Origin of the sequence: Cellulomonas sp. B6, from assembly GCF_001462455.1 — a bacterium.
Classification (GTDB): Bacteria; Actinomycetota; Actinomycetes; order Actinomycetales; family Cellulomonadaceae; genus Cellulomonas.
In genome coordinates, this window is the sequence record NZ_LNTD01000229.1 from 1 (window position 1) to 57,671 (window position 57,671).

Annotated in this window: 48 protein-coding genes and 4 tRNA genes (1 of these 52 running past the window's edge); 43 read left to right on the forward strand and 9 right to left on the reverse strand. The window is 75.3% G+C overall.

What is annotated here, in order from left to right:
- The 4 genes from ATM99_RS16675 to ATM99_RS16690 form a co-directional block, all read left to right on the forward strand.
- A partial coding sequence (locus ATM99_RS16675) for a multicopper oxidase domain-containing protein (RefSeq protein ID WP_223305220.1) occupies positions 1 to 1,006 on the forward strand: 1,006 nt, incomplete at its 5' end.
- A 223-nt stretch (positions 1,007 to 1,229) separates the two neighbouring features.
- A complete protein-coding gene (locus ATM99_RS16680; protein ID WP_062103952.1) occupies positions 1,230 to 2,660 on the forward strand; it encodes an MFS transporter in 1,431 nt (476 codons plus the stop codon).
- Positions 2,660 to 6,925, forward strand: coding sequence for a bifunctional nitrate reductase/sulfite reductase flavoprotein subunit alpha (locus ATM99_RS16685; RefSeq protein WP_062103953.1), 4,266 nt, complete (start codon positions 2,660 to 2,662; stop codon positions 6,923 to 6,925). The genes ATM99_RS16680 and ATM99_RS16685 overlap by 1 nt, the downstream gene beginning before the upstream one ends.
- Positions 6,926 to 7,069: 144 nt before the next feature.
- Positions 7,070 to 7,426, forward strand: coding sequence for a hypothetical protein (locus ATM99_RS16690; protein WP_062103954.1), 357 nt, complete (start codon positions 7,070 to 7,072; stop codon positions 7,424 to 7,426).
- A 69-nt stretch (positions 7,427 to 7,495) separates the two neighbouring features.
- Here the strand turns inward: ATM99_RS16690 and ATM99_RS16695 are convergent, their stop codons facing one another.
- Positions 7,496 to 9,082 (reverse strand): molybdopterin-dependent oxidoreductase, encoded by a 1,587-nt coding sequence (locus ATM99_RS16695; protein WP_062103990.1) that lies wholly within the window; start codon positions 9,080 to 9,082, stop codon positions 7,496 to 7,498.
- Between the two features lie 185 nt (positions 9,083 to 9,267).
- Here ATM99_RS16695 and nirB point away from each other — a divergent pair, with 185 nt between their 5' ends.
- The 7 genes from nirB to ATM99_RS16730 all read left to right on the forward strand — a co-directional run bounded on the left by nirB (position 9,268) and on the right by ATM99_RS16730 (position 16,398).
- A complete protein-coding gene (nirB, locus tag ATM99_RS16700; RefSeq protein ID WP_062103955.1) occupies positions 9,268 to 11,826 on the forward strand; it encodes a nitrite reductase large subunit NirB in 2,559 nt (852 codons plus the stop codon).
- Positions 11,823 to 12,242 (forward strand): nitrite reductase small subunit NirD, encoded by a 420-nt coding sequence (gene nirD, locus ATM99_RS16705; RefSeq protein ID WP_062103956.1) that lies wholly within the window; start codon positions 11,823 to 11,825, stop codon positions 12,240 to 12,242. The genes nirB and nirD overlap by 4 nt, the downstream gene beginning before the upstream one ends.
- On the forward strand, positions 12,239 to 13,528 hold the full coding sequence (gene cobA / locus ATM99_RS16710; protein ID WP_062103957.1) for a uroporphyrinogen-III C-methyltransferase: 1,290 nt from the start codon (positions 12,239 to 12,241) through the stop codon (positions 13,526 to 13,528). Before nirD ends, cobA begins: the two co-directional genes overlap by 4 nt.
- 8 nt (positions 13,529 to 13,536) lie before the next feature.
- Positions 13,537 to 14,646, forward strand: coding sequence for a uroporphyrinogen-III synthase (locus ATM99_RS16715; protein WP_062103958.1), 1,110 nt, complete (start codon positions 13,537 to 13,539; stop codon positions 14,644 to 14,646).
- Positions 14,643 to 15,380 carry a sirohydrochlorin chelatase gene (locus ATM99_RS16720; RefSeq protein ID WP_062103959.1) on the forward strand — a complete coding sequence of 246 codons (738 nt, stop codon included), beginning with the start codon at positions 14,643 to 14,645 and terminating at the stop codon, positions 15,378 to 15,380. Before ATM99_RS16715 ends, ATM99_RS16720 begins: the two co-directional genes overlap by 4 nt.
- 104 nt (positions 15,381 to 15,484) lie before the next feature.
- Positions 15,485 to 15,652 carry a hypothetical protein gene (locus tag ATM99_RS19515; protein ID WP_190278866.1) on the forward strand — a complete coding sequence of 56 codons (168 nt, stop codon included), beginning with the start codon at positions 15,485 to 15,487 and terminating at the stop codon, positions 15,650 to 15,652.
- A gap of 8 nt (positions 15,653 to 15,660) precedes the next feature.
- A complete protein-coding gene (locus ATM99_RS16730; protein ID WP_062103961.1) occupies positions 15,661 to 16,398 on the forward strand; it encodes a glycosyltransferase family 2 protein in 738 nt (245 codons plus the stop codon).
- Between the two features lie 92 nt (positions 16,399 to 16,490).
- Here the strand turns inward: ATM99_RS16730 and ATM99_RS16735 are convergent.
- The 3 genes from ATM99_RS16735 to ATM99_RS16745 all read right to left on the reverse strand — a co-directional run bounded on the left by ATM99_RS16735 (position 16,491) and on the right by ATM99_RS16745 (position 16,773).
- Positions 16,491 to 16,565 (reverse strand) — tRNA-Val (locus ATM99_RS16735).
- Between the two features lie 15 nt (positions 16,566 to 16,580).
- Positions 16,581 to 16,651: transfer RNA gene (locus tag ATM99_RS16740), tRNA-Cys, on the reverse strand.
- A 50-nt stretch (positions 16,652 to 16,701) separates the two neighbouring features.
- Positions 16,702 to 16,773: transfer RNA gene (locus ATM99_RS16745), tRNA-Gly, on the reverse strand.
- 273 nt (positions 16,774 to 17,046) lie between these two features.
- Between ATM99_RS16745 and ATM99_RS16750 the strand changes: the two genes are divergently transcribed.
- Positions 17,047 to 18,135 carry a chorismate-binding protein gene (locus ATM99_RS16750; protein ID WP_223305223.1) on the forward strand — a complete coding sequence of 363 codons (1,089 nt, stop codon included), beginning with the start codon at positions 17,047 to 17,049 and terminating at the stop codon, positions 18,133 to 18,135.
- A gap of 38 nt (positions 18,136 to 18,173) precedes the next feature.
- A complete protein-coding gene (locus tag ATM99_RS16755; protein WP_062103962.1) occupies positions 18,174 to 19,037 on the forward strand; it encodes an aminotransferase class IV in 864 nt (287 codons plus the stop codon).
- A gap of 102 nt (positions 19,038 to 19,139) precedes the next feature.
- On the opposite strand, the gene ATM99_RS16760 is transcribed toward ATM99_RS16755, so the two are convergent.
- Positions 19,140 to 19,568 carry an SsgA family sporulation/cell division regulator gene (locus ATM99_RS16760; protein WP_062103963.1) on the reverse strand — a complete coding sequence of 143 codons (429 nt, stop codon included), beginning with the start codon at positions 19,566 to 19,568 and terminating at the stop codon, positions 19,140 to 19,142.
- Positions 19,569 to 19,854: 286 nt separating this feature from the next.
- Here ATM99_RS16760 and ATM99_RS16765 point away from each other — a divergent pair.
- From ATM99_RS16765 to ATM99_RS16865, 21 genes are all read left to right on the forward strand, one after another.
- Positions 19,855 to 19,926 (forward strand) — tRNA-Val (locus tag ATM99_RS16765).
- Between the two features lie 155 nt (positions 19,927 to 20,081).
- Positions 20,082 to 22,139, forward strand: coding sequence for an NAD(+) synthase (locus tag ATM99_RS16770; RefSeq protein ID WP_062103964.1), 2,058 nt, complete (start codon positions 20,082 to 20,084; stop codon positions 22,137 to 22,139).
- A 135-nt stretch (positions 22,140 to 22,274) separates the two neighbouring features.
- Positions 22,275 to 24,290, forward strand: coding sequence for a threonine--tRNA ligase (gene thrS, locus ATM99_RS16775; protein WP_062103965.1), 2,016 nt, complete (start codon positions 22,275 to 22,277; stop codon positions 24,288 to 24,290).
- Positions 24,291 to 24,293: 3 nt separating this feature from the next.
- The gene (locus tag ATM99_RS16780; protein WP_062103966.1) at positions 24,294 to 24,866 is read left to right on the forward strand and encodes an HIT domain-containing protein; all 573 of its coding nucleotides are present in this window, start codon (positions 24,294 to 24,296) and stop codon (positions 24,864 to 24,866) included.
- Positions 24,867 to 24,869: 3 nt separating this feature from the next.
- The gene (pgsA, locus tag ATM99_RS16785; protein ID WP_046528323.1) at positions 24,870 to 25,481 is read left to right on the forward strand and encodes a phosphatidylinositol phosphate synthase; all 612 of its coding nucleotides are present in this window, start codon (positions 24,870 to 24,872) and stop codon (positions 25,479 to 25,481) included.
- Positions 25,478 to 26,467 carry a phosphatidylinositol mannoside acyltransferase gene (locus tag ATM99_RS16790; RefSeq protein ID WP_062103967.1) on the forward strand — a complete coding sequence of 330 codons (990 nt, stop codon included), beginning with the start codon at positions 25,478 to 25,480 and terminating at the stop codon, positions 26,465 to 26,467. The genes pgsA and ATM99_RS16790 overlap by 4 nt, the downstream gene beginning before the upstream one ends.
- Before the next feature lie 11 nt (positions 26,468 to 26,478).
- Positions 26,479 to 27,669, forward strand: a complete 1,191-nt coding sequence (locus ATM99_RS16795; protein WP_082659978.1) for a glycosyltransferase family 4 protein — start codon at positions 26,479 to 26,481, stop codon at positions 27,667 to 27,669.
- A gap of 8 nt (positions 27,670 to 27,677) precedes the next feature.
- Complete coding sequence (locus ATM99_RS16800) at positions 27,678 to 28,349, forward strand: hypothetical protein (protein WP_046530514.1); 672 nt, start codon at positions 27,678 to 27,680, stop codon at positions 28,347 to 28,349.
- 177 nt (positions 28,350 to 28,526) lie between these two features.
- On the forward strand, positions 28,527 to 29,438 hold the full coding sequence (gene pdxS / locus ATM99_RS16805) for a pyridoxal 5'-phosphate synthase lyase subunit PdxS (RefSeq protein ID WP_046528326.1): 912 nt from the start codon (positions 28,527 to 28,529) through the stop codon (positions 29,436 to 29,438).
- Positions 29,435 to 30,031 carry an NUDIX hydrolase gene (locus ATM99_RS16810; RefSeq protein ID WP_062103969.1) on the forward strand — a complete coding sequence of 199 codons (597 nt, stop codon included), beginning with the start codon at positions 29,435 to 29,437 and terminating at the stop codon, positions 30,029 to 30,031. The genes pdxS and ATM99_RS16810 overlap by 4 nt, the downstream gene beginning before the upstream one ends.
- Before the next feature lie 79 nt (positions 30,032 to 30,110).
- Positions 30,111 to 31,304: a pyridoxal phosphate-dependent aminotransferase gene (locus tag ATM99_RS16815; protein ID WP_062103970.1), complete on the forward strand. Its 1,194-nt coding sequence runs from the start codon at positions 30,111 to 30,113 to the stop codon at positions 31,302 to 31,304.
- A gap of 73 nt (positions 31,305 to 31,377) precedes the next feature.
- The gene (pdxT, locus tag ATM99_RS16820) at positions 31,378 to 31,998 is read left to right on the forward strand and encodes a pyridoxal 5'-phosphate synthase glutaminase subunit PdxT (protein ID WP_062103992.1); all 621 of its coding nucleotides are present in this window, start codon (positions 31,378 to 31,380) and stop codon (positions 31,996 to 31,998) included.
- A gap of 89 nt (positions 31,999 to 32,087) precedes the next feature.
- On the forward strand, positions 32,088 to 32,843 hold the full coding sequence (locus ATM99_RS16825; RefSeq protein WP_046528329.1) for a YebC/PmpR family DNA-binding transcriptional regulator: 756 nt from the start codon (positions 32,088 to 32,090) through the stop codon (positions 32,841 to 32,843).
- A gap of 70 nt (positions 32,844 to 32,913) precedes the next feature.
- Positions 32,914 to 33,480, forward strand: a complete 567-nt coding sequence (gene ruvC, locus ATM99_RS16830; RefSeq protein WP_062103971.1) for a crossover junction endodeoxyribonuclease RuvC — start codon at positions 32,914 to 32,916, stop codon at positions 33,478 to 33,480.
- A gap of 75 nt (positions 33,481 to 33,555) precedes the next feature.
- Positions 33,556 to 34,167 (forward strand): Holliday junction branch migration protein RuvA, encoded by a 612-nt coding sequence (ruvA, locus tag ATM99_RS16835; protein ID WP_062103972.1) that lies wholly within the window; start codon positions 33,556 to 33,558, stop codon positions 34,165 to 34,167.
- Positions 34,168 to 34,231: 64 nt separating this feature from the next.
- Complete coding sequence (gene ruvB / locus ATM99_RS16840) at positions 34,232 to 35,236, forward strand: Holliday junction branch migration DNA helicase RuvB (RefSeq protein WP_223305231.1); 1,005 nt, start codon at positions 34,232 to 34,234, stop codon at positions 35,234 to 35,236.
- Positions 35,237 to 35,386: 150 nt separating this feature from the next.
- Positions 35,387 to 35,773, forward strand: a complete 387-nt coding sequence (gene yajC / locus ATM99_RS16845) for a preprotein translocase subunit YajC (RefSeq protein ID WP_062103973.1) — start codon at positions 35,387 to 35,389, stop codon at positions 35,771 to 35,773.
- An 82-nt stretch (positions 35,774 to 35,855) separates the two neighbouring features.
- The gene (gene secD, locus ATM99_RS16850) at positions 35,856 to 37,787 is read left to right on the forward strand and encodes a protein translocase subunit SecD (protein ID WP_223305225.1); all 1,932 of its coding nucleotides are present in this window, start codon (positions 35,856 to 35,858) and stop codon (positions 37,785 to 37,787) included.
- Positions 37,787 to 38,890 carry a protein translocase subunit SecF gene (secF, locus tag ATM99_RS16855; RefSeq protein WP_062103975.1) on the forward strand — a complete coding sequence of 368 codons (1,104 nt, stop codon included), beginning with the start codon at positions 37,787 to 37,789 and terminating at the stop codon, positions 38,888 to 38,890. Before secD ends, secF begins: the two co-directional genes overlap by 1 nt.
- Positions 38,887 to 39,441 carry an adenine phosphoribosyltransferase gene (locus ATM99_RS16860; RefSeq protein WP_062103976.1) on the forward strand — a complete coding sequence of 185 codons (555 nt, stop codon included), beginning with the start codon at positions 38,887 to 38,889 and terminating at the stop codon, positions 39,439 to 39,441. Before secF ends, ATM99_RS16860 begins: the two co-directional genes overlap by 4 nt.
- Positions 39,442 to 39,536: 95 nt before the next feature.
- Positions 39,537 to 41,942 (forward strand): bifunctional (p)ppGpp synthetase/guanosine-3',5'-bis(diphosphate) 3'-pyrophosphohydrolase, encoded by a 2,406-nt coding sequence (locus tag ATM99_RS16865; RefSeq protein WP_223305227.1) that lies wholly within the window; start codon positions 39,537 to 39,539, stop codon positions 41,940 to 41,942.
- Positions 41,943 to 42,627: 685 nt separating this feature from the next.
- On the opposite strand, the gene ATM99_RS16870 is transcribed toward ATM99_RS16865, so the two are convergent.
- Together ATM99_RS16870 and ATM99_RS16875 are read right to left on the reverse strand one after the other, a co-directional pair.
- A complete protein-coding gene (locus ATM99_RS16870) occupies positions 42,628 to 44,457 on the reverse strand; it encodes a DUF349 domain-containing protein (RefSeq protein ID WP_062103977.1) in 1,830 nt (609 codons plus the stop codon).
- A complete protein-coding gene (locus ATM99_RS16875; protein WP_062103978.1) occupies positions 44,454 to 45,203 on the reverse strand; it encodes a peptidylprolyl isomerase in 750 nt (249 codons plus the stop codon). The genes ATM99_RS16870 and ATM99_RS16875 overlap by 4 nt, the downstream gene beginning before the upstream one ends.
- 220 nt (positions 45,204 to 45,423) lie before the next feature.
- Here ATM99_RS16875 and ATM99_RS16880 point away from each other — a divergent pair, with 220 nt between their 5' ends.
- From ATM99_RS16880 to ATM99_RS16905, 6 genes are all read left to right on the forward strand, one after another.
- Positions 45,424 to 46,146 carry an MBL fold metallo-hydrolase gene (locus ATM99_RS16880; RefSeq protein ID WP_062103979.1) on the forward strand — a complete coding sequence of 241 codons (723 nt, stop codon included), beginning with the start codon at positions 45,424 to 45,426 and terminating at the stop codon, positions 46,144 to 46,146.
- Between the two features lie 58 nt (positions 46,147 to 46,204).
- Complete coding sequence (gene hisS / locus ATM99_RS16885; protein WP_062103980.1) at positions 46,205 to 47,578, forward strand: histidine--tRNA ligase; 1,374 nt, start codon at positions 46,205 to 46,207, stop codon at positions 47,576 to 47,578.
- 118 nt (positions 47,579 to 47,696) lie between these two features.
- Positions 47,697 to 48,335 (forward strand): hypothetical protein, encoded by a 639-nt coding sequence (locus ATM99_RS16890; protein WP_223305228.1) that lies wholly within the window; start codon positions 47,697 to 47,699, stop codon positions 48,333 to 48,335.
- A gap of 31 nt (positions 48,336 to 48,366) precedes the next feature.
- A complete protein-coding gene (locus tag ATM99_RS16895) occupies positions 48,367 to 49,425 on the forward strand; it encodes an Rv2578c family radical SAM protein (protein ID WP_062103981.1) in 1,059 nt (352 codons plus the stop codon).
- A 171-nt stretch (positions 49,426 to 49,596) separates the two neighbouring features.
- Positions 49,597 to 51,396: an aspartate--tRNA ligase gene (gene aspS, locus ATM99_RS16900; RefSeq protein ID WP_062103982.1), complete on the forward strand. Its 1,800-nt coding sequence runs from the start codon at positions 49,597 to 49,599 to the stop codon at positions 51,394 to 51,396.
- Positions 51,393 to 52,160, forward strand: coding sequence for an N-acetyltransferase (locus ATM99_RS16905; RefSeq protein ID WP_062103983.1), 768 nt, complete (start codon positions 51,393 to 51,395; stop codon positions 52,158 to 52,160). Before aspS ends, ATM99_RS16905 begins: the two co-directional genes overlap by 4 nt.
- Before the next feature lie 13 nt (positions 52,161 to 52,173).
- Here the strand turns inward: ATM99_RS16905 and ATM99_RS16910 are convergent, their stop codons facing one another.
- Both ATM99_RS16910 and ATM99_RS16915 read right to left on the reverse strand, forming a co-directional pair.
- Entirely contained in the window at positions 52,174 to 52,551 is a 378-nt protein-coding gene (locus tag ATM99_RS16910) for a hypothetical protein (protein ID WP_062103984.1), read from the reverse strand.
- A gap of 57 nt (positions 52,552 to 52,608) precedes the next feature.
- Positions 52,609 to 54,840, reverse strand: coding sequence for an MMPL family transporter (locus ATM99_RS16915; protein WP_062103985.1), 2,232 nt, complete (start codon positions 54,838 to 54,840; stop codon positions 52,609 to 52,611).
- 98 nt (positions 54,841 to 54,938) lie between these two features.
- Between ATM99_RS16915 and ATM99_RS16920 the strand changes: the two genes are divergently transcribed.
- From ATM99_RS16920 to rpsD, 3 genes are all read left to right on the forward strand, one after another.
- Complete coding sequence (locus ATM99_RS16920; protein WP_062103986.1) at positions 54,939 to 56,318, forward strand: replication-associated recombination protein A; 1,380 nt, start codon at positions 54,939 to 54,941, stop codon at positions 56,316 to 56,318.
- Between the two features lie 151 nt (positions 56,319 to 56,469).
- Positions 56,470 to 56,895: a peptidoglycan-binding protein gene (locus ATM99_RS16925; RefSeq protein ID WP_062103987.1), complete on the forward strand. Its 426-nt coding sequence runs from the start codon at positions 56,470 to 56,472 to the stop codon at positions 56,893 to 56,895.
- A gap of 235 nt (positions 56,896 to 57,130) precedes the next feature.
- Positions 57,131 to 57,671 carry the 5' portion of a 30S ribosomal protein S4 gene (rpsD, locus tag ATM99_RS16930; protein WP_062103988.1) on the forward strand. Its footprint extends 86 nt past the window's final position, so 541 of the gene's 627 nt are visible here — the first part of the coding sequence; the start codon lies at positions 57,131 to 57,133; the stop codon falls past the right edge of the window.

The following is a 57,671-nucleotide window of genomic DNA, read 5'->3' on the forward strand; positions in this document are numbered from 1 at the left end:
GTCGCCCCCCGGGGCCGCCGCACCCGTCGCGGCGGCCCCGGGGGGCGACGGTGGGGCGGGGCACGACATGCCCGGCACGGCGGGCACGCACCACGGCGGAGCGGGCGACGGCACGCGCGCGGCCGACCTGCTCGACCTCATGGCCGCACCCGACGACGCGTTCGTCGCGCGCGACGCGACGCTGCCGCCGGTCGGCGACGGCACGACCCACCACGTCACGCTCGAGGTCACCGAGACCGTCCAGGAGGTCGCCCCCGGCGTCACGCGCACCGCCTGGACGTTCGGCGGCACCGCACCCGGCCCGGTGCTGCACGGGCGCGTCGGCGACACGTTCGTCGTCACGCTCGTCAACGACGGCAGCCTCGGGCACTCGGTCGACTTCCACGCCGGGGCGCTCGCACCCGACGACGTGATGCGGACCATCGAGCCCGGCGAGACGCTCACGTACACGTTCCGCGCGACCCGCAGCGGCATCTGGATGTACCACTGCTCGACCATGCCGATGAGCCTGCACATCGCCAACGGCATGTTCGGCGCGGTCGTCATCGACCCGCCCGGCCTGCCCGAGGTCGACCACGAGTACGTGCTCGTGCAGTCCGAGCTGTACCTGGGCAAGCAGGGCGGCACCGCCGACGAGGCCGCGCTCACCGCGCAGCAGCCCACGCTGCTGACGTTCAACGGCTACGCCAACCAGTACCGTGACCGACCCCTCGCGGTCCGCGCGGGCGAGCGCGTGCGCGTGTGGGTGCTCGACGCCGGGCCGAACCGGCCGTCGTCGTTCCACGTCGTCGGCGGGCAGTTCGACACCGTCTACCGCGAGGGCGACTGGACCCTGCGCGACGGCGGGTCGACCGGGACCGGTGGCTCCCAGGTGCTCGCGCTCGCGCCCGCCGAGGGCGGGTTCGTCGAGCTGACCTTCCCCGAGGCGGGCACGTACCCGTTCGTCACGCACGCCATGGGCGACGCCGAGCGCGGCGCGCAGGGACGGTTCCGCGTCACGGACTGACGGCGACGACGCCACGCGGCCCGGGGGAGTTCTCACACCCCGGGCCGCCGGCGTGTGCGCGGAACGTTGCGGGCCGGTGACGCGGGTGCGCGTCCGGGCGAAACACGCGCTGCCTAGCGTCCTGCTCGACGCCGGCCCCACGCGGCGACGCCCGCCGGGCACCGCCCGGCCCCGACGCCCGACCCCGCGCAGCCCTGCACGGACCGACGCCCGGAGGCTCCCCGTGACCCAGACCCCGACGACCGACGCGCCCGCCGCCGCGGCGACCGCGCCCGCAGACCCCACCCCGGCACCCCCGACCGCGGCACCCGACGCCGAGGTCCTCACCCCCGCGGGCGTCGAGCCCGTGCTCGTCCGGCACCGCGGCCGCTGGCTGCACGGCTGGGACCCCGAGGCGCCCGAGCAGTGGCGTACCGCGGGGCGCGCCGTCGCGCGCCGCAACCTCGTGCTGTCGATCCTCGCGGAGTTCCTCGGGTTCGCGGTGTGGGCGCTGTGGAGCATCGTCGTGCCGCAGCTGCCGGCGGCCGGGTTCGCGCTGACCGCCGACCAGATGTTCTGGCTCATCGCGGTGCCGTCGCTCGTCGGCGCGACGCTGCGCATCCCGTACACGTTCGCCGTCCCCGTCTTCGGCGGGCGCAACTGGACCGTCGTGTCCGCGCTGCTGCTCCTGCTGCCCGCCGGTGCGTTGACGTGGGCCGTGCAACGACCCGACCTGCCGTTCGGCGCGCTGCTCGCGGTCGCCGCGCTCGCGGGCGTCGGCGGCGGCAACTTCGCGTCCTCGATGGCCAACATCTCGTTCTTCTACCCCGAGCGCGAGAAGGGCCGGGCGCTGGGCCTCAACGCCGCGGGCGGCAACGTCGGCACCGCGGCCGTGCAGCTCGCGGTGCCGCTGGTCATCGTCGGCGCGGCCGGCGTGCACCTCGAGCGGGCCGGTCTGATGTTCGTGCCGCTCGCGATCCTCGCCGCGGTGCTCGCGTGGCGGCTCATGGACAACGTCAAGGACGCCGCGGCCGACCCGCGCGCGTACGGCTCGGCCGCGCGGCACCGGCACACGTGGGTCATCTCGTTCGTGTACATCGGCACGTTCGGCTCGTTCATCGGGTTCTCGGGGGCGTTCCCCACGCTGCTCAAGGCCCAGTTCCCCGACGTGACGCTCTCGATCGCGTTCCTCGGCGCGCTCGTCGGCTCGGTGGCTCGGCCGGCGGGCGGTGCGCTCGCCGACCGTCTCGGCGGCGCCCGCGTCACGGTCGCGGCGTTCGCGGTCATGGCGGTCGGGACGGTGTCGGCGATCCTCGCGCTGCGGGCCGGGTCGTTCCCGCTGTTCTTCGGCTCGTTCCTGCTGCTGTTCCTCGCCACGGGCGCCGGCAACGGGTCGGTGTACCGCATGATCCCGGCGGTGTTCCGGCACGGCGCGACCGACGACGCCGACCGCGGGCGGCGGGCCAAGGCCGCCGCGGGGTGCATCGGCATCGCGGGCGCGGTCGGGGCCGTCGGCGGGTTCCTGGTGCCGCGCGGGTTCGCGGCGTCGACCACCGCGACGGGCGGCATCGAGGCGGCGCTGTGGGTGATCGTCGCGACCTACGCCGTCATGGCCGCCACCACGTGGGTCGTGTACGCGCGCCGCGGCTCGGCGTTCGGCGACGCCGTCATCTGATGACGGCCACCACCACCGCGCGGGACGAGCGCACGGCCACGACGCAGGTCGCGACCGTGTGCTCGTACTGCGGCGTCGGCTGCGGGATCGTCCTCGACGTCGGGGACGACGGCACGGTGCGCCGCGCGAGCGGCGACCGGTCGCACCCCGCGAACGCCGGGCGCCTGTGCACCAAGGGCGCGACGAGCGCGACGATGCTCGCGGCCGGCGGACGCGTGACGACCGCGCTCGTGCGGCCCGAGCGCGGCACCGAGCCCGTGCCGGCCGACGTCGACGTCGCGGTCGCGGACGTCGCCCGCCGGCTGCGCGCGATCCTCGACCGCGACGGTCCCGACGCGATCGCGCTGTACGTGTCGGGCCAGCTGAGCATCGAGGCGCAGTACCTGGCGAACAAGCTCGCCAAGGGGTACCTGCGCACGCGGTGGATCGAGTCGAACTCGCGGCTGTGCATGGCGAGCGCGGGCACGGGCTACAAGCTGTCGCTCGGTGCGGACGGCCCGCCGGGGTCGTACGACGACCTCGACCACGCCGACGTGTTCCTGCTCGTCGGCGCGAACATGGCCGACTGCCACCCCGTGCTCTTCCTGCGGCTGCTCGACCGCGTCAAGGCCGGCGCGAGGCTCATCGTCGTCGACCCGCGGCGCACGGCCACGGCCGAGAAGGCGGACCTGTTCCTGCAGGTCCGGCCGGGCAGCGACCTCGCCCTGCTCAACGGGCTGCTGCACCTGCTCGTCGAGGCCGGCGCGGTCGACGAGGAGTTCGTCGCCGAGCACACCGAGGGCTGGGACGCGATGCCCGCGTTCCTCGCCGACTACCCGCCGGACGTCGTCGAGCGGCTCACGGGCGTGCCCGCGGCCGACCTGCGCGCGGCCGCCGCGATGATCGCCGGTGCGGGCGACTGGGTGTCGTGCTGGACGATGGGCCTCAACCAGTCGACCCACGGCACCTGGAACACCAACGCCCTGGTCAACCTGCACCTCGCGACCGGTGCGATCGGGCGCCGCGGGAGCGGCCCGTTCTCGCTCACCGGCCAGCCCAACGCGATGGGCGGGCGCGAGATGGGCTACATGGGCCCCGGGCTGCCCGGTCAGCGCAGCGTGCTCGACGCCGACGACCGCGCGTTCTGCGAGGAGCTGTGGGACCTCCCGCCCGGGACGATCCGCACCGAGGTCGGCACCGGCACGGTCGACATGTTCCGCCGCATGGCCGACGGCGAGATCCGCGCCGCGTGGGTGATCTGCACCAACCCGGTCGCGTCGGTCGGCAACCGCCGCACCGTGATCGAGGGTCTCGAGCGCGCCGAGCTCGTCGTCACGCAGGACGTGTTCGCCGACACCGAGACCAACGCGTACGCCGACGTCGTGCTGCCGGCCGCGCTGTGGTCCGAGGCCGACGGCGTCATGGTGAGCTCCGAGCGCACCATGACGCTCGCGCGGCGGGCGCTGGCCGCACCGGGGCAGGCGCTGCCGGACTGGCAGCTCGTCGCGCGCGTCGCGACCGCCATGGGCTTCGACGGGTTCGCGTACGCGTCGTCGCAGGAGGTCTTCGACGAGCTGCGACGCGCGAGCAACCCGCGCACGGGCTACGACCTGCGGGGCGTCAGCTACGAGCGGCTGCGCCGCGAGCCCGTGCAGTGGCCCTGCGCGTCCGCCGACGCGCCCGCGCGCAACCCCGTGCGCTACCTCAACGACGGCGCGCACCAGCCGCTGCTCACCCGCCCCGACGGCACGCGCCCGCGCCTGGCGTTCCCCACGCCGAGCGGTCGTGCGGTCTTCCACGCGCGCCCGCACGTCGACCCCGCCGAGCTGCCGGACGACGACCACCCGTTCTGGTTCACGACGGGCCGCGTGCAGCACCAGTGGCACACCATGACCAAGACCGGCAAGGTCCCGGCGCTGAACCGGCTCGAGCCCGGCCCGTTCGTCGAGGTGCACCCCGAGGACGCCGCGCGGCTCGGGCTCGTCGAGCGGGCGCCCGTCGAGGTCGCGTCGCGGCGCGGCCGCGCGGTGCTGCCGGTCGTCGTGACCGACCGCGTGCGCCCCGGCACGCTGTTCGCCCCGTTCCACTGGAACGACGTGTTCGGCGAGTACCTCGCCGTCAACGCCGTCACCCACGACGCGGTCGACCCGCTGTCGCTGCAGCCCGAGCTCAAGGCGTGCGCGGTCGCGCTCACGCCCGTCGTGGGCGTGGCCGACGGCACGCGGGCGTCCGACGCCGTGGCGGGTGCCGCCGTCGACGACGCCCCCGCGGGCCGGGCGGGGGAGCCCGGGCCCGGCGCACGGGCCCTCGACGGCCCCGCCACGATGCGCGCGCTCGCCGCGGCGCTCGGCGTCGACGACGTCGCGCCACCCGCGCTGGGCGACGACGAGCGCCGCTACCTCGCGGGGTTCCTCGCGGGCCTGGGACGCGGTGCCGACGCCGCCGGCGGGACGCCCGTCCTGCCGACGTCGGCACCCCTGCGCGGCGACCACGCGCTGTGGGTCGACGGCGTGCTGGCCGGGATGTTCTCGCGCACGGCCCCGCCGGCCGTCCCACCCGCACCCGCACGGACCGTCACCGTGCTGTGGGCGTCTCAGACGGGCACGGCCGAGGAGGTCGCCGGCGTGGTCGCGCAGCGCCTCGCGGACGCCGGGCACACCCCCCGGGTCGTCGCCATGGACGACGCGCTCGCGGACCTGCCGCGTCGCGGTGACGTCGTGCTGGTCACGAGCACGTTCGGCGACGGCGACGCGCCCGACAACGGCACCGCGCTGTGGGAGGCGCTCGCCGACCCGCAGGCGCCGTCGTTCGGCGGCGCGCGGTTCGCCGTGCTCGCGCTCGGCGACCCGACGTACGACCGGTTCTGCGGCCACGGCCGGCGCCTCGACCACCGGCTCGCCGAGCTCGGCGCGCAGCGGCTGGTCGAGCGGCTCGAGCGCGAGCCCGGCGACGACACGGCGGTCACGACGTGGCTCGACGGGCTGCTCGCGGCGCTGACCGGCGGCACCGACGACGCCCCGGGACCGCGCGACGTCGACGGGCCGCCCGGCCGGGCGCCCGCGCGCACGGCACCCGCCGCGCTACCCACAGCGCCACCGACAGCACCACCGGCAGCGTCACCGACCGCGTCGTCGGACGCCGCGCCACCGGCGCACGCGACCCGGCGCCACCCCGGCGCGGCGCGCCTCGTCGGGCGCCGCCGCCTGGGCGCCCCCGGTTCGGCCAAGGAGGTCCGCGAGATCCTGCTCGACACCGCGGGCTCGCCGCTGCCGGTGCCGTACGCGGCCGGCGACGCGCTCGCGGTGCGTCCGCTCACGGCCGCGCCGCTCGTCGAGGAGTGGTGCGCGGCGACGGGCCTGGACCCCGGCGCGACCGTCGAGCACGACGGCGCGACGCTCGCGCTGGGCGACGCGCTGCGCACGCGCCTCGACCTCGGGCGCCCGACGCCCGCGCTGCTGCGGTTCGTCGCCGAGCGGACCACGCGCACCGCGGGCGACGAGCTGCGCCGCCTGCTGCGCACGGGCGACCGCGCGGCCCTCGACGCGTGGACGTGGGACCGCGGCGTCGTCGACGTCGTCGCGGCGCACCCGCTCGACGCGACGCCCCAGGAGTGGGTCGACGCGCTGCGCACGCTGCAGCCCCGTGCCTACTCGATCTCCTCGAGCCCGCTGGTCGACCCCGAGCGGGTGCGGCTCACGGTGTCGGTCGTGCGCTGGGCCGGACCGGACGGCCGCGCGCGCGGCGGGACGTGCTCGACGTACCTCGCCGACGCACCGGCCGACGCCGAGGTCGCCGTGCACGTGCAGCCCAGCGCGCACTTCCACCCGCCGCAGGACCCGGACGCCCCCGTCGTCATGATCGGCCCGGGCACGGGCGTGGCGCCGTTCGTCGGGTTCCTGGCCGAGCGTGCGGCGCGCGGCGACCGGGGCGAGAGCTGGCTGGTGTTCGGCGAGCAGCACGCCGCGACGGACTTCTGGTACCGCGACGAGCTCGCCGCCTGGCAGGACGCCGGCGTGCTCACGCGCCTCGACGCGGCGTTCTCGCGCGACCAGCGGCAGAAGGTGTACGTGCAGGACCGCCTGCGCGAGCACGGGCCCGCGCTGTGGTCGTGGCTCGAGCGCGGCGCGCACGTGTACGTGTGCGGCGACGCCCGGCGCATGGCGCCCGACGTCGACGCGGCGCTGCGGGACGTCGTGGCGCGCGAGGGACGGCTCGACGCCGACGCGGCCGCGGCGTACCTCCGGCGGCTGGCCGCCGCGCGGCGGTACGTGCGCGACGTGTACTGAACCGGTGAGCGGGCCCCGACCCGGCCCGGACGTCCGCCGGCCGGTCAGACGGGGACCACTCGCGGGAACACGGCACCGCGGCCGTGCGTTGGCCCGGGCGTGCCCGCCCGCCCGGTGCGCACCCCCGACCCCGCTGGAGGTGCCGTGCGCGGCCGCAGGACCCGTGTCGTCGTCGCGACGTTCGTCGTGCTCGGGCTCATCGGCTCGCTCGCGATCGGGCTCGTCGCCGGGACGGGCGGCGGCGGTCGTGTCGAGGTGCCGTCGTCCGGGCCGTGGGCCGTGCTGGTCGGCCCCGAGCACCCGACGGTCGCGTCGTGCACCGACGACCCCGCCGTGGAGCGCGTCTCGGTGCCCGACGGTCAGGAGGGCGGTGCGCTCGCGGTCGTGCTGTACGCCGACGCGGCCCGCCCCGACCTCGACCGCGTGCTCGCGTGCCTGCTGCGCGACCCGGGCGACGCGCAGGTGCAGGTCGTGCAGGTGTCGCGCGGCGTGCAGGGCTGATCGCGTCGAGCACGGACCGCCCCGCGCACGGGCGTCCGGTGCGGGACGCGGCGTCGGGGGCGACGCCCGTCAGGCGACCGTGACGTCGAGCGTGTCGTAGCCCGTCGCGCCGTCGGGGACGACGCCGGCCGGGACGCCCGTCTGCGGCCCCTCGGGGTCCCACGCGCGGACCGCGAGCACGTGGTCGCCCGGCGTGGCGTCCGGCCACGTCCACCGCCACTGCCGCCAGGCGTCGACGCCGCCGTCGGCGGCGAGGTCGGCGTCCTGCCACGGCCCGTCGTCGACGCGCACCTGGACGCGCTCGACCCCGCGGTGCTGCGCCCACGCCGTGCCGGCGACCACGACCTCACCGGCGGTGATGTCCGCGCCCCGGCGGGGCAATTCGATGCGCGACTGCGTCTTCACGGGTCCGCGCTCGGACCAGCCGCGCTGCGTCCAGTACGCGCTGACCCGGTCGAACCGCGTGACCTCGAGCTCGGTGACCCACTTGGTCGCGGACACGTAGCCGTACAGCCCGGGCACGACCATCCGGACGGGGAAGCCGTGCTCGGGCGGCAGGGGGGCGCCGCCCATCGCGACGGCGAGCAGCGCGTCGCGGCCGTCGGTGAGCGCCTCGAGCGGCGTGGAGGCGGTGAACCCGTCGACGCTGCGCGAGAGCACCATGTCGGCGTCCGCGGTCGGCACGGCCCGCGCGAGCACCTCCCGCACCGGCAGGCCGAGCCACCGCTGGTTGCCCACCAGGTCGCCCCCCACGGCGTTGGACACGCACGCGAGCGTCACCCACGCCTCGACGAGCTCGGAGGCGAGCAGCTCGTCCCACGTGAGCACGACCTCCTGCTCGACCAGGCCGCGCACGCGCAGGCGCCAGCCGCTCGGGTCGACCTGCGGCACGACCAGCGCGGTGTCGATGCGGTAGAAGTCGGCGGGTGGCGTGACCCACGGCCCGACGCCCTCGACCTGCACGTCCGGGGGCGGCGTCGGTGCCGGGCGGGCTGCGGCGGGCAGGCGCAGGGCGCTGCGGGCCGCCTGCGCGCCGCGGGCACCCGTCGCGGCGACGCGCCCGGCCACGGCGGCGGCGACCCCGAGCACGGACGCCAGCGCGGTGAGCCGGAGGAACGCACGGCGGTCCGGCGACGGCCGGGGGAGGACGGCGTCGGCGTCGGTTCGGGCGTCGACGCGGGACGGGGGCGGGGGCAGACGACCCACCAGGGTGCTCAGCGTCCACAGGCCCGCGACGGTGCCGACCACCGCGGGTGCCGGTGCGAGCGTCCCGGCGTCGGGCCGCAGGGTCGCGGCGAGCGCCGCGACGCCTCCGAGCGCGACGACGAGCACGGCACCGACCGGCCACCGGCGACGCGCCGCGACGCCCGCGACGGCCGCGAGGCCCGCGAGCACGAGCGCCTCGCCGATGCCGAGCACGAGCTTGTCGGCGGTGCCGAACGCGCGCACCGCGGCGTCCTTGAGCCACGCCGGGGTCGCGTCGACGAACGCCGCGCCCACCGCGACGAGCGGGTCGGTCGACGGTCCCGTGACGATCGCGACCAGCGCACCCGCCCCGACGGTCACCGCGCCGGCCGCGAGGCCGGCGAGCGCCGCGAGCGCGTCGGGGGTGCGCGGACGGTGCGTGCGCGCGGGCGGCACCGCGGGGGTCGTCATGCGCGCCACGCTAGGCCGCGGGCACGGCGCGCGCCACGGCGCACGGGACGAAGGTCTCACACGCGAGGCCCGCCCGGTGAGAGGGAAACGTTCCGACGCCGAAACGGCGGCGCACCCCTGCCGGAAACGGCCGGTTCGTAGCGTCGAGGCACGCCCTCGCCCCACCCGGACCTCCTGGAGGCCCCATGGACCCCCGTCATCTCGTCGTCGTCGGCGGCGGCATGGTCGCCCAGCGCCTCGTCGAGGCCCTGCGCGACCGTGACACCGCCGGCACGTGGCGCGTCACGGTCCTCGCCGAGGAGCCGCGCCGCCCCTACGACCGCGTCGCGCTCACGAGCTACTTCGCGGGCCGCACCCCCGACGACCTCGCGCTCGGCGACGCCGCGCTGTGGGACGACCCGCTCGTCACGCTCGTGCGCGGCGACGCCGTCACCGTCGTCGACCGCGCGGCCCGGACCGTCACGGCCGCCTCGGGCCGCACCTACGCCTACGACCACCTGGTCCTCGCGACGGGGTCGTCGGCGTGGGTGCCGCCCCTGGAGGGTGCCGACCTCGAGGGCGTGTTCGTGTACCGCACGCTCGACGACGTCGCGGCCCTGCGCGGCCACGTCACGCGCCTGGCCGAGCAGCGGCCCGTGCGCGGGGTCGTGCTCGGCGGCGGTCTGCTGGGCCTGGAGGCCGCGGGCGCCCTGGACGCGCTCGGCGCCCGCGCGACCGTGCTGCAGGTCGACACGCACCTCATGTCCGCGCAGGTCGACCTCGGTGGCGGCGAGGCGCTGCGGCGGCTGATCAACCGGCTCGGCATCGGCGTGCGCACGCAGGCCAGGACGACGCGTGTGCTGCCGCACCGTCGCGGGGGCGTCGGCCGCGTCGAGCTCGCCGACGGCACGCGGCTCGACGCCGACGTCGTGGTCGTGGCGGCGGGCGTGCGTCCGCGCGACGAGCTCGCGCGCACCAGCGGCCTCGAGATCGGCCCGCGCGGCGGCGTGGTCGTCGACGACACGTGCCTCACGGCCGACCCGCACGTCTCGGCGGTCGGTGAGGTCGCGTGCATCCAGGGCGTGTGCATCGGGCTCGTCGCGCCCGGGTACACGATGGCCGAGGTGACGGTCGACCGGCTGCTCGGCGGCCGGGCCGCGTACCCCGGTGCCGACACCGCGACCAAGCTCAAGCTCGCGGGTGTCGACGTCGCGAGCTTCGGCGACGCGTTCGCCCGCACGCCGGGCGCGCTCGAGGTCGTGTGGGCCGACCCGGTCGCGGGCGTCTACAAGAAGCTCGTGGTGTCCGACGACGCCCGCACGCTCCTGGGGGGCGTGCTCGTCGGCGACGCGAGCGCCTACGCGAGCCTGCGCCCCATGGTCGGCCGCGAGCTGCCCGGCGACCCGGGCGCGTTCCTGCTGCCCGCCGGGGGAGCTGGCGCACCCGACCTCGAGCTGCCCGACGAGGCCACGGTCTGCTCGTGCAACAACGTCACCGCCGGGTCGATCCGGCACGCCGTGACCGACGAGGGCTGCCACGACCTCGGCGCCGTCAAGGCGTGCACGCGCGCCGGCACCAGCTGCGGGTCCTGCCTGCCGCTGGTCAAGAAGCTCGTGACCACCGAGCTCGCGGCTCTCGGCGTGAGCGTCAGCACCGCGCTGTGCGAGCACTTCGCGCTGTCGCGGGCCCAGCTCTACGACGCCGTGCGCGTCGCCGGCCTACGGACCTTCACCGAGGTCGTCGAGCGGTTCGGCACGCACGGGCGCGGCTGCGACCTCTGCCGCCCCGCGGTCGCGTCGATCCTCGCGACCACGGCCCCCGCGCACGTGCTCGACGGCGAGCGCGCGGCCCTGCAGGACACCAACGACCACGTCATGGCGAACCTGCAGAAGGACGGGTCGTACTCGGTGGTGCCGCGCATGCCCGGCGGCGAGGTCACGCCCGAGGGGCTCATCGTGGTCGGCGAGGTCGCGCGCGACTTCGGGCTCTACACCAAGGTCACGGGCGGCCAGCGCATCGACATGTTCGGCGCGCGCATCGACCAGCTCCCGCTGATCTGGCGGCGGCTGGTCGACGCGGGCTTCGAGTCCGGGCACGCGTACGGCAAGTCGCTGCGCACCGTGAAGTCGTGCGTCGGGTCGACGTGGTGCCGGTTCGGCGTGCAGGACTCCGCGGCGCTCGCGGTCATGCTCGAGCTGCGCTACCGCGGCCTGCGCTCGCCGCACAAGATCAAGCTCGGCGTCTCGGGCTGCGCGCGCGAGTGCGCCGAGGCCCGCGGCAAGGACGTCGGCGTCATCGCGACCGACAAGGGCTGGAACGTGTACGTCGGCGGCAACGGCGGCTTCACGCCCCGCCACGCGCGTCTGCTCGCCGAGGACCTCGACACCGAGGCGCTCGTGCGGACCATCGACCGCTTCCTGCTCTACTACGTGCGCACGGCCGACCGCCTGCAGCGCACCGCGCCGTGGATCGAGGAGGTCGAGGGCGGCCTCGAGGGCGTGCGTGCCGTCGTCATGGACGACGCGCTGGGCATCTGCGCCGACCTGGACGCGCAGATGGACGAGCACGTCGCGCAGTACGAGGACGAGTGGCGCGCGACGCTCGACGACCCCGAGAAGCTCCGGCGGTTCGCGTCGTTCGTCAACGCCCCCGACGTGGCCGACCCGTCCCTGGCGTACGTGCCCGAGCGCGGCCAGGTCCGCCCCGCCACCGCCGACGAGCGCGCCGTGCTCGTCGCCGGCACCACCCTGGAGGTCCGCTCGTGACGACGCTCGACGCCCCCACGACCACGTGGCTGACCGTGTGCCGGCTCGCGGACCTCGCACCCGAGCGCGGTGCCGCGGCGCTCGTGCCCGACCGGGTGGACGGTGCACCGACGCTCACGCAGGTCGCGGTGTTCCGGCTGCTCGACGACACGGTGCACGCCGTGCAGCAGCACGACCCGTTCAGCGACGCGCACGTCCTGGCCCGCGGGATCGTCGGGACGCGCCGCGTCGACGACGCCGACGTGCCGACCGTCGCCTCGCCCATGTACAAGCAGGTGTTCGACCTGCGCACGGGTGCGTGCCTCGACGTCGCGGGCAAGACGCCGGTCGCGGGGCACGGCGCGGACCTGCGGACGTGGGGCGTGCGCGTCGTCGACGGCGACGTGCAGCTCGCGGTGCTCGGCGGTGCGGGGTGACGGCGCTGCTGGGAATCGAGCTCGCGGGTCGCGCCGTGCTCGTCGTCGGTGGGGGACCGGTCGCGGCACGACGCGCGCAGGCGCTGGCCGACGAGGGCGCGCTCGTGCACGTCGTCGCGCCGCACGTGTGCGAGCCCCTCGCCGACCTGGTCGTCGCGGGCCGCGCCCGCTGGTCCGACCGCGAGGTCGTCGAGACCGACCTCGACGACGTGTGGCTCGTGCACACCGCGACGGGCGAGCGTGCGGCGGACGCCGCGGTCGTCGCGTGGGCCACCGCCCGGCGGGTGTTCTGCGTCGACGCCGGCGGTCCGCGCCGCGCGGCCGCGGGCACGGCCCGCACGCCCGCCACCACGCGCACGGGTGACGTGCTCGTCGGCGTCGTGTCGGCCGTCGGCGCCGACCCGCGGCGCAGCGTCGAGGTGCGCGACCGGCTCGTCGCGCACCTGCACGCCGGCGAGGTCGACCTGCGCCGGCGCCGTCGCGGCGCGGGCCGGGGCCGCGTCGTGCTCGTCGGCGGGGGACCGGGCGACGTCGACCTGCTCACGGTCGCCGGACACCGCGCCCTCGCCGAGGCGGACGTCGTGGTCGCCGACCGCCTCGGCCCGACCGACGTGCTCGACCAGCTGCCCGCCGACGTGGAGGTCGTCGACGTCGGCAAGTCGCCCGGGCACCACCCCGTGCCGCAGGACGAGATCAACCGGGTCCTCATCGAGCACGCGCAGCGCGGGCGTGTCGTCGTGCGACTCAAGGGCGGGGACCCGTTCGTCTACGGCCGCGGCGGCGAGGAGGTGCTCGCGTGCCGCGCCGCGGGCGTGCCGGTGAGCGTCGTGCCGGGTGTCAGCAGCGCGTTCGCTGCCGCCGCGGCGGCCGGGGTGCCGCTGACGCACCGCGGCGTCGTGGGCGCGGTGCACGTCATGAACGGCACCGACGGCTGGTCGGCCGCCGCGCTCACGGGCCTGCGTGACCGCTCGTGCACCGTCGTCGTGCTCATGGGCGTGGCCGCGCTGCCCGGGCTGGTGCGCGACGCGCTGGCCGGTGGCGTCGACCCCGACGTGCCCGTCGCGGTGGTCGAGCGCGCGACGCTGCCCGACCAGCGCGTGACGCGCGCGCCGCTGCACGAGGTCGCGGCTGTCGCGGCCGCGCGCGGCGTGCGCGCGCCGGCCGTGGTCGTCGTCGGTCACGTCGCGGCGCCCGACCTGCTGACGCCCACGGCGGCGGACCCCGCACCGGAGCTCGTGGACGAGGTGGACGCCACGCCCCCGGCGCCGGTGACAATGGACGCGTGAGCGCACAGATGATCGACCAGACCCTGGCCGGTTGCGTCGTGCTCGTCACGGCCGACCGGCGCTCCTCCGAGCTGCGGGCCGCGCTCGAGCGGCGCGGCGCGAGCGTGCGGCACGCGGCCGCGCTCGGCATGGTGCCGCACACCGACGACGCGCTGCTGCTCGAGCGCACGCGCAGCGTGCTCGCCGAGCCGCCCGACACCGTCGTCGTCACGACCGGCATCGGCTTCCGCGGCTGGATCGAGGCGGCGGACGCCGCGGGTGTCGCCGACCGTCTGCTCGAGGTGCTCGCGGGCACCCGGATCGTCGCGCGCGGCCCCAAGGCGCGAGGGGCGATCCAGGCCGCCGGGCTGAGCGCCGACTGGGTCGCCGAGTCCGAGACGAGCGCCGAGATCGCCGAGACGCTCCTTGACGAGGGCGTCGCGGGCCGTGACATCGTCATCCAGCACCATGGCGCCGGTGCCGACGGCCTCGACGAGGCGTTCGCGCTGGCCGGGGCGCGCGTGCGCAGCCTCGTCGTGTACCGGTGGGGGCCGCCGCCCGACCCCGCGCTGGTGCGGGACTCGACGCGCGCGGTCGCCGACGGCGAGGTCGACGCCGTGGTCTTCACCTCGGCGCCCGGCGCGGCGGCGTGGCTCGACGCCGCGCGCGACGCCGGCGCGCTCGACGACGTGCTGGGCCGGCACCGCACGGGCGCGGTGGTGTTCGCGGCCGTAGGTCCGGTGACCGCCAAACCGCTGCAGGAGGCCGGCATCGAGCCGCTCGTGCCCGACCGCGGCCGCCTCGGCTCGCTCGTGCGCGCGGTCGTCACGCATTACGGCGGCATCGAGGCCCTCGACACGGTCGCCGGCCCGCTGCGCGTGCACCGCGCGGCCGCCGTGCTCGACGGTCGCGTGCTGCCGCTGTCGCGCACGGGCCTGGAGGTGCTGCGGCTGCTCGCGCACGCACGCGGCTCGGTCGTCCCGCGCGACCAGGTGCTCGCGGCGCTGCCGGGCGACTCGTCCGACCCGCACGCGGCCGAGGTCGCGATCGCGCGGCTGCGCGACGCGAGCGGCAGCCGCGCCCTCGTGCGCACCGTCGTCAAGCGCGGGTACCGCCTCGAGCTTCAGGAGCAGTCATGACCACCACCCCCGCGCCCGTGCTCGTCGGCTGCTCGCACGGCACCGACAGCCACGCGGGCCGCGCCGCGATCGCCTCGATCCTCGTCGACCTGGCGGACCTGCGGCCCGAACTCGACGTGCGCGAGGCGTTCGTCGACGTGCAGCAGCCCGAGCTGCCCGACGTCGTGGCGGACGCCGTCGTCGACGCCCCGACGGTCGTGGTGCCGCTGCTGCTGTCGACGGGCTTCCACGTGAAGACCGACGTCGCCGAGGCCGTCGACCGCGCCGGTGCCGCCGCGGGCCGGCCGATGGGTCCCGACCCGCGTCTCGTGGAGATCCTCGCCGACCGGCTCGCGGCCGCGGGGCTGCGCGACGACGACGCGGTCGTCGTCGCGGCGGCCGGGTCGAGCGACCCCGAGGCCGCGACCGCGGTGCGCGAGGTCGTCGCGGGCCTGGCCGAGCGGCTGGGTCGACCCGTGACGGTCGGGTACGGCGCGGGCGCGCACCCGCGCGTGCCCGTCGCGATCGCCGACGCGCGCACCACACTGGCCCCGGGCGGGCGCGTCGTCGTGGCGTCGTACCTGCTGGCTCCCGGCTTCTTCCTCGACCGTGTGCGCGAGGCCGGCGCCGACGTCGTGGCGGCGCCGCTGGCACCGGACGTGCGGCTGGCGCAGATCGCGCTCGACCGGTTCGACGAGGTCAGCGCGCAGGCGTCGGCGACGTGGGTGCCGAGCGCGTCGCGCGCGGGAGCGTGAGCAGCGCCGACGCGACGAGGCACCTCACGAGTCCCGGTGCTCGATCTCGCCGGATCCGGGGCACCGGCGTGCACGCCGCACCGCCCGGTGTGACGGTGGACGGCATGAGCGAGCAGACCACGGGCTACGACCCCGCGCAGGACCCGGACGCCGACCCCGCCAGCCTCAACCCGCGCACGGGATCGCAGGCCGCCGGCGGTGACGAGCAGGACGTCGACACCGACGCCGAGCCCGCCAACCTCAACCCGCGCGGCACCGAGGGCGAGGTCTGAGCGGTCCGGTGCCGCGTCGGACGCCCGTCGTGTCGGTCGTCGTGCCCGTGCGGGACGACGCCGCGCACCTCGACGCGTGCCTGCATCTGCTCGCCGCGCAGACCCGCCCGCCGGACGAGGTGGTCGTGGTCGACAACGCGTCGAGCGACGCGAGCGCGCAGGTCGCGCACGAGCACGGGGCACGCGTGGTCGTCGAGCCGCGCGTCGGGATCCCCGCCGCGGCCGCAGCGGGGTACGACGCGGCGCGCGGCGACGTCGTGCTGCGGCTCGACGCCGACTCCCGGCCGGCCTCCGACTGGGTCGAGCGCGCGCTCACGACGCTCGCCGACCCCCGGGTCGACGCGGTGACGGGCCACGGCGTGTTCGACCTGCCGGGGCGGCGCGGCGTGGGCCTCGCGCGCGCCTACCTGGGCGCGTACTACGCGCTGGGCCACCTCGGGGCCGGCCACCCGGTGCTGTGGGGGTCGTCGATGGCGTTCCGCGCGTCGGTGTGGCGCGCGGCGCGGCACCGCGTGACCCGCACGGGCGACGTGCACGACGACCTCGACCTTGCGCTGGCGATCGGGCCGGGTGCGCGCGTCGTCGTCGACCCGGGATGGTCGGTCGGCGTGTCCGCGCGTGCCGTACGCCCCGGGCGGCAGTGGGTGCCGCGCGTGCGGCGCGCGCTCACGACGCTCGCGCGGCACTGGCGGCGCGTGCCGCCGTGGCGACGGTGGTTGGACCACCGTCGGTCGAGGTCGGCCTGAGCTGTACCGGGTGTGCATCCGCGGGCCGTGCGTGGGGGATCGGCTGCCCCAGGGAACCACGAAGGCCCCAGGTCGATGACCTGGGGCCTTGCTGGTGGGCGATACTGGGATCGAACCAGTGACCTCTTCCGTGTCAGGGAAGCGCGCTACCGCTGCGCCAATCGCCCGCGTGGGGTGCTACGAGGTGGAGACGGGATTCGAACCCGTGTATACGGCTTTGCAGGCCGCTGCCTCGCCTCTCGGCCACTCCACCGCTGAGACCGCAGTCCACGACGGCGGTGACGCCGAAGGGGATAGCCTCCGAGCGGACGACGGGATTCGAACCCGCGACCCTCACCTTGGCAAGGTGATGCTCTACCACTGAGCCACGTCCGCACGCTCAGTCCCGCCGTTTCACCGGCGTTTCCTGGTGCGTCGAAGACTCTAGACGACAAACTCGGGGAGAGTCCAACCGGCTCGCTGAGCGCGTCGTCACAGCGTGCCCCCGGCGTGTCCGCGTGACGAGCGCGGGGGAGTGTGCTGCCTGTCCGTCCGCAGGTCACCGGGCGTCCGCCGACTCGTCGCGCGTCGCTCACCCGGGCGTCGCTGGAGGACGCCGTGACGTGGTCGTGCCGCGGGTCCGGTGCGCCGCGTCGGTAGGTTGGGGCCGTGCCCGCACCCGCGATCCCGCCCGCCCCCGTGGCGCCGGGCGTCGCGTGGTTCGGTGGGCGTCGGGCGATCGGCGTCGTCGAGCACGCGGACCTGCGCGAGCGCCCCGGCGCACTCGCGACACCCGGCTGGTGGGCACTCGTGGGGGAGTTCGAGGGTCGCGTCGACGCATGGCGGTTCGCGCGCGTCGGGCCCGACCGGGTCACCACCGACCCCGCGACGTGGCGAGGCCCGGACCCCGGCACGTGGACGACGTCCCTCGACCGGGGCTCGTACGTCTCCGCGGTCGACGCCGTGCGTGCGCACGTCCGCGAGGGGCTCGTCTACCAGGCCAACCTCTGCCGCGTGCTGTCCGCGCCCCTGCTCGCTGCCGGTGGCGACGAGCCGGACGCGCGCGCCCTCGCGGCGCGCCTGGCGGCCGGCAACCCTGCGCCGTACGCGGGCGGCGTGCACGTGCCGTCCGGCGGCGCCGTGCCCGGCACGTGGGTCGTGACGGCCTCGCCCGAGCTGTTCCTGCGCGTGCGCGACGGCGTCGTGACGTCCGGCCCCATCAAGGGCACGGCGGCAACCCCGGGCGGCCTCACGGCCAAGGACCGGGCCGAGAACGTCATGATCACCGACCTCGTGCGCAACGACCTGCAGCGCGTGTGCCGCCCCGGCACGGTCGCGGTGACCGACCTGCTCGCGACCGAGGCCCACCCCGGCCTCGTGCACCTGGTCTCGACCGTGGCCGGCGAGCTCGAGCCCGGTGTCGCGCACGCGCCCGACCTCGTCGCGCGGCTGCTGGACGCGACCTACCCGCCCGGCTCGGTGTCCGGTGCGCCCAAGAGCTCGGCCCTCCGCGTCATCTCCGAGCTCGAGCCCGTGCCGCGCGGCCCGTACTGCGGGCTCGTCGGCTGGGTGCGTGTCGGCGAGGACGGCACGGTCGAGGCCGAGCTCGCCGTCGGCATCCGCACGTTCTGGTGGCGCGACGGCACGCTGCGGTTCGGCACCGGCGCGGGCATCACGTGGGGGAGCGACGCCGCGGCGGAGTGGGACGAGACCGAGCTGAAGGCCGCGCGGCTCGTCGCGCTCGCGTCCGGGCCCTGACGCGCCCGCCGCGCGACGCCCGGTGGCAGGATGACCGGGTGGACCTCGCGATCTGGGCCGGCGGCCGGCTGCACACCCCCGACGAGCCCGTGCTGACGGCGGTCGACCACGGCCTGACGGTCGGCGACGGCGTCTTCGAGACGTGCGGCGTGCACCGCGGCACCGCGTTCGCCCTCACGCGCCACCTCGCGCGTCTGGAGCGCTCCGCGGCGGGCCTGGGCCTGCCGCCGTTGCCGCTCGACGAGGTCCGCGAGGGTGTCCGCGCCGTCCTGGCGGCCGCGGGCGACCGCGCCGGCCGGCTGCGCATCACCGTGACGGGCGGACCCGGCCCGATGGGGTCGCAGCGCCTCGCGCCCGCCGAGCAGCGGCCGACCGTGGTCGTCGTGGCGGCGCCCGGGGGAGCGAGCGACGTGTCGCGGGCGGTGCGCGTGCCCTGGGTGCGCAACGAGCGGTCCCCGATCGCCGGGCTCAAGACGACGTCGTACGCCGAGAACGTCGTCGCGCTCGCGCGGGCGCGCGAGGTCGGCGCGGACGAGGCGCTGCTCGCCGACACGCGGGGGCGCCTCAGCGAGGGCACCGGCTCGAACGTGTTCGTCGAGGTCGGCGGCGAGCTGCTGACGCCCTCGCTCGAGACCGGCTGCCTCGCGGGCATCACGCGCGACCTGCTGCTGCTGTGGGGTGCCGAGGCGGGGCTGCCGGTCCGCGAGGCCGCGCCCGACGAGCTGCCGTGGGAGGTGCTCGACGACGTCGTGGCCGGGCGCGCGCACCTCGTGCTCACGGGCTCCGTCCGCAACGTCACGCCCGTCGTCCGGCTCGACGACGCCGACGTGGCCGCGGGCCCGCTGTCGGTCGAGGCGCGCCGCGTCTTCCTCGCACGGCTCGCGGACGACCTCGACCCCTGACCCGTCGTCGCCGCGCGACCGCTCCCCGACGCGCGACGGCCGGTCCCGCGAGGCGGGACCGGCCGGGTGCCGTGGGACGCCGGGGCGTCGGGAGGGAGGTCGTCAGGCGGTCAGCAGCGCCGCGATGAGCGCCGTGATCTCGCCCTCCATCTTGTCGGACTCGTTGCCGACCGGGACGAGCGACTCGGTCGCGGCCAGGAACCGCAGCAGGGGCTCGGTGGGCGCCGCCAGCAGCGCGCTGCCCTCCACGCCCGACAGCGAGACGAGCGTGTAGTCGGGGTCGTCGTCGCGCCACACCTGCACGTCGCCCGTGCCCGCCGGGGCGTCCGCGACCGCGTGCACGCCCTGCACCAGCAGCTCGCGCCCCAGCAGCCACGTGGACATAGTGTGCGCGCCCGTGAAGACCGCGCGGACCGTGTACGGGTCGGTGGTCCGGAAGGACAGCTCCGCGGACACCGGGATGACTGTCGCGTCGGACCCGATCAGCTGCATGGCGACGACCTCGACGACGTCGTACGACGAGTCCGTCATCAAGGTCCTCCTGTCGCGGGTGCGGCCCGTCGGCGGGCCGTGGGAACACATCATGGCAGGACGGATGTCCCATTGGACCGGTGCGTGCCCACAGTTCACCCGCCCGGACCCTTCCTGACCAGTAGGAAAGCGTTAGCCATCCCGTCACGGGTGATCGGTAAGCGCCTTCTGCGGTGCTTTGCACGACTTCCCGTGCCGATCGCGGGCTCGGTTCGGAGATCCGGCCGACGTCCGCTAGCATCGTCTCCCGTGCCGCCCCCGGGTGGTGCACGTCGTTCGACACGACGGGCGATTGGCTCAGTGGTAGAGCGCCTCGTTCACACCGAGGAGGTCACTGGTTCGAACCCAGTATCGCCCACCCGCACAGCACGCCCCCGGCCTCGGCCGGGGGCGTGCTGCGTCTCCCGGGGATCACGCCCGTCGTCCCGGCTGGTCCGTGCCCGTCCGTGGCAGGTCCCGCGCGGACGGCGTCGCCGCAGGTGGCGCCCCGACGCGCGTGCCAGACTCGACGCCGTGGACTTCCTCTCCGCCTACGCCCACGGGTTCGCCCGCGTGGCCGCCTGCACGGTCCCCGTCACGGTCGCCGACCCGGCGCGCAACGCCGCGGCCGTCATCGCCGCGGCGCGGGCCGCGCACGACGACGCGGTCGCCGTCGCGGTCCTGCCCGAGCTGTGCCTGTCGGGTTACGCGATCGACGACCTGTTCCTCCAGGACGCCCTGCTCGAGTCCGTGCGCGACGCGCTCGAGGAGGTCGTGACCGCGTCGAGGGACCTTCGACCCGTGCTCGTCGTCGGCGCGCCGCTCGCCCACGGCTCGCGCGTGCTGAACGCCGCCGTGGTCGTCCACCGGGGACGCGTGCTGGGGGTCGCCCCCAAGTCGTACCTGCCCACCTACCGCGAGTTCTACGAGCGGCGCTGGTTCGCGCCGGGCGACGACGTGCGCGGGACCACCACGGTCGCGGGGCAGGACGTGCCCATCGGGCCCGATCTGCTGTTCGAGGCGACCGACGTGCGCGGCCTGGTCGTCCACGTCGAGGTGTGCGAGGACATGTGGGTGCCCGTGCCGCCCAGCGCGACGGCCGCGCTCGCCGGGGCCACGGTCCTGGTCAACCTCTCGAGCAGCCCCGTCACGGTCGCGCGCGCCGAGGACCGCCGTCTGCTCGTGCGCTCGGCCTCGGCGCGCTGCCAGGCCGCCTACGTGTACGCGGCGGCCGGGCAGGGGGAGTCGACGACCGACCTGTCCTGGGACGGTCAGACCATGCTCTACGAGCTCGGCGAGCTGCTGGCCGAGGGAGAGCGCTTCGCCGACGGCGTCGTGCTGACGACCGCCGACGTCGACCTCGACCGCATCCGCCAGGAGCGGATCCGGATGGGCACGTTCGACGACAACCGGCGCGGTCTCGGCCTGCCGCCGGCCGGGGCGTCCCACCGCACGGTGACCTTCACGCTCGACGCGCCGACCGGTGACGTCGGCCTGCGGCGGCCCGTCGACCGGTTCCCGTTCGTCCCCGACGACCCGGCGCGCCTCGCGCTCGACTGCTACGAGGCCTACAACATCCAGGTCTCGGGCCTCGAGCAGCGGCTGCGCGCGATCGGCGGCGCGAAGGTCGTCATCGGCGTGTCCGGCGGCCTGGACTCGACGCACGCGCTCATCGTCGCGGCCCGCGCGATGGACCGCCTCGGCCGGCCGCGCAGCGACATCCTCGCCTTCACGATGCCGGGCTTCGCGACGAGCAGCACGACGCTGGCCAGCGCGCTGGCGCTCATGGAGTCGCTCGGGACGACGGCCGAGACGATCGACATCCGGCCGGCGGCGACGCAGATGCTCGCCGACCTGGGCCACCCCGCCGGCGCGGGCGAGGAGGTCTACGACGTCACGTTCGAGAACGTGCAGGCCGGCCTGCGCACCGACTACCTGTTCCGCGCCGCCAACCAGCGCGGCGGGATCGTGCTCGGCACGGGCGACCTCTCGGAGCTCGCGCTGGGCTGGTGCACCTACGGCGTCGGCGACCAGATGTCGCACTACGCGGTCAACGCCGGCGTCCCCAAGACCCTCATCCAGCACCTCATCCGCTGGGTCGTGGGGGAGCGGCACTTCGACGACGCGACCAACGAGGTGCTGCTGCGGGTCCTGGACCAGGAGATCTCGCCCGAGCTCGTGCCCGTCCGCGACGGCGAGCCGCTGCAGTCCACCGAGGACACGATCGGCCCGTACGCGCTGCACGACTTCGCGCTCTACCAGGTGCTGCGGCACGGCACGCGACCCAGCAAGGTCGCGTTCCTCGCGTGGCACGCGTGGCACGACGCCACGGCCGGGGCCTGGCCGTCGGGCTGGCCCGACGACCGCCGCACGGCCTACGACCTGCCGACCGTGCGGCGCTGGCTCGAGGTCTTCCTGCGCCGGTTCTTCGCGTCGCAGTTCAAGCGCTCGGCGCTGCCCAACGGCCCCAAGGTCAGCGCGGGCGGCACGATGTCGCCGCGCGGGGACTGGCGCATGCCGTCCGACGCGTCGGCCGCCGCGTGGCTCGCCGAGCTCGACGCCCGCGTGCCGCACGACCTGCCGGGCGTCTGACCACCGCCTGACCTTGTCGGTCGCGGCGTATCGCGTCGGTGGTCGGGCGTCGCGGTCGGTAGCATCGACCACGCCCTGGTCGGCGAGCGCCGACGTGCCGCGACGCGGCGGGCGTGCACCCGAGGAGCCCTGATCGTGCCCGAGCAGATCACCCTGACCGTCGACGGCGTCGAGACCCCGGTCGCGCAGGGCACGACGGGCACGGACCTGTTCGGCGACCGCCGCGACGTCGTCGTCGTGCGCGTGGACGGCGAGCTCACGGACCTCGCGCTGCCGCTGCCCGCCGGCGCGGTCGTCGAGGCCGTCACCATCGACTCGCCCGACGGGCTGTCGGTGCTGCGGCACTCGGCGGCGCACGTGCTCGCGCAGGCCGTGCAGGAGGTCAACCCGCAGGCGCGCCTGGGCATCGGCCCGCCCATCACCGACGGGTTCTACTACGACTTCGACGTCGAGACCCCGTTCACGCCCGAGGACCTCAAGGCGATCGAGAAGGTCATGAACCGGATCGTCAAGGAGGGGCAGACCTTCCGCCGGTGGGACGTGACCGAGGCGCAGGCGCGCGAGGAGCTCGCGGCCGAGCCGTACAAGCTCGAGCTCATCGGGCTCAAGGGCGAGGCAGGTGACGCGGCCGACGGCGCGTCGGTCGAGGTCGGTCTCGGCGGGCTGTCGATCTACCAGAACGTGCGCGGCGCGGGCCGCGAGTCCGAGACCGTCGTGTGGCAGGACCTGTGCCGCGGGCCGCACCTGCCCAGCACCCGCCTCATCGGCAACGGCTTCCAGCTCACCCGGTCCGCCGCGGCGTACTGGCGCGGGTCCGAGAAGAACCCGCAGCTGCAGCGCGTGTACGGCACCGCGTGGCCCACCAAGGATGAGCTCAAGGCCCACCTCGAGCGCCTCGCCGAGGCCGAGCGCCGCGACCACCGCCGCCTGGGCAACGAGCTCGACCTGTTCTCGTTCCCCGAGGAGATCGGCTCCGGCCTGTCGGTGTTCCACCCCAAGGGCGGCATCGTCCGCATGGAGATGGAGCACTACTCCCGCAGGCGCCACGTGGAGTCGGGCTACTCGTTCGTCAACACGCCGCACATCACCAAGGAGCAGCTCTTCCAGATCTCGGGCCACCTCGACTGGTACGCCGACGGCATGTACCCGCCGATGCAGCTCGACGAGGAGCGCGACGCCGACGGCAACGTGCGGCGCGCGGGGCAGAACTACTACCTCAAGCCCATGAACTGCCCCATGCACAACCTCATCTTCAAGTCGCGCGGGCGCTCGTACCGCGAGCTGCCGCTGCGGCTGTTCGAGTTCGGCACCGTCTACCGGTACGAGAAGTCGGGCGTCGTGCACGGCATGACCCGCGGGCGCGGCTTCACGCAGGACGACGCGCACATCTACTGCACCCGCGAGCAGATGCGCGACGAGCTCACGAGCCTGCTCACGTTCGTCCTCGAGCTCCTCAAGGACTACGGCCTCGACGACTTCTACCTCGAGCTGTCGACCCGCAACCCCGAGAAGTCCGTCGGCTCGGACGAGGTGTGGGAGGAGGCCACCGAGACGCTGCGCGCGGTCGCCGAGGCCTCGGGCCTCGACCTCGTGCCCGACCCGGGCGGCGCCGCGTTCTACGGCCCCAAGATCTCCGTCCAGGCCAAGGACGCGATCGGCCGCACGTGGCAGATGTCGACCATCCAGCTCGACTTCAACCTGCCCGAGCGGTTCGAGCTGGAGTACACCGCGCCCGACGGCAGCCGGCAGCGGCCCGTCATGATCCACCGCGCGCTGTTCGGCTCGATCGAGCGGTTCTTCGCGGTCCTCACCGAGCACTACGCGGGCGCCTTCCCGGCGTGGCTCGCTCCCGTGCAGGTGCTCGCCGTGCCCGTCGCCGAGCCGTTCGAGCCGTACCTCGACGAGGTCGTGTCGCGCCTGCGGGCGCAGGGCGTGCGCGCCGAGGTCGACCGCTCGGACGACCGGTTCGGCAAGAAGATCCGCAACGCCTCGACGCAGAAGATCCCGTTCGTGCTCATCGCGGGCGGCGAGGACGCCGAGGCCGGTGCGGTCTCGTTCCGCTACCGCGACGGCCGCCAGGACAACGGCGTGCCCGTCGACGAGGCGATCGAGCGGATCGTCACGGCCGTGCGCGACCGCGTGCAGGTCTGAGCCGTGACCTCCTCCGACGAGGTCGAGGTCGAGCCCGCCGGTGCCTTCGCGGGCGACCCGGACGGGCTCGACCGGCTGTGGACGCCGCACCGCATGGTGTACATCGGCGGGCAGGACAAGCCCGTCGACGACGCCCCCGGCGACGGCTGCCCGTTCTGCCGCATCCCCGCGCTGAGCGACGAGCAGGGGCTCGTCGTGCACCGCGGCGCGGTCGCCTACGTGGTGATGAACCTCTACCCGTACAACTCGGGCCACCTGCTGGTGTGCCCGTACCGCCACGTCGCCGACTACACGGACCTCACCGAGCCCGAGGTCGCCGAGGTCGCCGCGCTCACCCGCACCGCCATGCGCGTCGTGCGCGACGTGATGGCGCCCCAGGGGTTCAACCTCGGGATGAACCAGGGGCAGGTCGCCGGCGCCGGCATCCAGGCGCACCTGCACCAGCACGTCGTCCCCCGCTGGGGCGGCGACGCGAACTTCCTGCCCGTCGTCGCCCGCACGCGTGCGCTGCCCGCCCTGCTCGGCGACACGCGCGCCGCGCTCGCGGCCGCGTGGCCCACCGGCACGGAGGTCTGACGCGTGCTCAGCCGCCTGCGCGGTCTCATGACGCGCCTGTGGACCCCGCTCGCCGACGTGCTCCTGCGCGCCGGCGTCTCGCCCGACGCGGTGACGATCACCGGCACGCTCGTCGTGGTCGCGACCGCGCTGTGGGCGTTCCCCACCGGGCACCTGCTGCTCGGTGCCCTGCTCATCGCGCTGTTCACGCTCACCGACTCGATCGACGGCGTCATGGCGCGCCGCGCGGGCCGCAGCGGCCCCTGGGGCGCGTTCCTCGACTCGACGCTCGACCGGTTCGGCGACGGCGCGATCTTCGCGGGCCTCGTGCTCTGGTACACCGGCGCGGGCGACCACCGGCCCACGGCGGTGCTGGCCCTCGCGTGCCTCGTCCTCGGCTCGATCGTGCCCTACGCGCGCGCCCGCGCCGAGGGGCTCGGCATGACCGCCTCGGGTGGCATCGCGGAGCGCGCCGACCGGCTCTTCGCCGTGCTGCTGGCCGCGTTCCTCGTCGGCCTCGGCCTGCCGGTCGTCGTCATGACCGTGGTGCTCGCGCTGCTCGCGCTCGCGTCCGCCGTCACCGTCGTCCAGCGCATGGCCGCCGTGCGCCGCCAGGTCCGGGAGGCGGCCTCGTGAGGTTCGACGTCGCGCGCGCCTACCACCTCGCCTGGCGCGTCGGTCACCGCGTCCCGGGGCCCGTCGTGCGCGCGCTCACCACGCTCGGGGCCGACGTCGCGTGGTGGCGCCGCGGGTCCGGCGTGCGGCGCCTCGAGGCGAACCTCGCGCGCGTGCGGCCCGAGCTCGACCCCGCCGCGCTGCGGAGGCTGTCACGCGCCGGCATGCGGTCGTACATGCGCTACTTCGGCGAGACCCTCACGCTGCGCGGCGCGAGCCCCGAGCGCATCGCCGCGCGCGTGCGCGCCGCCGACGACCAGCCCGTCCGCGACCTGCTCGCCGACGGGCACGAGGTCGTCCTCGCCCTCGCCCACATGGGCAACTGGGACCTCGCGGGCGCCTGGGCCACCGCCCACCTCGCACCCGTGACGACGGTCGCCGAACGGCTCGAGCCCGAGGAGCTGTTCCAGGAGTTCCTCGCGTTCCGCGAGTCCATCGGCCTGACGATCATCCCGCTCACCGGCGGCGGCGACGTGTTCCGGCAGCTCGTGCGCGTCGCCCGGGGCGGTCCGGGGGTCCTGCCGCTGCTGGCCGACCGCGACCTCACGGCCAGGGGCGTCGAGGTCGACCTGTTCGGGCGCCGCGCGCGCGTGGCCGCCGGCCCCGCCGCGCTGGCGGTCTCGACCGGTGCGCCCCTGGTGCCCGCCGCCATCACCTACGAGCGTCTGCACGGCGCCCGCCGCCGCGCGGCCGGCACGCCGTGGGGCATCGTCATCACGTTCCTGCCGCGGGTCGCCGTCCCCGCGGACCTGCCGCGGGCCCAGCAGCTGCAGACCGTCACGCAGGGCTGGGTCGACGCCCTCGCGGGGGTGATCCACGCACGACCGCAGGACTGGCACATGCTGCAGCGCGTGTTCGTCGAGGACCTCGACCCGGCGCGCGACGCCGCCCGGCGCGCCGCCGCGACGCCGGACCTCGCCGCCGGTGGCGAGGAGGGCGCGTCATGAGCGAACGACCGCTGCGCGTCGGGATCGTCTGCCCGTACTCGTTCGACGTGCCCGGGGGCGTGCAGTTCCACGTGCGCGACCTCGCGGAGTCGCTCCTGCAGCGCGGGCACGACGTGTCCGTGCTCGCGCCCGCGGCCGAGGACACGCCCGTCCCGCCGTACCTGGTCCCCGCGGGCCGTGCCGTGCCGGTCCACTACAACGGGTCGGTCGCGCGCCTGACGTTCGGGCCCGTGACCGCCGGTCGCGTGCGCCGCTGGCTCGCCGCCGGCCGCTTCGACGTGCTGCACCTCCACGAGCCCGTGACGCCCAGCCTGGGCATGCTCGCGCTGTGGATCGCGGACGGCCCGGTCGTCGCCACGTTCCACACGTCCATCACGCGTTCGCGCTCGCTGCAGGTCGCGTACCCGCTCGTCCGGCAGTCGCTCGAGAAGATCTCGCTGCGCATCGCCGTCTCCGAGGACGCCCGGCGCACGCTCGTCGAGCACCTCGGCGGCGACGCGGTCGTCATCCCCAACGGCGTCCAGGTCGACGCGTTCGAGGGAGTCGGCACCGACCCCCGCTGGACCGGCACGCCCGACGCCCCCACGCTCGCGTTCCTCGGCCGGCTCGACGAGCCGCGCAAGGGCCTCGCGGTGCTGCTGAAGGCCATGCCCGCCGTCCTCGACGCCTACCCGGGCGCGCGGCTACTCGTCGCGGGCCGCGGCGACACCGGCGCCGAGCAGGCGCGCGAGGCGCTCGGCGACCGGGCGGGCGCGGTCGAGCTGCTCGGCGGCGTGAGCGAGCAGGACAAGGCGCGCCTGCTCGCGTCGGTCGACGCGTACGTCGCGCCGCAGACCGGCGGCGAGAGCTTCGGCATCGTGCTGGTCGAGGCGATGAGCGCCGGCAGCGCGGTCGTCGCGAGCGACCTCGGCGCGTTCTCGCGCGTGCTCGACGGCGGCGAGGCGGGCGTGCTGTTCCGCACCGGTGACCCGGCCGACCTCGGCGCGACGCTGGTCCGCGTGCTCGGCGACCCCGAGCTGCGCGCCCGGGTGACCGCGCGCGCGTCGCAGGTCGTGCGCCGGTACGACTGGTCGGCCGTCACGGACCAGGTGCTCGCGGTGTACGAGATGGCCGTCGCCGGGCGTGACGCCCCCGTCGGCGAGGACCCCTCGTCGCTGCGCGGCGCGCGCCTGCTCGAGCTGCGCAGGGGGAGGTCGTCGTGACGGCCGAGATGTGGGCCGACGGCACGGTCGTGCTCGTCGTCGTGGGCGTCGTGCTGCTGCTCGCGTGGCTCGTGTGGGTGCAGGCCTCGCGGCTGGACCGGCTGCACCGCAAGGTCGGCGCGTCGCGTGCGGTCGTCGAGGCGCAGCTCGTGCGCCGCGCCGGCGTGGCGGCCGAGCTCGCGACGAGCGGGCAGCTCGACCCCGCCAGCTCGGTGCTCGTGGGCGAGGCCGCGTGGGCCGCGCTCACGGCCGGCGGGGCCGGCGGCGACGTGCCGTCCTCGGGTCTGCTCCCGCCGGACCTGCGCGCGTTCCTCGGCACGTCGGCGGCCGCGCGGGGCCTCGACCGCGGGCAGGTCGAGAGCGAGCTCAGCGCGACGCTCGACGAGGTGCTCGACGAGCCCGAGGAGGTCGCCGCGCTCACGGCCGACCCCGTGGGCGAGCGGCTGCTCGGCGAGCTCGCGGCGGCCTGGTACCGCGTGCAGCTCGCGCGCCGCTTCCACAACGAGGCCGTCGCGCAGACGCAGCGCGTGCGCCGCGGCGCGCTCGTGCGGCTACTGCGGCTCGCGGGGCACGCGCCCGAGCCGCGCACGCTCGAGCTCGACGACGCGTGGCCGCGCGGCCTGCCGCTGCCCGGCGAGGCCGCGTCGGCGCGTCAGCCGCGCCCCGGGACCGCGGGCTGACGCACCGGACGACGCGCCCGCCGGTCGGCCGGCGTCCGCGTGCCGGTCACCCGGCGGCCGCGCGCGGGCCGCGACCTAGGATGGGCGCGCCCCGACCACGGCGGCCGGTGTCACGCCCGTCCCCGGGGTCCGCCGGGGCGCCGCGCGTCCCGAACCCACGGATCGAAGAGGTCTGACGTGACCGAGAACTCCCAGCCCGCGGCCGCGGGCGAGGTCGGCACCGCCCGCGTCAAGCGCGGCATGGCCGAGATGCTCAAGGGCGGCGTCATCATGGACGTCGTCACGCCCGAGCAGGCGAAGATCGCCGAGGACGCCGGGGCCGTCGCGGTCATGGCGCTCGAGCGCGTGCCGGCCGACATCCGCGCGCAGGGCGGGGTCGCGCGCATGAGCGACCCCGACCTCATCGACGGGATTATCTCGACGGTGTCGATCCCGGTGATGGCCAAGGCCCGCATCGGGCACTTCGTCGAGGCGCAGGTGCTGCAGTCGCTCGGCGTCGACTACGTCGACGAGTCGGAGGTGCTCACGCCCGCCGACTACGCGCACCACATCGACAAGTGGGCGTTCACGGTGCCGTTCGTGTGCGGTGCGACCAACCTGGGCGAGGCGCTGCGCCGCATCACCGAGGGCGCGGCGATGATCCGCTCGAAGGGCGAGGCCGGCACGGGCGACGTGTCGAACGCGACGACGCACATGCGCACGCTGCGCGACGAGATCCGCCGCCTCACGTCGCTGCCCGAGGACGAGCTGTTCCTCGCCGCGAAGGAGCTGCAGGCGCCGTACGACCTCGTCAAGGAGGTCGCGACCACCGGCAAGCTGCCCGTCGTGCTGTTCACGGCGGGCGGGATCGCGACCCCGGCCGACGCCGCGATGATGATGCAGCTGGGCGCCGAGGGCGTGTTCGTCGGCTCGGGCATCTTCAAGTCCGGCAACCCGGCGCAGCGCGCGGCGGCCATCGTCAAGGCCACGACGTTCTACGACGACCCCGACGTGGTCGCGCAGACGTCGCGCGGCCTCGGCGAGGCGATGGTCGGCATCAACGTCGACGACGTGCCGGTGCCGCACCGCCTGGCCGAGCGGGGCTGGTGACCACGGACGAGCAGCGGCCCACCGGGACCGTCCCCGCCGCCGGTGCGGACGGGGGCGGTCCCGGGGGCGCCTTCGGGGCCGAGTGGGTCCCGGGTCCGGACGGGCTGCTGGAGCGCTCGGCCGCGCGCGTGATCCTGCTCGACGAGCACGACCGCGTGCTGCTCGTGCGCGGGCACGACGTCGACCTGCCCGACCGCTCGTGGTGGTTCACGGTCGGCGGCGGCATCGACGCGGGGGAGGACGCCCGCGCGGCCGCGGTGCGCGAGGTCCGCGAGGAGACCGGCATCGGGCTCGACGCCGACGACCTCGTCGGCCCGGTCTACACGCGCTCGGCCGTGTTCGACTTCGCCGCCCGCACGTGCCGGCAGCACGAGGTGCTGTTCCTCGCGCGCGTGAGCAGCGCGGACCTGGCGCTCAGCCGCGACGGCTGGACCGACGTCGAGCTCGAGGTGATCGACGAGCTGCGCTGGTGGGACCTCGACGCCCTGGCCCAGGTCACGATCGAGGTGTTCCCGGCGGGCCTCGCCGACCTCGTGCGGGACGTCCTGGTGTGGGACGGCACCACGCGGCACCTGGGGCTCGCACGCGAGTGAGCCTCGCCCGTGCCGGGCGAACCGCCGCGCGTACCGGTCGGTAACGTCGCCGTCACGCGGCGGGTCTACCGTCCGGGCCATGCCCACCCCTGCCGCCGCCTCGCCCGTCACCCGCATCCCGCGCTCGGGGATCCGCGAGCTCATGGAGCTCGCGCTGGGCGACCCGGACGCGATCCACCTCGAGATCGGCGAGCCGGACGTCGGTCCGCCCGCGCACGTCGTCGACGCGGTCGCGGCGGCTGCGCGCGACGGCCGCACCGGCTACACCTCGAGCCTCGGCCTCGACGCGCTGCGCTCGGCCGCGGCCGAGCGCGTGACCCGCACGCACGGGCGCCCGACCACGGCGGCCGAGGTCGTCGTCACGCACGGCGCCATGCACGGCCTGGCGATGGCGATGGCGTCGCTGCTCGCGCCCGGCGACGAGATCCTGTTCCCCGACCCCGGCTTCCCCAACTGGGAGATGGCGGCGGTCGCGGCGTCGGCCGTCGCGCGGCGGTACCCGACGCACGCCGTCGCCGGGTTCGTGCCCGACCCCGCCGAGGTCGAGGCGCGCATCACGCCCCGCACGCGTGCGATCGTCGTGTGCTCGCCCAACAACCCGACGGGAGCGGTCTACCCCGACCACGTGCTCGCCGCGATCGTCGACGTCGCGCGGCGCCACGACCTGTGGGTGCTGTCCGACGAGTGCTACGAGGCCATCACGTTCGGCGTGCCGCACGCGAGCCCGCTCGCGCACGACACCGACGGGCGGGTGCTCGGCTTCTTCAGCCTCTCCAAGACGTACGCGATGACCGGGTGGCGCGCGGGCTACGTCGTGGTGCCGGACGCGCGCGTCGTCGAGGCCCTGGGCCACCTCGCGGAGGCGACGGTCGCGTGCCCGTCGACGACGGGCCAGGTCGGTGCCCTCGCCGCGCTCACGGGACCGCAGGACGCGGTCGCGGCCGCCGTCGCGTCGTACCGCGAGCGGCGCGACGCGGCGTGCGCGCTGCTGCGGCGCCGCGGCGTGCGGCACGTCTCGCCCGACGGCGCGTTCTACCTCATGGTCGACGTCGGCGAGCCCGACACCGACGGGTTCGCGCGGCGCCTGCTCGCGCGGCGCGGCGTCGCGGTCGCGCCCGGTTCGACGTTCGGCGAGCACGCCGCGGGGCTCGTCCGGGTCTCGCTCGCCGCGCCGCGCGACCTGCTGCTCATGGGCCTCGACCGGCTCGCCGACGAGGTCGGGCGTGCGGGCGGCGCCGGGGTCGCGGGTCGCGACGTCGCGGCCGCGCGGTGACACGGTCCCGCGGGTCGTCCGGCCCACGGCCCGTCCGCCGCCGGCCGGGGCGCGGCGCCTAGGATCGGCTGCCGTGCCCCTCACGAGCCCCACGATCGGTGTCCTCGCCCTGCAGGGTGACGTCCGCGAGCACGTCGCCGCGCTGACGTCGCTCGGCGTCGCGGCGGTCGGCGTGCGCCGTCGGTCCGAGCTCGACGCGGTCGACGCGCTCGTCCTGCCGGGCGGCGAGTCCACGACGATCGACAAGCTGCTGCGCGCCTTCGAGCTCGACGGCCCCGTGCGCGAGCGGCTCGCCGCGGGCATGCCGGCGTACGGGTCGTGCGCGGGGATGATCCTGCTCGCCGACCGGATCATCGGCGGCATCGAGGGTCAGCGCACGCTCGGCGGCGTGGACGTCACGGTGCGTCGCAACGCGTTCGGGAGGCAGGTCGACTCGTTCGAGACCGACCTCGTCATCGACGGCGTCGCGGACAGCGCGACGAACCCCGTGCACGCGGTCTTCATCCGTGCGCCGTGGGTCGAGGAGGTCGGACCGGCCGCCACGGTCCTCGGTCGCGTGGAGGACGGCCCCGCCGCCGGTAGGATCGTCGCGGTGCGCCAGGGCCCGTTGCTGGTCACGTCCTTCCACCCGGAGGTGACGGGCGACACGCGGGTGCACCGACTGTTCGTGCAGATCGTCCGCGACAGCCTGTGACGTCGCGGCGTCCTGCGGCCCGTCCCTCACGGACGGCGCCGCCGGGGCGCGACGCGGGCGGACCAGCGGAGACGAAGGGGTAACGAGGCATGTCGGGTCACTCCAAGTGGGCCACCACGAAGCACAAGAAGGCCGTCATCGACGCGAAGCGCGGCAAGCTCTTCGCCAAGCTCATCAAGAACATCGAGGTGGCCGCCCGCACGGGCGGCGGTGACCCCGCCGGCAACCCCACGCTCTTCGACGCCATCCAGAAGGCGAAGAAGTCCTCGGTGCCGAACGACAACATCGACCGCGCCGTCAAGCGCGGGTCGGGGGCCGAGGCCGGCGGCGCCGACTACCAGTCGATCACGTACGAGGGCTACGGCCCCGGCGGCATCGCGGTGCTCGTCGAGTGCCTCACCGACAACCGCAACCGCGCCGCGTCGGACGTGCGGGTCGCGTTCACGCGCAACGGCGGCCAGATGGCCGACCCGGGCTCGGTCGCGTACATCTTCAGCCGCAAGGGCGTCGTCATCGTCCCCAAGGAGGGCACCGACGAGGACGCCGTCATGGAGGCCGTGCTCGAGGCCGGCGGCGAGGAGGTCAACGACCTCGGCGAGCAGTTCGAGGTGCTGAGCGAGGCCACCGACCTGGTGCCCGTGCGGTCCTCGCTGCAGGCCGCGGGCATCGACTACGACTCGGCCGACGTCGTGTGGTGGCCCTCGACGCAGATCGAGGTCGACGCCGAGGGCGCGCGCAAGATCCTGCGGCTCATCGACGCGCTCGAGGACTCCGACGACGTGCAGAACGTCTACGCCAACTTCGACGCGTCCGACGAGGTCATGGCCGAGCTCGACGCCGAGTGAGTCGTCCGCCACGGGCCCCGTCACGGTGTGGCGGGGCCCGTGGCGTGCCCGGGCCTGCGACGATGGCGCCGTGCGCGTGCTCGGAGTGGACCCCGGCCTGACCCGCTGCGGCCTGGGCGTCGTCGACGCGCTGCCCGGGCGGCGCGCGCGCCTCGTGCACGTCGACGTCGCCCGCTCCGACCCCGGGCTCGACGTCGACCAGCGGCTCCTGCTCATCGAGCGTGCCATCGAGGAGTGCCTCGAGGAGCACGCTCCGGACACGGTCGCGGTCGAGCGCGTGTTCGCGCAGCACAACGTCAGCACCGTCATGGGGACCGCGCAGGTCGCGGGCCTGGCGATGGTCGCGGCCGCGCGGCGCCGCATCCCCGTCGCGCTGCACACCCCGAGCGAGGTCAAGGCCGCCGTCACGGGGTCCGGGCGCGCCGACAAGGCCCAGGTCCAGACGATGGTCGCGCGGCTGCTCGGGCTCGCGGAGGTCCCGCGGCCGGCCGACGCCGCCGACGCGCTGGCGCTCGCGATCTGCCACCTGTGGCGGCCCGCGGGCGCGCTCGGGTCGCCGCAGCGCGAGCCCGGCGCCCTCACGGCGGCGCAGCGGCAGTGGGCGGCCGCCGAGCAGGCCGCGCGGCGTCGCGCCTGACGCGCGCGTGTCGTTCGTACACGTGTTCGTACGTGTGGCACAGTTGTGCCTGGTCCACGAGGGAGGAGCGCCAGGGTGATCGCATCGGTGCACGGCACGGTGCTGGCGGTGCGGCTCGACGCCGCGGTCGTCGAGGTGGGCGGCGTCGGCATGCTCGTCCAGGCCACGCCGGGGACGCTCGCGGGCCTGCGGCTCGGGCAGCCGGCGCGGCTGTTCACCTCGCTCGTGGTGCGCGAGGACTCCCTCACGCTGTTCGGCTTCGCTGACGACGACGAGCGGGACGTCTTCGAGACCGTGCAGACCGTCTCCGGGGTGGGCCCGCGACTGGCGCTCGCGATGCTCGCCGTGCACACGCCCGACGGGCTGCGGCGCGCCGTCGCCGACGAGGACCTCGCGGCGCTCGTGCGCGTGCCCGGCATCGGGCGCAAGGGCGCGCAGCGCATCGTGCTCGAGCTCAAGGACCGGCTCGGGGCGCCGTCGCCGGCCGGGGGAGCGGGCGCCGTCCCGCTGCCGTCGGACCACCGCGAGCAGGTCGTCGAGGCGCTCGTTGGGCTCGGGTGGCCGCTGCGCGCCGCGCAGGACGCCGTCGGCGCCGTGCTCGACGGCACGAGCGACCCGGTGGGCGCGGACGAGGTGCCCGGCGTGCTGCGTGCCGCGCTGCGGTCGCTGGGCAGCGCCCGTGCGTGACGTGGGCGCGTTCGACGCGCTCCCCGACGACCTCACGGACGCCGGCAGCGGGGCGGACTCGCTCGTGCGCGCGACCGCGGACGAGCCCGAGCGCGCGGCCGAGGCGGCGCTGCGCCCGCGACGGCTCGACGAGTTCGTCGGCCAGCGCGTGGTGCGCGACCAGCTCTCGCTCGTGCTCGAGGCCGCCCTCGGGCGCGGGCGCGCGCCCGACCACGTGCTGCTCTCGGGCCCGCCGGGGTTGGGCAAGACGACGCTCGCGATGATCATCGCCGCCGAGCTCGGTACGTCGCTGCGCGTCACGAGCGGTCCCGCGATCCAGCACGCGGGCGACCTCGCGGCCGTGCTGTCCTCGCTCGAGGAGGGCGAGGTGCTGTTCATCGACGAGATCCACCGTCTCGCGCGCCCGGCCGAGGAGCTGCTGTACGTCGCGATGGAGGACTTCCGCGTCGACGTCGTCGTGGGCAAGGGCGCCGGGGCGAGCGCCATCCCGCTGTCGCTGCCGCCGTTCACGGTCGTCGGTGCGACGACCCGCGCCGGTCTGCTGCCGGCACCGCTGCGCGACCGCTTCGGGTTCACCGGCCACCTCGACTTCTACGCCGACGACGAGCTCGAGCGCGTGCTGGTGCGCTCGGCCGGGCTGCTGGACGTGCCGCTCGACGTCGACGCCGCCGCCGAGATCGCGTCGCGGTCGCGCGGCACGCCTCGTATCGCCAACCGGCTGCTGCGCCGCGTGCGCGACTGGGCGCAGGTCCGCGGCGACGGGCACCTGCACCTCGCGGCCGCCCGGGCGGCGCTCGAGGTGTACGAGGTCGACCAGCGCGGGCTCGACCGGCTCGACCGCGCCGTGCTCGACGCGCTGTGCCGTCGGTTCGGGGGCGGGCCCGTCGGGCTGACGACGCTCGCGGTGGCGGTGGGCGAGGAGCCGGAGACGGTCGAGACGGTCGCCGAGCCGTTCCTCGTGCGCGAGGGGCTGGTGGGTCGGACGCCGCGCGGTCGGGTCGCGCTCGCGCCCGCCTGGGAGCACCTGGGCCTGACGGCACCCGCCCCGGCCGGGTCGCTGTTCGACTGAGGCGGTGCCGCCCCGGCGTGCCACCGGGCGGTCGTCGGCGTCGGCGCGCGCGTCGAGGGAACCCCCGTGCCGCGATGTGCGTTGGAGCGGCGGGCCGCGGCGCCTAGACTGCGGCGGACGTCTGACACGATTGCGGGGACTCTCGACCTCATGGACTACTCGTTCATCATCTTGCTGGTGGTGGCCTTCGGTGGGCTGCTCTTCATGTCGAACCGCTCCCGCAAGCAGCAGCGCGAGGCGCAGGACTTCCGCGCCAACCTCGTCGTCGGCGACGAGGTCATGACGGGCTCCGGCCTCTTCGGCACGGTCTCCGCGATCGACGACGACGTCATCACCCTCGAGTCGACCCCCGGCGTCGAGACCCGGTGGCTGCGCGCCGCTATCGCGCGCAAGGTCGAGCCGCCGGTCGTCGAGGACGACGAGGACGCCACGGGGGGCGACGCCGTGGACGATGCCGTGCTCGAGGTCCCGGACGACCTGTCCTCGCTCCCGCCGGAGCCGCCGACGGCGCGTGAGGACGACCGCGACACCAAGTGACTTCCGGCCCGGGTGACGACGCCCGGGCCCCGATCCCGCCGGGCGCGACCGCGCCCGGTGCGCGCACGAGAGAAGAACTCCGTTGGCACCTCCTCCCCGCCGTCGTGAACGGCCGGTCCGCACGCTCGTCACCCTCGGGGTGGTCGTGGTCGCGCTCTTCGCGACGATCCTCGCCGGCACGCGCTGGGGAGACGCCGCGCTGACGCCGAACCTCGCGCTCGACCTCGAGGGCGGGACGCAGATCGTCCTGCAGCCCGTGCCCGAGGTCGCCGGCCAGGTGACCTCGGACACGATCAACCAGGCCATCGCGGTCATCCGGCAGCGTGTCGACGCCTCGGGCGTCGCGGAGGCCGAGATCACGAGCCAGGGCGGCGACAAGATCGTGGTCGCGCTTCCGGGCCGTCCCGACGAGGCGACGCTCGACCTGGTGCGCACGTCCGCCCAGATGGAGTTCCGGCCGGTGCTCGTCGAGGGCTCGCCGACACCCGCCACCGCGACCGACCCCTCGGCCGAGGCCACGCCGCCGGCCGACGGCGCGACGGCGGCCCCCGCGGACGGAACGGCCGACGACGCCGCGGCACCGGCCGACGACGCCGCGGCTCCGGCAGATGACGCAGCCGCCGCGGCCGACGACGCGGCGGCTCCCGCCGCTGACGCCGCGCCCTCCGACGAGCCCGCGAAGGCCGCCCCGGACAGCCCCAGCGACATCGCGTACTACGTGACCCCCGCGGTCCAGGCGCAGTTCGACGCGCTCGACTGCACGCTGCCCGCGAACCGCACCGGTGGCGCCCCCGGGCCCGCCGACAAGGCGTTCGTCGCGTGCGAGCAGGAGGGCCAGGCGAAGTACATCCTGGGCCCGGTCGAGATCCCGGGTGCCGACATCAAGAGCGCGTCCTCCGGCATGGGGATGAGCCAGTCCGGCGTCTCGACGGGCCAGTGGGTCGTCAACCTCGAGTTCACGTCCGCCGGCACGCCGAAGTTCACCGAGGTCACGACCCGCCTGGCCGGGCAGACCCGACCGCTGAACCAGTTCGCCGTCGTGCTCGACGCGCTCGTCATCTCGGCGCCGTCGGTCAGCAACGTCATCCCGGACGGCAAGGCGGAGATCTCCGGCACGTTCACGCGGCAGACCGCGGCGACGCTGGCCAACCAGCTGAACTTCGGAGCGCTGCCCGTCAGCTTCGAGGTGCAGAGCGAGCAGCAGATCTCCGCGACGCTCGGCTCGGAGCAGCTCGAGAAGGGTCTGCTCGCGGGCATCTTCGGCCTGCTGCTCGTCGTGGTCTACTCCCTGTTCCAGTACCGGACCCTCGGTCTGGTGACGGTGGCCTCGCTGCTCGTGGCCGCCGTCGTCACGTACGGCGTGATCACGTTGCTCTCGTGGTTGCAGGGCTACCGGCTCTCGCTGCCCGGGGTCGCGGGCCTGATCGTCGCCATCGGCATCACCGCGGACTCGTTCATCGTGTACTTCGAACGCATCCGCGACGAGCTGCGCGACGGACGGACCCTCGGTGCGGCGGTCGACAAGGGCTGGGACCGCGCGCGGCGCACGATCCTGGCGTCCGACGCCGTCAACTTCACCGCGGCGATCGTGCTCTACCTGCTCGCGGTCGGCGGCGTGCGCGGCTTCGCCTTCACGCTCGGCCTGACGACCCTCGTCGACCTCGTCGTGGTCTTCCTCTTCACGCACCCGCTCATGACGCTGCTGGCACGGACGCGGTTCTTCGCCGACGGCCACCCGGCCTCGGGTCTCGACCCGCGCCGCCTCGGCGTCGACGGCGCGCGCTACGTCGGCCGCGGTCGTGTCACCACGCCCGGGCAGCGCGCCAAGGGCACCGCGGACGCGCCCACCCCGCGCGAGCCCGTCTCGGTCGGTGCCACGGGCATGACGATCGCGGAGCGCCGCGCGGCGGCGCGAGCGGCCGAGGCGGCGAGCGCACCGCCGCAGGACGACCCACCCACCGCCGGCACGACCGACGCGCCCGTCGACGGCCGTCCCGAGGGGAGCGACCGCTGATGGCCTCCGGATTCGCCCAGTGGGGCAACGACCTGTACACGGGTCGGCGCTCGTACGACATCGTCGGCCGACGCCGCGTCTGGTACGCGATCTCGGCCGTGCTGGTCCTGATCTCCGCGGTGCTGCTCGTCAAGCCCGGGCTCAACCCCGGCATCGAGTTCCGCGGCGGTTCCGAGTTCGTCGTCTCCGGCGTCTCGACGACCGACCAGCAGCTCGCGATCGACACCGTCCAGGCCGTCGCGCCGAGCGAGAGCCCGCGCGTCAGCACGGTCGGCGGCTCGTCGCTGCGGATCCAGACCGCCGAGCTGACCAACGACCAGGTCGAGCAGGTCAAGACCGGCCTGATGACGGCGTTCGACGTCACCCAGGACGAGGTCACGAGCGCCTTCGTCGGACCGTCCTGGGGCAAGGACGTGTCGCAGAAGGCCATCACGGGTCTGATCGTCTTCCTCGTGTTCGTGTCGATCGTCATGACCGTCTACTTCCGCAACTGGCGGATGGCGGCCGCTGCGCTCCTCGCGCTGTTCCACGACCTGATCATCACGGTCGGCATCTACGCGGCGATCGGCTGGGAGGTCACGCCCGCGACGGTCATCGGGTTCCTCACGATCCTCGGGTACTCGATCTACGACACGGTCGTCGTCTTCGACAAGGTGCGCGAGAACACCTCCGACGCGCTCGACCAGAGCAGGTTCACCTACGCGGAGAAGGCGAACCTCGCGGTCAACCAGACGCTCGTCCGGTCGATCAACACCTCGGTCGTCGCGCTCCTGCCCGTCGCCTCGATCCTCGTGGTCGGCGCGTTCATCCTCGGCGCCGGCACGCTGCGGGACATCGCCCTCGCGCTCTTCGTCGGCATGTTCGTCGGGACGTTCTCGTCGATCTTCATCGCGACGCCCCTCGAGGTCACGCTGCGCGAGCGCGAGAAGCCCGTGCGCCAGCACACCGCCAAGGTGCTCGCGGTGCGCTCGGGCGTGACCGCGACGGACGCCCAGGACGGTGCGCCCGTCGCCGTCGGTGCCGGCACGCCGCGCGCCACGGCGGCGCTGCGCCCCGGGGGGCACCTCGGGCAGTCGGCGCAGCCGAAGCGGAAGAAGCGGTGAGCGTCGTGGCCGACGGGACGTCGGCGCGCGACGAGCTCGCCCGGCGCGTCGACGGCCTGCTGCGGACGGTGCCGGACTTCCCGGAGCCGGGCATCCAGTTCCGGGACATCATGCCGCTGCTCGCCGACGCCGCCGCGTTCGCGGCCGTGGTCGACGGGTTCGCGGCGGCCGTCCCCGGCCCGGTCGACCTCGTGGCAGGCATGGAGGCCCGTGGCTTCCTGCTCGCCGCGCCGGTCGCGACCGCGCTCGGCGCAGGCGTCGTCCCCGTGCGCAAGGCGGGCAAGCTGCCGGGACCGGTCGCGTCGCAGTCCTACGCGCTCGAGTACGGGACCGCCGCCGTCGAGGTCCAGCCGTTCACGATCCCCGCGGGGTCGCGCGTCCTGGTCGTCGACGACGTCCTGGCGACCGGCGGGACCGCCGCGGCGACCGTCCGCCTCCTCGAGGAGTGCGGCGCGCAGGTCGTCGGGCTGAGCTTCCTCGTCGAGCTCGGGGCCCTCGCGGGTCGTGCGCTCCTCGACGGACACCGCGTCGACGCGCTGCTGACGATCTGACGCGCCGACGGCGCACCGGTGGACCGCCGGTGCGCCGCCGGTCCGGCGCGCGGCACGCTCGGCCGTAGACTCGTCCGGACCAGGGAGGGTGCGAGATGGCGGACAAGACGGGGACCGGTACGGAGGCCGCCGACGCGGCCGTCACCGGAGCGCCCGCGACGCCGCCGCGCGGTGCGCGGGGCGTGCCGTCGACGCCCGCCGGCGGCGTGACCGGGGTGGGGGAGCCGGAGCCCGCGACGGGCTCGACCAGTCGCGTCCGGGCACGTCTCGCGCGGCTCTCGGGCCGGTCCGGTCCCGCGTACCCCGCGCTCGAACCGGTGCTGCAGGCGGTCCGCACCAACCACCCGAAGGCCGACCTCAGCGTCATCGAGCAGGCCTACGTGGTCGCCGAGCAGGCGCACCGCGGTCAGATGCGCAAGAGCGGCGACCCCTACATCACCCACCCGGTCGCGGTCGCCACGATCCTGGCCGAGCTCGGCATGACCCCGTCGACGCTCGTGGCCGCCCTGCTCCACGACACCGTCGAGGACACCGACTACTCGCTCGACCAGCTGCGCCGCGAGTTCGGCCCCGAGGTCGCGATGCTGGTCGACGGCGTCACGAAGCTCGACAAGGTCGCCTACGGGGACGCCGCGCAGGCCGAGACGGTCCGCAAGATGGTCGTCGCGATGTCGCGCGACATCCGGGTCCTGGTGATCAAGCTCGCCGACCGGCTGCACAACGCGCGGACCTGGAAGTTCGTGTCCTCGGCGTCCGCCGAGAAGAAGGCGCGCGAGACGCTCGAGATCTACGCGCCGCTCGCGCACCGGCTCGGCATGAACACGATCAAGTGGGAGCTCGAGGACCTGTCGTTCGCGACGCTCTACCCCAAGGTCTACGACGAGATCGTGCACCTGGTCGCCGAGCGGGCGCCCGCGCGCGAGGAGTACCTCGCGACCGTCCGGGAGCAGGTGGGGGCGGACCTGCGGTCCGCCAAGATCAAGGCCACCGTGACCGGTCGGCCCAAGCACTACTACTCGATCTACCAGAAGATGATCGTGCGCGGCCGCGACTTCGCCGACATCTACGACCTCGTGGGCGTCCGCGTCCTGGTCGACACGGTCCGCGACTGCTACGCGGCGCTCGGTGCGCTGCACGCGCGGTGGAACCCGGTGCCCGGCCGGTTCAAGGACTACATCGCGATGCCGAAGTTCAACCTCTACCAGTCGCTGCACACGACCGTGATCGGGCCGGGCGGCAAGCCCGTGGAGATCCAGATCCGCACGCACGACATGCACCGGCGCGCGGAGTACGGCGTCGCGGCGCACTGGAAGTACAAGGAGACCGCGAAGAGCGGGCAGCCCGACACCGCCGGCAACGACATGACGTGGCTGCGTCAGCTCGTCGACTGGCAGCGGGAGACCGCCGACCCGACCGAGTTCCTCGACCTGCTGCGCGACGAGATCGCGGGCGCCGAGGTGTACGTCTTCACGCCCAAGGGCGACGTGCAGGCGCTGCCCTCGGGGGCGACACCGGTCGACTTCGCGTACGCCGTGCACACCGACGTCGGCCACCGCACGATGGGCGCGCGCGTCAACGGTCGGCTGGTCCCGCTGGACTCGGTGCTCGAGAACGGCGACGTCGTCGAGGTCTTCACGTCGCGCTCCGAGACCGCCGGGCCCAGCCGCGACTGGCTCGCGTTCGTCAAGAGCCCCCGCGCGCGCAACAAGATCCGCCAGTGGTTCACCAAGGAGCGGCGCGAGGAGGCGATCGAGCACGGCAAGGACGCGATCGCCAAGGCGATGCGCAAGCAGAACCTGCCGATCCAGCGCCTGATGTCGCACGAGGCGCTGCTCGCGCTCGCGCACGAGATGCGGTTCGCCGACGTCTCGGCCCTGTACGCGGCCGTCGGCGAGGGTCAGGCCTCCGCGGCGTCGGTCGTGCAGCGGCTCGTGCACTCGCTGGGCGGCGAGCCGGCCGCCGAGGAGGACATCGCCGAGACGGCGCGTCCGGGAGCCACCGCGCGTCGCGTGCGCACGGGCGACCCGGGCGTCGTCGTCAAGGGCGTCGGCGACGTGTGGGTCAAGCTCGCCAAGTGCTGCACACCCGTGCCCGGCGACGACATCGTCGGCTTCGTGACGCGCGGCGCCGGGGTGTCGGTCCACCGCTCGGACTGCCTCAACGTCGAGGCGCTGCGGGAGCAGCCCGAGCGCATCGTCGAGGTGGCATGGTCCCACACCAGCTCGCAGCTGTTCCTCGTGCAGATCCAGGTCGAGGCGCTCGACCGGTCGCGTCTGCTGTCGGACGTCACGCGCGTGCTGTCCGACCACCACGTCAACATCCTGTCCGCCTCGGTGTCGACCTCGCGCGACCGCGTCGCGCTGTCGCGGTTCGTCTTCGAGATGGCGGAGCCGTCGCACCTGGCGTCCGTGCTGTCCGCGGTGCGGCGCATCGAGGGCGTGTTCGACGTCTACCGGATCACGGGGTCGCGTGGCGCCGAGGAGCCGGCGATCCGCGCCTGAGAGCGGCACGGCTCGGCGGGGCCGCAGGACGCCCCGCGCTCGGCGTCGACGGGCGAGCACCGCCCGCGCGCCGCGCACGCCGCGACCGCCGCTCCGTTCGGTCAGCAGGCGCAGGGCCCTGCCGGTGTCGAGGCCGACGCCGACGAGCGCCCGGAGGACGGGCACGGCGTCGTCGGCCGGGAGCCAGCGGGCCACGTCGAGCGCCGTGCGCAGCACCGTGGTCACGCGGACGTCGCCGAGGTCCACGACGTCGTCCTGCGCGAGGTCGGCCTCGTGGGTGCGGCGATCGGGGTGCGGGTCGGGGCGCCGTGCACGCGTGCGCACGAGGACGTCCAATCGCGGTGGCGGCGCACCGCCCGTGTGCACCCAGGCGGCGCTGCGCCGGCCGACGGCGGCCCGGTGCGGGACGAGGGCGTGGAGCGCGGCCGCCCGCACCGCCGGGTCCTCGGGGTGCGTCGTGACGCGCGCCGCGTCGAGCCACAGGGGTGCCAGCAGCCCGTCGCGGTGCAGGCCGGCCCACTCGAGCGGCGTCATGTCGGCGCGGTGCACGACCGGCGGGACGGGCGGCGTGCGCGGCCGCAGCCGGTGCAGGGGTGCAGGGGCGGGGGCGTTCGTGGTCACGAACGCCAGGATGCCCGCCCGCTCCCCGGTACGGGGTGCGGACGGGCATCCTGTGGACGACGCGTCAGCCGCGGGCCTCGGCGGCCGCGCGCTGCACCTGCTCGAGCCACGCGCGTCGCGCGTCGAGGGCGCTGCGCGCCTCGTCGACCTTGCGCTGGTCGCCCGCCGCGAGCGCCTTCTCGAGGTCGGCCTCGAGTCCGGCGATGGCCTGCTCGAGCTGCGCCGCCGCACCCTCGGCGCGCGCACGCGTCTCGGGGTTCGTGCGCCGCCACTGCGCCGAGTCGGCGTCGCGGACGGCGCTCTCGACGGCGCGCATGCGACCCTCGACGCGCTGGACGTCGGCACGCGGCACCTTGCCCGCCGCGTCCCAGCGGTCCTGCAGGGAGCGCAGCGCGGCCTTCGCGGCGGTGAGGTCGCGCACCGGCAGGAGGGCCTCTGCCTCGACGAGCAGGGCCTCCTTGACCTCGAGGTTCGCGCGGTACCCCTCGTCGACGGCCTGGTTGGCGGCGTCGCGTGCGGCGAAGAACGCGTCCTGCGCGGTGCGGAAGCGGCCCCACAGCGCGTCGTCGACCTGTCGGCTCGCGCGACCCGCGGCCTTCCAGCGCGTCATGAGGTCGCGGAACGCGGCGGACGTCGCACCCCAGTCGGTGCTCGTCGCGAGCGCCTCGGCCTCGGCGACCAGCTGCTCCTTGGCGGACTTCGCGTCCGCGTTGCGGGCCTCGAGCTCGGCGAAGAAGTGCCGCCGCTCACGGTCGAACGTGGTGCGCGCGTGGCTGAACCGCTTCCACAGCGACTCCTCCGTGGGCCGGTCGATGCGCGGTCCGGAGCGCTGCGCGTCCTTCCACTGGTCGAGCAGCTGGCGCAGCTGCTCGCCGGCCGGACGCCACTGGATGCGTGCCGGGTCGGTGGCGGCGATCTTCTCCGCCTGCTCGACGATCTGCGTCCGGGAGGCGATCGCCGACTCGCGCGCGGCGGCGCGCTCGGCCTCGGCCTGGGCCCGCCGCTCCTTGGCCCGCTCGCGCAGCCCGTCGAGGCGCGTCCGCAGACCGTCCAGGTCGCCGACCGCGGCGGGCTCGGCGAGCTCCTCCGTCAGGCGCGCGAGCGTCTGGTCGATCTCCTTGACCGACAGGTCCGTCGCGGACAGACGCGCGTCGAAGAGCGCCACCTTCGCCTGCAGGTCCAGGAAGCGGCGCACGTAGAGCGCCAGGGCCTCGGGTGCGCTCGCCCCGGGGAACTGCCCCACGACGCGCTCACCGGCTGCCTCGACGACGTGCACCGTGCCGTCCTCGTCGACGCGGCCGAACGTCGCGGCGCGCGCCGCCTCGGCCTCCTCGTCGGGCGTGGGCACCGGCACCGGGGTGACGGCCGGAGCTCCGCCCGCGGGCCGTGCGGTCTGGCGCAGCGACGCGGGCGTCGGACGAGGCCCGCCCGGGCGGGGACGCGGCCGGGGAGCGGGCGTCGCCGGGGAGGTCGCAGCGGGCTGAGCGGGCGCCTCCGCGGTCCCCGCCGTGGTGACGTCAGCCGTGGTGTCAGCCGTCGTGGTCCCCGCGGGCGTGGCGTCCTCGGACGTCGGTGCCGCGGCGGCGGGCGCTTCCGTGCCGACGGCCTCGGACTCGTGAGCCGTCGTGGTCCCGCCCTCGGCCGGCGGCACGTCGCCGGCGGCGGTCGCGGTCTCCTGGTCGACCGGGGTCGCGTCGTCGTCGTCGGCCTCGGCGGCGTCCGCCTCCGCGGTCGTGACCTCGCCGGGCTCGTCCGCGGTGGCCTCGTCGGCCACGGTCACGTCGTGGGCGACGGCTGCGTCCTCGGTGGGTGCCTCGGTCGCCGGCGCGTCGCCCGCGAGGGGGGGAGCCTGCTCGGCGTCGTCCACGGACGGCGTCGTCGGGTGCTCGGTCACTGGGTCTCCACTCCCTCGATGGTGACGTCGGTGACCGGACGTTCGGAGCCGTCCTGGGTCCCCGCGTCAGCGATGGCCTGCACGACGTCCAGACCGGACGTGATGCGGCCGAACACGGTGTAACCACCCGCCGCGTCGGACGGGATCTGCGAGTCCTCGTAGACGAGGAAGAACTGGGAGCCCATCGAGGCGCCGTCGCCGCCGATGCGCGCCATCGCGATGGTGCCCGCCGGGTACACGTCGTCGGCGGGCGCGTTCTCGACCGGGCCCCACGCGTAGCCGGGGCCTCCCTGGCCGGTCGCGGTGGGGTCGCCGCACTGCAGCACGTGGATGCCGGTCGTCACCAGGCGGTGGCACAGCGTGCCGTCGAAGTAGCCCTCGTCGGCCAGCGTCACGAAGTTCGCGACGGCCTGCGGCGCGGCGGCGCCGTCGAGCTCGATCCCGAGGTCGCCGGCGGACGTCCGCAGCGTCCCGGTCCACGTGCGGTCCTCGGCGAGCGCCGGGTCGGGCACGACCCCGCCGTTGCCCGTGCGGGCCGGTGGTGCGCTCGGGGCCGCGGCCGGGGGCGCGTCGTCGCGGTTCAGCGCGACCACGGCGGCGGCCCCGATGCCGAGCACGAGGACGCCGACGGCACCGACGGCCACGGTCCGGGCCCGGCGCTGCCGCGCCTGCTGCGCCTCGGCCTGCCGCGCCTGCCACTTCTCGTGCCGGCGGCGGGCGTTCTCGCGCTCGCGCTTGGAAGACACCGCTCTCCTCGCCTCGTCGTGCCGGCGGCGTGCGCCGTGCCTCCTGCTGCCGCCCGTCCGCGGCACCCGTGCCGTCCGTCCGGGGGACGTCCCGTGCTCGGTGCCGCGCACCGGACGTGGTGCCGGACCCCGACAGTCTAGGCAAGGCGGGGCGGTCGGCGTGCACGTGCGCCGCGACCCGCGCGCCGAGGCGTCGTGGCGCCTCGTCTAGCGTGGGCGGATGCAGATCCTCACGGTCCTCGCGCCGGTGTTCGCCGCGCGCTGCTCGGTCGTCGTCGCGGACGACGGGACGTGCGTCGTCGTCGACCCCGGTGCGGGCGCGGGGGAGCAGGTGCGGCGCGCCGTCGCGGAGCGCGGGCTGCGACCCCGGGGGGTCCTGCTGACCCACGGCCACGCCGACCACACGTGGGACGCGCCGGCCCTCGCAGCGGCCTTCGACGTCCCCGTCCTGCTGCACGCCGGCGACGCGCACCGCCTGGAGGACCCGTTCACGACGCTCGGCGTGCTGGACCCCCGGCGCGACCCGGGCGGCCCGCTCGCGCAGGCGCTCGCGGCCGTCGGCGTCGACCCCGGGACGTGGCGTGCCCCGTCCCGCGTCGAGACGTTCGGGGGCGACGCGCCGGGCCGCACGGCGGACGAGGTGCTCGAGCTGGGCGGGGTCACCCTCGTGGCGCGGCACGCCCCCGGGCACACCGAGGGCTCGACGCTCTACCTGCTGGGCGCCGACGAGGCGGAGCCCGTCGTGCTGACCGGCGACGTCCTGTTCGCCGGCAGCGTCGGGCGCACCGACCTGCCGGGCGGCGACCAGGCGGCGATGACCGCCACGCTGCGCGACGTCGTCGCCGCGCTGCCGACGGCGGCGCGCGTGCTGCCCGGGCACGGACCCGCGACGGACGTCGCGACGGAGCTCGCGACCAACCCGTACCTCCACGCGGTGCGCTGAGCGGGTCCGTCCGTCCGGGCGTGCGTGACGGGGCCGGTGCGTCTGGGATCATCGGGGCATGGCGCGACCCACACCCCTGTCCGGATTCCCCGAGTGGCTGCCCGACGGGCGCATCGTCGAGCAGCACGTGCTCGACGTGCTGCGCCGCACGTTCGAGCTCCACGGGTTCGCCGGGATCGAGACGCGCGCGGTCGAGCCCCTCGACCAGCTGCTGCGCAAGGGGGAGACCTCGAAGGAGGTCTACGTGCTGCGGCGCCTGCAGGAGGAGCCCGACGCGCCCGCCGAGCGGGCCGGTCAGCTCGGCCTGCACTTCGACCTCACCGTGCCGTTCGCGCGGTACGTGCTCGAGCACGCCGGGCACCTCGCGTTCCCGTTCCGGCGCTACCAGATCCAGAAGGTGTGGCGGGGTGAGCGCCCCCAGGACGGTCGCTTCCGCGAGTTCGTGCAGGCTGACATCGACGTGGTGGGCGCCGGCGCGCTGCCCTACCACTACGAGGTCGAGCTGCCCCTGGTGATGGCCGACGCGCTCGGTGCGCTGCGCGAGCTCGGCGTGCCGCCCGTGCGGATCCTCGTGAACAACCGCAAGGTCGCCGAAGGCTTCTACCGCGGGCTGGGCCTCGAGGACGTCGAGGCCGTGCTGCGCGGCATCGACAAGCTCGACAAGATCGGCGCCGACGCCGTCGCCGAGCTGCTCGTCTCCGAGGCGGGTGCCACCCCCGCGCAGGCCGCGGCGTGCCTCGAGCTCGCGGCGGTGCACGGCGAGGACCTCACCGTCGTCGACCGCGTGCGCGCGCTCGCGGCGCGCCACGACGCGTCGACCGAGCTCCTCGAGGAGGGCCTCGCCGAGCTCGGCGCGCTCGTGGCCGCCGCGGCCGAGCGCGCCCCGGGCGTGCTGGTCGCCGACCTGCGCATCGCGCGCGGCCTCGACTACTACACCGGCTCGGTCTACGAGACCGTGCTCGTCGGTCACGAGGACCTCGGGTCGATCTGCTCGGGCGGGCGGTACGACACGCTCGCGTCGGACGGCGCGACCACCTACCCCGGCGTCGGGCTGTCGATCGGCGTCTCGCGCCTGGTGTCCCGTCTGCTGTCGGCCGGGCTCGTGCGCGCGACGCGGTCCGTGCCGACCGCCGTGCTCGTCGCCGTCACGAGCGAGGAGCGCCGCGCCGCGTCGGACGCCGTGGCCGCCGCGCTGCGCGCCCGGGGCGTGCCGACCGAGGTCGCCCCGAGCGCCGCGAAGTTCGGCAAGCAGATCCGGCACGCCGACCGCCGCGGCATCCCGTACGTGTGGTTCGTCGGCGACGACACCGACGACGGCGCGTCGCGGGTCGACGAGGTCAAGGACATCCGCTCGGGCGAGCAGGTCGCCGCCGACGCCGCGTCGTGGACGCCGCCCGCCGAGGACCTGCTGCCGCGCGTCGTCGCCGGCTGAGCCGCAGCGGCTGCCCGCCGCTCGCCCGACCGCTGCCGCTCCACCTCGCGATCGGCCGCCGTGACCGTCGGCGAGGGTCCGCCGCGCGGTCCGGGCTCCGGGTGCCTAGCGTGTGCGCGTGAGCCCACGTGCGATCGACCCCGCCGCCGGACCGCTCACGCTGCGTGGGCACATCGCCGGCGTCGGCAGCGCCGAGGGGACGCGCGTGGTCGTCGGGCGATGGCTGCGCTCACCCCTCGGCCCGTTCGCGGACGTCATGGTCGAGCGGCCCGACGGCACGCGCGTCCTGCTCGCACCACGCCCCGCGGTCGCGGACCTCGTCCAGCGGCTCTACACGTTCGACGCCGTCCACCTGGTCGACGTCCGCGTCGTGCCCGACGAGCGCGGCCGCACCTGGACCGTCGTGGCCGGACCGCTCGACGCGCGGCTCACGGTCGGCGGGCGCACCGCCGTCGGCGTCGTGCTGCGCGCGCTGCCGCCGCGGCTCGTCGACCTCCCGGCGGCCGCGCCGGCGGTCGACGCCGTGGCGGGGCTGCTCGTGCCGGGCGTGCGGACCCGTGGCACCGGACGCGACGGCTCACGCGAGACGTACGGCGCGCGCGACCAGCACGCCGTCGTCGCGCTCGACGCGGCCTGGGGCGGGCGCCGGCTCGGACCGCTGCGTCCCGTCGACCCGCCCGTGCGGTTCGGGTTCTCGTCCGCGCCCGCCGCCCCGTCGGTGACGGCGGTCGACGTCCGCATCGGCCCGCCCCGTTGACAGTCGTTCGAACACGTGTTCGACTCGGTGCGTGCGATGGGACGGGCAGAAGACCCAGCAGGTCGACGCCGGTGCGCTGCCCGGCCTCGAGCTGCGGACGCTGCCCGGCCTCGTGCGCAGCGTCCGCACGCCCGACTTCGCGGGCGTGACCTTCCACGAGGTGCTGTGCCGCAGCGCGCTCAACCGCGTGCCCGACGCCTCGGCGGTGCCGTTCCGGTGGACCGTCAACCCGATGCGCGGCTGCCTGCACGCGTGCGCCTACTGCTTCGCGCGCCCCACGCACGAGTACCTCGACCTCGACGCGGGCCGTGACTTCGAGACGCAGATCGTCGTCAAGACCAACGTCGTCGAGGTGCTCCGGGCCGAGGTCGCCCGCTCGTCCTGGCGACGCGAGCACGTCGCGCTCGGCACCAACACCGACCCGTACCAACGCGCCGAGGGGCGCTACCGGCTCATGCCCGGGATCATCGACGCGCTCGCGGGCTCGGGCACGCCGCTGTCCGTCCTGACCAAGGGGACGCTGCTGCGCCGCGACCTGCCCCAGCTGGGCGACGTCGTCGCCGCGGGCGGAGCCGTCGCGGTCAGCGTGTCGCTCGCGACGGTCGACGAGCAGCTGCAGGCGGCGCTCGAGCCCGGTACGCCGACGCCTCGCGCGCGGCTCGACCTCGTGCGCGCGGCACGTGAGGCCGGGCTGGAGTGCGGTGTGCTGGTCGCGCCGGTGCTGCCGTGGCTGACGGACGACGAGGAGCACCTGGACGCGCTGCTGCGCGCGCTGCGCGACGCGGGTGCCACGTCCGTGACCGTCCTCGCGCTGCACCTGCGCGGTGCCGTCAAGGCGGTGACGGGGGACTGGCTGCGCACCCACCGTCCCGCGCTGCTGCCGCGGTACCAGCGCCTGTACGGCGACGGCGCGTACGTGCCCCGCGACTACCAGCGCTGGCTCGACGCGCGCGTCGCGCCGCTGCTGGCGCGGCACGGCTTCGGGTCCGGCGACGACCGGCGGGCCTGGCGTGCCCGGGCCGGCGGTGCGCCGGCGGCGGTGGCGAGCACCTCGGCGCAGGACCGCGTGCCGGTCCCGACGCTCTTCTGAGGCCATGCGGTCCGGCCGGGTCGTGCGACCCGAGCGCGCCACCGCGCACGTCGCGTGCGGCCGCGCCCGCGGCGTGCCGGCGCGAGGGTGCGGTCCGCCGCTCGTCCCGCGACTAGGATCGTCCGGACGCCCGACCGGGCGTCGTGCACCCGATCCGAAGGACCTCCTCCCGTGCTGCGCACCCACACCGCCGGCTCGCTGCGAGCCGAGCACATCGGCACCACCGTCACCCTCACGGGCTGGGTGGACCGGCGGCGCGATCACGGCGGCGTGGCGTTCGTCGACCTGCGGGACGCATCGGGCATCGCCCAGGTCGTCATCCGCGACGAGGCGGTCGCGCACGGCCTGCGGGCCGAGTACGTGCTGCAGGTCACCGGCGAGGTCGGGCGCCGGCCCGACGGCAACGAGAACGCGAACCTCGCGACCGGTGAGGTCGAGGTCGTCGCGCACGACGTCGTCGTGCTGAACGAGTCCGCGCCGCTGCCCTTCCAGGTGTCCGCGTCGGTCGACGAGCCGGTCGGCGAGGAGGCGCGGCTGCGCTACCGCTACCTCGACCTGCGCCGGCAGGGCCCGGCGCGTGCGCTGCGCCTGCGCGCCCAGGTCAGCCAGGCGGCGCGCCGCGTGCTCGACGACCGCGGGTTCGTCGAGGTCGAGACCCCGACGCTCACGCGCTCGACGCCCGAGGGCGCGCGCGACTTCGTGGTGCCCGCGCGACTCGCCCCGGGCAGCTGGTACGCGCTGCCGCAGTCTCCGCAGCTGTTCAAGCAGCTGCTCATGGTGGGCGGGCTCGAGCGGTACTACCAGATCGCCCGCTGCTACCGCGACGAGGACTTCCGTGCCGACCGGCAGCCCGAGTTCACGCAGCTCGACGTCGAGGCCAGCTTCGTGGACCAGGACGACGTCATCGAGCTCGCCGAGGCCGTCCTCACCGCGCTGTGGCGGCTCATCGGCCACGAGATCAGCACGCCGATCCCGCGCATGACCTACGCCGACGCCATGGAGCGGTACGGCACCGACAAGCCCGACCTGCGCTTCGGGCTCGAGCTGACGGACCTCACGTCGTACTTCGCCGACACGCCGTTCCGGGTGTTCCAGGCGCCGTACGTCGGCGCGGTCGTCCAGCCGGGCGGCGCGAGCACGCCCCGTCGCGGGTTCGACGCGTGGCAGGAGTGGGCCAAGCAGCGCGGCGCCAAGGGGCTGGCCTACGTCACGGTCGGGGAGGACGGCGAGCTCGCCGGCCCCGTCGCCAAGAACATCACCGACGCCGAGCGGGCCGGTCTGGCCGCCGCGGTCGGCGCACAGCCCGGCGACGCGGTGTTCTTCGCCGCGGGCAAGCAGTCCGAGGCGCGTGCGCTGCTCGGAGCGGCGCGCCTCGAGATCGGCCGCCGCGGCGGGCTGATCGACGAGGACGCGTGGTCCTTCGTGTGGGTCGTGGACGCGCCGCTGTTCAAGCCCACGGGCGAGGACGACGACGTCGCGGTCGGCGGCGGGGCCTGGACCGCGGTGCACCACGCGTTCACGTCGCCGACGCCCGAGTGGGTCGACCGCTTCGAGCAGGACCCGGGCGCGGCCCTCGCGTACGCGTACGACATCGTCTGCAACGGCAACGAGATCGGCGGCGGCTCGATCCGTATCCACCGCCGCGACGTGCAGCAGCGCGTCTTCGAGGTCATGGGCATCGGCCCCGAGGAGGCCCAGGAGAAGTTCGGCTTCCTGCTCGACGCGTTCCAGTTCGGCGCCCCGCCGCACGGCGGCATCGCGTTCGGCTGGGACCGCATCACGGCCCTGCTGACGCGCTCGGAGTCGATCCGCGAGGTCATCGCGTTCCCGAAGTCGGGTGGCGGCTACGACCCGCTCACGGGTGCGCCCGCGCCGATCTCCGTCGAGCAGCGCCGCGAGACCGGCGTCGACGCGAGGCCGAAGCAGCCGAAGGCGGCGGACGCGGCGCCCGAGGCACCCGCCTCGGCGTGACCGACGGGCTCCTGGCCCGGCTGCCCGCGGCCCTGCGCTCCCGGCGTGACGTCCTGTCCGACCGGGAGCGCTGGGCCTCGGCGCGCGTCGTTGCGGCCGACGACCACGCGGCGGTCCTCGTGCGCGACGTCGGTGCGGGGCCGGCGGTCTGGGCGTTCGGCGACACGGGGTCGCTCGGCGTGCTGCTCGCGCCCGCGCTGGTGGCGCACGCGTCGGGCGCACGCTGGGTGACCGCGCCCCGCGACGTGCCGGTCCCGCCCGAGGTCCTCGCCGCGGCGGGCGTCGTGCCCCGCACGTCGTGGGACCGGTTGACGACCGCCACCGCCCCGACCCGTGTCGCGGGCGAGGACGCCGTGCGCGCGCTCGACCCGGTGCGTGACGGCGCGGCGATCGGTGCGTGCCTGGACGCCGCGAACCCCACGACGCAGGCACGGCCGGGTGCCGACGACGACGCGGCGTGGTGGGGGGTCGGGACCGACGACGACCTGCTCGGCGTGATCGGGGTCGCGTGGCGCGGCGGCGTGGACCGAGCGCGGTCGGTGCACCTGCACGGCCTGGGCGTCGTGCCCGCCGCGCGCGGGAGAGGGCTCGGGACGGCGCTCACCGCCGTCGCGACGCGGACCGCGCTCGCCGCGGGGGCGCCGTGGGTCTCGCTCGGCATGTACGCGGACAACGTCGCCGCGCGGCGCGTCTACGCGTCCCTGGGCTTCGCCGTGGACGCCGAGAACGCCGGCTACGGCCCGCCGGGCGCCGACCGCCCCTGACCCCGTCGCACGCTCACCAGCGGTGCTGGGCCGGCCCGTCCGCTCCGAGGGTGAGGTGCGGACGAGGTGGCTCGTCGAGCTCGGGGACGCCGATCCACGCGCCGTCGCCGTCGTGGACCGACAGGCGCTGCGGGCGTGCGCGGAACGAGCGGCGCCACTGGAACCACAGCACGGGGACGAGGCACGCGAGCACGAGCGCGGCGTGGAAGAAGGTCGACGCGGCCGAGGCCTGCGTCTGCGGGTCGTACGAACCGACCCGCAGCGCGATCTCGGCGACGGTGGTCGCGACCACGGCCACGACGACGGCCGTCCACGCACGCGCTCGCCGGCGCAGCCGTCGGTAGGCCCGGGGGTCGGTGGGGACGAGTCGTGACGGTGCGACCTCGTGCATGCGTCCTGCCTACCAGGGCGTCCCCGGAGCGCGCGTGGGCCGCGGGGGTGACGCGTGTCAGTGGAGGATCGCGAACCGGTCGTACAGCCGGCGCAGCGGGCCCGGCGCCCACCAGTTGACGCGGTCGAGCACGGTCATGGTCGCGGGCACGAGCAGCAGCCGGACGATCGTCGCGTCGATGAGCACGGCCACCGCGAGGGCGAGCCCGACCTCCTTGATGACCACGAGGTCGCCCGCGACGAAGCCCGCGAACACCACGACGATGATCGCCGCGGCGGACGTGATGATGCGCCCGGAGCGCTGCAGCCCCAGCCGGACGGCGGCGTCGGTGGGCATCCCCTCGTCGTGCAGCTCCTTGACGCGCGAGAGCAGGAACACCTCGTAGTCCATGGCGAGCCCGAACGCGAACGCGACGACGAGGGCGAGCACGTACGTCTCGATGCCCCCGGGCGACTCGAAGCCGAGCAGCCCCTCGAGGTGCCCCTCCTGGAAGCCCCACACCATGACGCCGAGCGCCGCGAGGATCGACAGCGCGTTGGTCAGCAACGCCTTCACCGGGATGACGACGGAGCCCGTCATGAGGAAGAGCAGCACGAACGTCGCGACCCCGACGATGCCGAGGGCGAGCGGCGCTCGGGCGACGAGCGAGGCCGTGAAGTCGATCTGCGACGCCGCCTGGCCGACGACCCACCGATCGAACGGCACGTCGGAGGCGCGCACCTCGCGGACGACGTCGGCCGCGACGGCCCCTCCCGGGTCGTCGGTCGCGGCGCGCACCCCGATCACGACGTACGCGCCGAGAGGCGCCGGCGGGTCGACCGAGGCGACGTCGGGCAGCTCCGCGAGACGTGCCGCCCACGCGCTCGCGTCCTCGAGCGACGTCGCGGCCACGACCGTGACGGCGGGGGAGGCCGCGGCCGGGTAGTTCTGCTCGAGCTCGGCGACGTACTCGCGCTGCGAGGTCCCGGACGGGAGGAGCTCGAGGCCGCTGATGCGCAGCTCCGTGCGCAGCGCGGGGGCCGCGAGCAGCGCGAGCAGCACGACCGACCCGAGCATGACCCACCACGGGTGCCGCTGCACGCGCGACGCGAGCGCCGAGAACGCGCCCTCCTCGCGCTGCACGTCCGAGGCGCGCCGCAGGACCGGGAGCCGGGACAGCAGCCCCGGACGCACGAGCCGGCGGCCCGTCATCGTCAGGAGCGCCGGGACCAGGGTCACGGCCGTCGCGACCGCGACGAGCACGACCACGACCCCGCCCGCACCGATCGCCCGCAGGATGTCGGGGCGGAAGACGAGCAGGCCGGCGATCGAGACGGCGACCGTGACCGCGGAGAACACGACCGTGCGTCCGGCGGTCGCCATCGTGCGCTCGACCGCGACGACCACGGGGCCGTCGCCGCGACGTCGCCGGCTCGACTGCCCGCCGTCGGTGTCGACGAGCCGGTGCAGCTCCTCGCGGAACCGCGACACGACCAGCAGGCCGTAGTCGATCGACAACCCGAGGCCCAGCACCGTCACGACGTTGACGACCGACGCGTCGACGTCCATCACGTACGTCATCGCCAGCAGGCCGCCGAGCCCTCCGGCGATCGAGGCGAGCGCGCCGGCCATCGGCATGGCGGCCGCGAGGAAGCCGCCGAAGACGACGACCATGATCAGCAGCGCGACCGGCAGCGCGACGAGCTCGCCCGTGCGCAGGTCCTGCTCGACCTGGTGCGTGATCTCCTGGACGATCAGGTGCTCGGCGCCGACCACGCCGCGCGCGTCGGGCGCGACCGTGCCCAGGTCCTCGGGGACCGCGCGCAGCCGGTCCTCGACCTGCGCGAGCGCGGTGGTCTGGGCGTCCTCGTCCAGGTCGGGCGCCAGCTCGACGACCACGAGGAAGCCGTCACCGTCCTGCGCGAGCAGGGGTGCGGCGGCCGGGCTCGTGGCCCCGCCGGGGAGCACGTACGGGTCGATCACCGCCGCGACGCCGTCGACGGCCGCCAGCTCGGCGCGCACGGGCTCGAGCGCCGGTCCTACGTCGGGGTCGGCGGGGTCGACGCCCGACAGCACGAGGTTGACGCTCGGCCCGGTGGTCCGTTCCGCCGCGAGGATCTGCTGCCCGCGCGTCGACTCGGCGCCGGGCACGCCCGGCGCACCGGTGCTCATGCGGTCGAAGAGGTTCTCGCCGTGCAGGCCCTGCACGGCCAGGGCGTAGCCGGCGACCGTGAGGACCAGCCAGACGACGACCGTCAGGCGCGGGTGGTGGGCGACCGAGCGACCCAGGCGTGCGAACACGCGGGTCATGCTCGCAGGTCGTCACGGGCTCGCGCACGTCCCGTGCCGTCGGGCGTCGGCGGCCGGGCGCGCCGCGCCGCGTCGGTGGGGGTGCGTAGGCTCGCCGCATGGACCTGTTCGACGCGGTCACGTCGACCGCGCAGGGGCTGCCCGCGCCCTCCGCCGGTGCCCCGCTCGCGGTGCGCATGCGTCCGCGTACGCTCGCGGAGGTGGCCGGGCAGGCTCACCTGCTCGTCCCGGGCTCGCCGTTGCGTCGCCTCGTCGAGCCGCACGACGAGGCGACGCGGCGTGCCGCACCCTCGTCGGTGATCCTGTGGGGGCCGCCGGGCACCGGCAAGACGACGCTCGCGTACCTCGTGGCGGCCACGTCGGGACGACGCTTCGTCGAGCTGTCCGCCGTGACCGCCGGGGTCAAGGACGTCCGCGCGGTGGTGGAGGACGCGCGGCGCCGGCTGGCCGCCGACGGGTCGGAGACCGTGCTGTTCATCGACGAGGTGCACCGCTTCACCAAGGCGCAGCAGGACGCGCTGCTCCCGAGCGTCGAGAACCGCTGGGTGACGCTGGTGGCGGCCACGACGGAGAACCCGTCCTTCTCGGTGAACTCGCCGCTGCTCTCGCGCTCGCTCCTGCTGACGCTCCAGCCGCTGACCACCGACGACGTGCGCTCCCTCGTGGAGCGCGCGGTCGAGGACGAGCGCGGACTGGACGGGTCGGTCACCCTCGTCGACGAGGCGGCCGAGCACCTGCTGCGGCTGGCGGGCGGGGACGCGCGCAAGGCGCTGACGATCCTCGAGGCGGCCGCGGGAGCGGCCCTGGGGGACCGCGACCCCGACACGGACCCGGGGGAGCCGGCGGTCGTCGACCTCGCGACGATGGAGCGAGCGATCGACGTCGCGGCGGTCCGGTACGACCGCGACGGGGACCAGCACTACGACGTGGTCAGCGCGTTCATCAAGTCCATGCGCGGGTCCGACGTCGACGCCGCGCTGCACTACCTGGCGCGCATGGTCGCGGCGGGGGAGGACCCGCGGTTCATCGCCCGGCGCGTCGTCATCGCCGCGTCGGAGGAGGTCGGCATGGCGGACCCGAGCGCGCTGCAGACCGCGGTCGCGGCCGCCCAGGCGGTCGCGCTCATCGGCATGCCGGAGGCGCGGATCATCCTCGCGCAGGCGGTCGTGCACGTCGCCACGGCGCCCAAGTCGAACGCGTCCTACGCGGGCATCAACCGCGCGATGGAGGACGTGCGGGCGGGGCGCATCGGCTCCGTCCCGGCGCACCTGCGCGACGCGCACTACGCGGGTGCGAAGGGCCTCGGCCACGGCAAGGGCTACGTGTACGCGCACGACGCGCCGCACGCGGTCGCCGCGCAGCAGTACCTGCCCGACGAGCTCGTGGGCGCGCGCTACTACGAGCCGTCGGACCGCGGCTTCGAGCGTTCGGTGTCGGAGCGGCTGGCACGCGTCCGCGCGATCCTCGGCGACGGCTGACGGGCGTCCTCCAGGTCGGTCGTCCGAGTGCGGGGTGCGCGTGCCCCGACCCTGCTTGACTGCTGGTGTCCGTCACCGGGGGTCTGCGGACGTGGTCCTGCCGACGACGACGGGGCGCCCGGTGAGCGCACCGATCCCACGGAGCTCTCCCATGTCGCGTCAGCGTCTCCTGTCCAGCACGTTCGCGCTCGTCCTCGCCGCGGGGCTCGGCCTGGTCGCCGCGGCGCCCGCGTCGGCGGCGTACGGCCCCTGCAACACCTACGACCCGCGCGAGGGCAACATCGGGGTGCCGTACTCGTCGACGAACGGCACCAACAGCTGCTACCTGGTGCAGGGCAACCAGGGCGCGGCGGTCCGCTACCTGCAGGACTCGCTCAAGGGCTGCTACGGGCAGGCCATCGCCGTGGACGGCATCTTCGGCGCGGGGACCCGCGCGGCCCTGGTGGCCGTCCAGAAGCGGCTCGGGCTGACGGCCGACGGGGAGTACGGTCCCAGGACGCACAACGCGATGCAGTTCCGGGGCTACTCCAACGGCTCGGGTGCGCCGTTCTGCTCCACGGCCCGCTTCGCGGCCTGAGCGGGTCCTCGCCGGGGCGGCCACGACGGGATTTCCGCTCGTGGCCCCCGGCGGGTAGCATCGCGGGGTTGCCTGACGCTCGACGCGCGGGTGACATCCCTGGGGCCTCAGCCCGCACCCGTGTTCCGTGCCGGGTGCACCGAGGTCGGCCCCGCACCCGCCGGGCGTCCCGTCCGTCCGGACCTCGTCCGGTACGTGGGTGTGATCGTCACGAGACACGACAGGAAGTACCGCTGTGAGCAACGTGACCCGCTCGCGTCGCCAGGTCCGCCTGAGCCGCGCGCTCGGCCTGGCCCTGACGCCCAAGGCCGTCAAGCACTTCGAGAAGCGCCCCTACCCCCCGGGCGAGCACGGCCGTGCGCGTCGTCGCACCGAGTCCGACTACGCCGTCCGGCTGCGCGAGAAGCAGCGTCTGCGCGCCCAGTACGCGCTGCGCGAGAAGCAGCTCGCCAAGGCCTACGAGAACGCCCGCAAGGCCCCGGGCCTGACCGGTGAGGCGCTCGTCGAGGACCTCGAGACGCGCCTCGACGCCCTGGTGCTGCGCGCCGGCTTCGCCCGCACGATCCTTCAGGCGCGTCAGACGGTCACGCACCGCCACGTCCTGGTCGACGGCAAGATCGTGGACCGTCCGTCCTTCCGCGTCGCCGAGGGCCAGACCATCCAGATCAAGCCCAAGTCGCAGGCGACCGTGCCCTTCCAGGTGGCCGCCGCCGGTGCCCACCGCGACGTGCTTCCGACGCTCCCGGGCTACCTCGAGGTCCAGCTCGAGAAGCTCA

What these genes read in the sequence shown, in the direction of transcription:
- ATM99_RS16910 (WP_062103984.1), bottom strand. Translation starts at nt 52,551, where the DNA reads ATGCACGAGGTCGCACCGTCACGACTCGTCCCCACCGACCCCCGGGCC.
- ATM99_RS16915 (WP_062103985.1), bottom strand. Translation starts at nt 54,840, where the DNA reads ATGACCCGCGTGTTCGCACGCCTGGGTCGCTCGGTCGCCCACCACCCG.
- nirB (WP_062103955.1), top strand. Translation starts at nt 9,268, where the DNA reads ATGGACCCCCGTCATCTCGTCGTCGTCGGCGGCGGCATGGTCGCCCAG.
- hisS (WP_062103980.1), top strand. Translation starts at nt 46,205, where the DNA reads ATGGCGCGACCCACACCCCTGTCCGGATTCCCCGAGTGGCTGCCCGAC.
- ATM99_RS16920 (WP_062103986.1), top strand. Translation starts at nt 54,939, where the DNA reads ATGGACCTGTTCGACGCGGTCACGTCGACCGCGCAGGGGCTGCCCGCG.
- ATM99_RS16695 (WP_062103990.1), bottom strand. Translation starts at nt 9,082, where the DNA reads ATGACGACCCCCGCGGTGCCGCCCGCGCGCACGCACCGTCCGCGCACC.
- ATM99_RS16815 (WP_062103970.1), top strand. Translation starts at nt 30,111, where the DNA reads ATGCCCACCCCTGCCGCCGCCTCGCCCGTCACCCGCATCCCGCGCTCG.
- ATM99_RS16825 (WP_046528329.1), top strand. Translation starts at nt 32,088, where the DNA reads ATGTCGGGTCACTCCAAGTGGGCCACCACGAAGCACAAGAAGGCCGTC.
- ATM99_RS16865 (WP_223305227.1), top strand. Translation starts at nt 39,537, where the DNA reads ATGGCGGACAAGACGGGGACCGGTACGGAGGCCGCCGACGCGGCCGTC.
- ATM99_RS16720 (WP_062103959.1), top strand. Translation starts at nt 14,643, where the DNA reads ATGACCACCACCCCCGCGCCCGTGCTCGTCGGCTGCTCGCACGGCACC.
- ATM99_RS19515 (WP_190278866.1), top strand. Translation starts at nt 15,485, where the DNA reads ATGAGCGAGCAGACCACGGGCTACGACCCCGCGCAGGACCCGGACGCC.
- ATM99_RS16925 (WP_062103987.1), top strand. Translation starts at nt 56,470, where the DNA reads ATGTCGCGTCAGCGTCTCCTGTCCAGCACGTTCGCGCTCGTCCTCGCC.
- ATM99_RS16715 (WP_062103958.1), top strand. Translation starts at nt 13,537, where the DNA reads ATGATCGACCAGACCCTGGCCGGTTGCGTCGTGCTCGTCACGGCCGAC.
- ATM99_RS16880 (WP_062103979.1), top strand. Translation starts at nt 45,424, where the DNA reads ATGCAGATCCTCACGGTCCTCGCGCCGGTGTTCGCCGCGCGCTGCTCG.
- yajC (WP_062103973.1), top strand. Translation starts at nt 35,387, where the DNA reads ATGGACTACTCGTTCATCATCTTGCTGGTGGTGGCCTTCGGTGGGCTG.
- ATM99_RS16800 (WP_046530514.1), top strand. Translation starts at nt 27,678, where the DNA reads ATGTGGGCCGACGGCACGGTCGTGCTCGTCGTCGTGGGCGTCGTGCTG.
- secF (WP_062103975.1), top strand. Translation starts at nt 37,787, where the DNA reads ATGGCCTCCGGATTCGCCCAGTGGGGCAACGACCTGTACACGGGTCGG.
- ATM99_RS16685 (WP_062103953.1), top strand. Translation starts at nt 2,660, where the DNA reads ATGACGGCCACCACCACCGCGCGGGACGAGCGCACGGCCACGACGCAG.
- ATM99_RS16760 (WP_062103963.1), bottom strand. Translation starts at nt 19,568, where the DNA reads ATGACGGACTCGTCGTACGACGTCGTCGAGGTCGTCGCCATGCAGCTG.